The 57,671-nt window shown below is 41.2% G+C and carries 49 protein-coding genes and 2 pseudogenes (2 of these 51 only partly in view); 35 read left to right on the forward strand and 16 right to left on the reverse strand.

Annotation, left to right across the window (positions count from 1 at the left end; all coding sequences use genetic code 11):
- On the reverse strand, positions 1-318 hold the 5' end (the start) of the coding sequence (locus BVU_RS16160; protein ID WP_005843472.1) for an alpha-1,2-fucosyltransferase. It extends 528 nt beyond the left edge of the window; only the first 318 of its 846 coding nucleotides appear in the window; the start codon lies at positions 316-318; the stop codon falls past the left edge of the window.
- A 911-nt stretch (positions 319-1,229) separates the two neighbouring features.
- Here BVU_RS16160 and BVU_RS16165 point away from each other — a divergent pair.
- The 12 genes from BVU_RS16165 to BVU_RS16215 all read left to right on the forward strand — a co-directional run bounded on the left by BVU_RS16165 (position 1,230) and on the right by BVU_RS16215 (position 10,367).
- Positions 1,230-2,075 (forward strand): mechanosensitive ion channel family protein, encoded by an 846-nt coding sequence (locus BVU_RS16165; protein WP_005843474.1) that lies wholly within the window; start codon positions 1,230-1,232, stop codon positions 2,073-2,075.
- A 33-nt stretch (positions 2,076-2,108) separates the two neighbouring features.
- A complete protein-coding gene (locus BVU_RS16170; protein ID WP_012055603.1) occupies positions 2,109-2,786 on the forward strand; it encodes a porin family protein in 678 nt (225 codons plus the stop codon).
- A gap of 166 nt (positions 2,787-2,952) precedes the next feature.
- Positions 2,953-3,711, forward strand: a complete 759-nt coding sequence (locus BVU_RS16175; RefSeq protein WP_012055604.1) for an ion transporter — start codon at positions 2,953-2,955, stop codon at positions 3,709-3,711.
- 228 nt (positions 3,712-3,939) lie between these two features.
- A complete protein-coding gene (locus BVU_RS16180) occupies positions 3,940-4,578 on the forward strand; it encodes a porin family protein (protein ID WP_008669072.1) in 639 nt (212 codons plus the stop codon).
- 365 nt (positions 4,579-4,943) lie between these two features.
- Positions 4,944-5,465: a hypothetical protein gene (locus tag BVU_RS16185; RefSeq protein ID WP_012055605.1), complete on the forward strand. Its 522-nt coding sequence runs from the start codon at positions 4,944-4,946 to the stop codon at positions 5,463-5,465.
- A 21-nt stretch (positions 5,466-5,486) separates the two neighbouring features.
- Positions 5,487-6,008: a porin family protein gene (locus BVU_RS16190; RefSeq protein ID WP_005843483.1), complete on the forward strand. Its 522-nt coding sequence runs from the start codon at positions 5,487-5,489 to the stop codon at positions 6,006-6,008.
- A gap of 271 nt (positions 6,009-6,279) precedes the next feature.
- Positions 6,280-6,783 (forward strand): flavodoxin FldA, encoded by a 504-nt coding sequence (gene fldA, locus BVU_RS16195; RefSeq protein WP_005852395.1) that lies wholly within the window; start codon positions 6,280-6,282, stop codon positions 6,781-6,783.
- Between the two features lie 16 nt (positions 6,784-6,799).
- Entirely contained in the window at positions 6,800-7,144 is a 345-nt protein-coding gene (locus BVU_RS16200; RefSeq protein ID WP_005852397.1) for a DUF2023 family protein, read from the forward strand.
- Positions 7,145-7,286: 142 nt separating this feature from the next.
- Complete coding sequence (locus BVU_RS22570; protein WP_005843488.1) at positions 7,287-7,457, forward strand: hypothetical protein; 171 nt, start codon at positions 7,287-7,289, stop codon at positions 7,455-7,457.
- A 19-nt stretch (positions 7,458-7,476) separates the two neighbouring features.
- Entirely contained in the window at positions 7,477-7,773 is a 297-nt protein-coding gene (locus BVU_RS16205; protein ID WP_005843490.1) for a thioredoxin family protein, read from the forward strand.
- A gap of 128 nt (positions 7,774-7,901) precedes the next feature.
- Positions 7,902-9,665, forward strand: coding sequence for an aspartate--tRNA ligase (gene aspS / locus BVU_RS16210; RefSeq protein WP_012055606.1), 1,764 nt, complete (start codon positions 7,902-7,904; stop codon positions 9,663-9,665).
- A gap of 174 nt (positions 9,666-9,839) precedes the next feature.
- Positions 9,840-10,367, forward strand: a complete 528-nt coding sequence (locus tag BVU_RS16215; RefSeq protein WP_012055607.1) for a methylated-DNA--[protein]-cysteine S-methyltransferase — start codon at positions 9,840-9,842, stop codon at positions 10,365-10,367.
- Positions 10,368-10,460: 93 nt separating this feature from the next.
- On the opposite strand, the gene BVU_RS16220 is transcribed toward BVU_RS16215, so the two are convergent.
- The 5 genes from BVU_RS16220 to BVU_RS16240 all read right to left on the reverse strand — a co-directional run bounded on the left by BVU_RS16220 (position 10,461) and on the right by BVU_RS16240 (position 18,233).
- Positions 10,461-11,051 (reverse strand): DUF4251 domain-containing protein, encoded by a 591-nt coding sequence (locus BVU_RS16220; protein WP_005843495.1) that lies wholly within the window; start codon positions 11,049-11,051, stop codon positions 10,461-10,463.
- Between the two features lie 114 nt (positions 11,052-11,165).
- Entirely contained in the window at positions 11,166-12,053 is an 888-nt protein-coding gene (locus BVU_RS16225) for a carbon-nitrogen hydrolase (protein WP_005843497.1), read from the reverse strand.
- 11 nt (positions 12,054-12,064) lie between these two features.
- On the reverse strand, positions 12,065-13,090 hold the full coding sequence (locus BVU_RS16230; protein WP_080510713.1) for an agmatine deiminase family protein: 1,026 nt from the start codon (positions 13,088-13,090) through the stop codon (positions 12,065-12,067).
- Positions 13,091-13,144: 54 nt separating this feature from the next.
- Positions 13,145-17,605 carry a translocation/assembly module TamB domain-containing protein gene (locus tag BVU_RS16235; RefSeq protein ID WP_012055609.1) on the reverse strand — a complete coding sequence of 1,487 codons (4,461 nt, stop codon included), beginning with the start codon at positions 17,603-17,605 and terminating at the stop codon, positions 13,145-13,147.
- 64 nt (positions 17,606-17,669) lie between these two features.
- Entirely contained in the window at positions 17,670-18,233 is a 564-nt protein-coding gene (locus tag BVU_RS16240) for an HdeD family acid-resistance protein (protein WP_005843503.1), read from the reverse strand.
- Between the two features lie 193 nt (positions 18,234-18,426).
- Between BVU_RS16240 and BVU_RS16245 the strand changes: the two genes are divergently transcribed.
- The 17 genes and pseudogenes from BVU_RS16245 to BVU_RS16325 all read left to right on the forward strand — a co-directional run bounded on the left by BVU_RS16245 (position 18,427) and on the right by BVU_RS16325 (position 40,142).
- Positions 18,427-19,878 carry a Na+/H+ antiporter NhaC family protein gene (locus tag BVU_RS16245; protein ID WP_005843505.1) on the forward strand — a complete coding sequence of 484 codons (1,452 nt, stop codon included), beginning with the start codon at positions 18,427-18,429 and terminating at the stop codon, positions 19,876-19,878.
- Between the two features lie 111 nt (positions 19,879-19,989).
- Positions 19,990-21,366 carry a C1 family peptidase gene (locus BVU_RS16250; protein WP_005843507.1) on the forward strand — a complete coding sequence of 459 codons (1,377 nt, stop codon included), beginning with the start codon at positions 19,990-19,992 and terminating at the stop codon, positions 21,364-21,366.
- 349 nt (positions 21,367-21,715) lie between these two features.
- The gene (locus tag BVU_RS16255) at positions 21,716-22,618 is read left to right on the forward strand and encodes a PD-(D/E)XK nuclease family transposase (RefSeq protein ID WP_005843509.1); all 903 of its coding nucleotides are present in this window, start codon (positions 21,716-21,718) and stop codon (positions 22,616-22,618) included.
- 173 nt (positions 22,619-22,791) lie between these two features.
- Positions 22,792-23,867: pseudogene (locus BVU_RS16260) on the forward strand (AAA family ATPase).
- Positions 23,868-24,668: 801 nt separating this feature from the next.
- Positions 24,669-25,415: pseudogene (locus BVU_RS16265) on the forward strand (hypothetical protein); the annotation flags it as partial.
- A gap of 244 nt (positions 25,416-25,659) precedes the next feature.
- Positions 25,660-27,009 carry a Na(+)-translocating NADH-quinone reductase subunit A gene (locus BVU_RS16270; protein ID WP_005843517.1) on the forward strand — a complete coding sequence of 450 codons (1,350 nt, stop codon included), beginning with the start codon at positions 25,660-25,662 and terminating at the stop codon, positions 27,007-27,009.
- 28 nt (positions 27,010-27,037) lie between these two features.
- Positions 27,038-28,246: an NADH:ubiquinone reductase (Na(+)-transporting) subunit B gene (locus BVU_RS16275; RefSeq protein ID WP_005843519.1), complete on the forward strand. Its 1,209-nt coding sequence runs from the start codon at positions 27,038-27,040 to the stop codon at positions 28,244-28,246.
- A gap of 13 nt (positions 28,247-28,259) precedes the next feature.
- On the forward strand, positions 28,260-28,934 hold the full coding sequence (locus tag BVU_RS16280) for a Na(+)-translocating NADH-quinone reductase subunit C (protein WP_005843521.1): 675 nt from the start codon (positions 28,260-28,262) through the stop codon (positions 28,932-28,934).
- An 18-nt stretch (positions 28,935-28,952) separates the two neighbouring features.
- Entirely contained in the window at positions 28,953-29,591 is a 639-nt protein-coding gene (locus BVU_RS16285) for an NADH:ubiquinone reductase (Na(+)-transporting) subunit D (protein ID WP_005843523.1), read from the forward strand.
- A 24-nt stretch (positions 29,592-29,615) separates the two neighbouring features.
- On the forward strand, positions 29,616-30,212 hold the full coding sequence (nqrE, locus tag BVU_RS16290; RefSeq protein WP_012055612.1) for an NADH:ubiquinone reductase (Na(+)-transporting) subunit E: 597 nt from the start codon (positions 29,616-29,618) through the stop codon (positions 30,210-30,212).
- A gap of 18 nt (positions 30,213-30,230) precedes the next feature.
- Entirely contained in the window at positions 30,231-31,505 is a 1,275-nt protein-coding gene (gene nqrF / locus BVU_RS16295) for an NADH:ubiquinone reductase (Na(+)-transporting) subunit F (RefSeq protein WP_005843526.1), read from the forward strand.
- 96 nt (positions 31,506-31,601) lie between these two features.
- Positions 31,602-32,915, forward strand: coding sequence for a DEAD/DEAH box helicase (locus tag BVU_RS16300; RefSeq protein ID WP_012055613.1), 1,314 nt, complete (start codon positions 31,602-31,604; stop codon positions 32,913-32,915).
- A gap of 254 nt (positions 32,916-33,169) precedes the next feature.
- On the forward strand, positions 33,170-34,240 hold the full coding sequence (serC, locus tag BVU_RS16305; RefSeq protein ID WP_005843530.1) for a 3-phosphoserine/phosphohydroxythreonine transaminase: 1,071 nt from the start codon (positions 33,170-33,172) through the stop codon (positions 34,238-34,240).
- A gap of 107 nt (positions 34,241-34,347) precedes the next feature.
- Entirely contained in the window at positions 34,348-35,268 is a 921-nt protein-coding gene (locus BVU_RS16310) for an NAD(P)-dependent oxidoreductase (RefSeq protein ID WP_005843532.1), read from the forward strand.
- Between the two features lie 108 nt (positions 35,269-35,376).
- Positions 35,377-36,624, forward strand: a complete 1,248-nt coding sequence (locus tag BVU_RS16315; RefSeq protein WP_005843534.1) for a DUF1015 domain-containing protein — start codon at positions 35,377-35,379, stop codon at positions 36,622-36,624.
- Positions 36,625-36,860: 236 nt separating this feature from the next.
- The gene (locus BVU_RS16320; protein ID WP_005843539.1) at positions 36,861-37,775 is read left to right on the forward strand and encodes a DMT family transporter; all 915 of its coding nucleotides are present in this window, start codon (positions 36,861-36,863) and stop codon (positions 37,773-37,775) included.
- A 45-nt stretch (positions 37,776-37,820) separates the two neighbouring features.
- Positions 37,821-40,142, forward strand: coding sequence for a glycoside hydrolase family 20 protein (locus BVU_RS16325; RefSeq protein WP_012055614.1), 2,322 nt, complete (start codon positions 37,821-37,823; stop codon positions 40,140-40,142).
- A 183-nt stretch (positions 40,143-40,325) separates the two neighbouring features.
- Here the strand turns inward: BVU_RS16325 and BVU_RS16330 are convergent, their stop codons facing one another.
- A complete protein-coding gene (locus BVU_RS16330; protein WP_005843543.1) occupies positions 40,326-40,571 on the reverse strand; it encodes an RNA recognition motif domain-containing protein in 246 nt (81 codons plus the stop codon).
- 293 nt (positions 40,572-40,864) lie between these two features.
- Between BVU_RS16330 and BVU_RS16335 the strand changes: the two genes are divergently transcribed.
- Positions 40,865-41,395 carry a ferredoxin domain-containing protein gene (locus tag BVU_RS16335; RefSeq protein WP_005843545.1) on the forward strand — a complete coding sequence of 177 codons (531 nt, stop codon included), beginning with the start codon at positions 40,865-40,867 and terminating at the stop codon, positions 41,393-41,395.
- On the opposite strand, the gene BVU_RS16340 is transcribed toward BVU_RS16335, so the two are convergent.
- Positions 41,385-42,191, reverse strand: a complete 807-nt coding sequence (locus BVU_RS16340; RefSeq protein WP_005852435.1) for a Cof-type HAD-IIB family hydrolase — start codon at positions 42,189-42,191, stop codon at positions 41,385-41,387. The genes BVU_RS16335 and BVU_RS16340 overlap by 11 nt on opposite strands.
- Before the next feature lie 95 nt (positions 42,192-42,286).
- Between BVU_RS16340 and BVU_RS16345 the strand changes: the two genes are divergently transcribed.
- Positions 42,287-43,522 (forward strand): DNA recombination protein RmuC, encoded by a 1,236-nt coding sequence (locus BVU_RS16345; protein WP_005843549.1) that lies wholly within the window; start codon positions 42,287-42,289, stop codon positions 43,520-43,522.
- Between the two features lie 17 nt (positions 43,523-43,539).
- Entirely contained in the window at positions 43,540-44,208 is a 669-nt protein-coding gene (locus BVU_RS16350; RefSeq protein WP_007835476.1) for an MgtC/SapB family protein, read from the forward strand.
- Positions 44,209-44,278: 70 nt separating this feature from the next.
- Here the strand turns inward: BVU_RS16350 and BVU_RS16355 are convergent, their stop codons facing one another.
- The 3 genes from BVU_RS16355 to BVU_RS16365 form a co-directional block, all read right to left on the reverse strand.
- Complete coding sequence (locus BVU_RS16355; protein ID WP_005843553.1) at positions 44,279-45,748, reverse strand: sensor histidine kinase; 1,470 nt, start codon at positions 45,746-45,748, stop codon at positions 44,279-44,281.
- A 12-nt stretch (positions 45,749-45,760) separates the two neighbouring features.
- Positions 45,761-46,888, reverse strand: coding sequence for a histidine kinase (locus BVU_RS16360; protein WP_008669044.1), 1,128 nt, complete (start codon positions 46,886-46,888; stop codon positions 45,761-45,763).
- A gap of 179 nt (positions 46,889-47,067) precedes the next feature.
- On the reverse strand, positions 47,068-47,835 hold the full coding sequence (locus tag BVU_RS16365) for a DUF5131 family protein (RefSeq protein WP_032935062.1): 768 nt from the start codon (positions 47,833-47,835) through the stop codon (positions 47,068-47,070).
- A 205-nt stretch (positions 47,836-48,040) separates the two neighbouring features.
- Between BVU_RS16365 and BVU_RS16370 the strand changes: the two genes are divergently transcribed.
- Positions 48,041-48,595 carry an NUDIX hydrolase gene (locus BVU_RS16370; RefSeq protein ID WP_005845078.1) on the forward strand — a complete coding sequence of 185 codons (555 nt, stop codon included), beginning with the start codon at positions 48,041-48,043 and terminating at the stop codon, positions 48,593-48,595.
- Between the two features lie 106 nt (positions 48,596-48,701).
- Here BVU_RS16370 and BVU_RS16375 read toward each other — a convergent pair whose 3' ends face one another.
- The 5 genes from BVU_RS16375 to BVU_RS16395 all read right to left on the reverse strand — a co-directional run bounded on the left by BVU_RS16375 (position 48,702) and on the right by BVU_RS16395 (position 55,348).
- Positions 48,702-49,490, reverse strand: a complete 789-nt coding sequence (locus BVU_RS16375; RefSeq protein ID WP_005845080.1) for a class I SAM-dependent methyltransferase — start codon at positions 49,488-49,490, stop codon at positions 48,702-48,704.
- Between the two features lie 271 nt (positions 49,491-49,761).
- Positions 49,762-50,217: a GNAT family N-acetyltransferase gene (locus BVU_RS16380; protein ID WP_005845083.1), complete on the reverse strand. Its 456-nt coding sequence runs from the start codon at positions 50,215-50,217 to the stop codon at positions 49,762-49,764.
- A gap of 54 nt (positions 50,218-50,271) precedes the next feature.
- Complete coding sequence (gene bla / locus BVU_RS16385; protein WP_005845086.1) at positions 50,272-51,231, reverse strand: class A beta-lactamase, subclass A2; 960 nt, start codon at positions 51,229-51,231, stop codon at positions 50,272-50,274.
- Between the two features lie 58 nt (positions 51,232-51,289).
- The gene (locus tag BVU_RS16390) at positions 51,290-53,077 is read right to left on the reverse strand and encodes a glycoside hydrolase family 15 protein (RefSeq protein WP_012055615.1); all 1,788 of its coding nucleotides are present in this window, start codon (positions 53,075-53,077) and stop codon (positions 51,290-51,292) included.
- Between the two features lie 18 nt (positions 53,078-53,095).
- Entirely contained in the window at positions 53,096-55,348 is a 2,253-nt protein-coding gene (locus BVU_RS16395; RefSeq protein ID WP_012055616.1) for a bifunctional alpha,alpha-trehalose-phosphate synthase (UDP-forming)/trehalose-phosphatase, read from the reverse strand.
- Positions 55,349-55,708: 360 nt separating this feature from the next.
- Here BVU_RS16395 and BVU_RS16400 point away from each other — a divergent pair, with 360 nt between their 5' ends.
- Together BVU_RS16400 and BVU_RS16405 are read left to right on the forward strand one after the other, a co-directional pair.
- On the forward strand, positions 55,709-57,055 hold the full coding sequence (locus BVU_RS16400) for an ACT domain-containing protein (protein WP_005845093.1): 1,347 nt from the start codon (positions 55,709-55,711) through the stop codon (positions 57,053-57,055).
- Between the two features lie 409 nt (positions 57,056-57,464).
- A protein-coding gene (locus BVU_RS16405) for a chloramphenicol acetyltransferase (protein WP_005841234.1) crosses the window boundary here: on the forward strand, positions 57,465-57,671 show its 5' portion. 429 nt of this gene lie beyond the right edge of the window; the window shows 207 of its 636 coding nt (coding positions 1-207); its start codon is at positions 57,465-57,467; its stop codon lies off the right edge, out of view.

Consider the following 57,671-nt stretch of genomic DNA (forward strand, 5'->3'; position numbering starts at 1 on the left):
CTGATAAAATCCTTTAAAATAAAGTAAAGGCCAAAAGTATTTCTTTTCAAAAGCTCGTAAACTATTGGGAGCTTGTTTCCGTTCATATATTTTTTTGAAGAAAAGGAATTCGATAACTTTTTTCAGAGGTTGGTTTATACAAAATTCTGTATGGGGCAGATTAAACACACGATGCATTTCATATCCGTAGTGCACTTTATAATGCATCATGTCCGAAAGGTCTATACGCACTTTGGGATAGTACTTTTTCATTCGCAAATAAAAAGCGTAAATAAACATTTGATTTCCCAAACCACCTGTTACTTTTATAAGTCTCATATTTCTTTGTCCTTTTTTTGTTATCTGCAATATTCAATTTACATTTCGACATTGTTTATATATAAATTGACTTCGCAAAGGTATTAATTTTATCAGAGTGTACAAACATCTTAAAAAAATATTGTTTTCTCTAATAGCAGCTTATTATCTTGTTATGATATAGTGAACTAACCGTATGAAAGAGTACAGGGTAAAGTTTAGAAGAAAGATCAGAAGATAGTATGATATATTGGTTGCCTTTCTGTGGTACAGCATGTAAGTAATGGTTCTTTTGATGGAAGTGGGTTGCTTTGTCAACGGAATGAATTTCCGAGTTTACTCTCATTAAAACTCTTACGATATTTTTTCTAAATGTCGAATGCTGTAAAGTTTAAGGTAGAGTGAATCTCTGAAATATTTTGTATTTTAGTTATGTTTTGTTAGAATATTTTTCTTGTTTTCATTATTGAGTATTATTTACAGAGAAGTACCTAAAAATACAGAAAATGATTGGTTTGATACTCTTTAAGTATGAATTAACTAGTTGGTTTTATGTTTTTTTACTGGATCTTTTTGATTAGTTATGCAGCATGGAGTGCTAGATTGTTCTTGTGCCGTGCATTTTTCACCTAGTATAATAGTGCTTCACCGATGTTTCGGCAAATATTACCGAAAAAAATTAAATATATTATCTTAGAGTTGTATGCTTGATACAGAATACGGTGCTTAGGTTCTCTCTTTTAAGTGATAAGTTTGGTTTTTATCAATTATATATGATATCTTTGCGGCTTTAAATATCCGACTATTTAGGAATGTAAAAATATATTGGATGATTTATTGGAACATTGCGAAACTATACTGTCAGGATGTGCTGGCATATTTGCAATATGATCGTGACAAGCTGATTAATTTTTATTTGTTAAACGAAAAAAATGAATTTATTATTATTGAATGCAGCCTCAGGCAGTAAACTTGAGCAAGCACTGGAGAAACTGGTAGATTTTGGAATGGACGCTGGTAAGGATATATTTGTCGCCATTCTGATATATTCAGTCGGTCGTTTTATCATTAAGCAGATTAGTGTATTAATAGCCAAAGTTCTTGAAAAACGGAAGATAGAAACCAGTGTACAGACTTTCTTGAAAAGTTTAGTGAAAATTTTATTGAACATGGTACTTGCTTTTGCCATAATCAGCAAGTTGGGAGTGGAAACGACCAGTTTTGCTGCACTTTTGGCGTCAGCCGGTGTGGCTGTAGGTATGGCACTTTCCGGCAATCTTTCCAATTTCGCAGGTGGTTTGATTATACTTGTTTTTAAACCGTTTAAAGTAGGCGATTATATAGATGGACCTGGAGTAAGTGGTACAATAAAAGAGATACAGATTTTCCATACCATACTTTCCACTCTTGATAATCGGATGATATACGTTCCCAACGGGATGCTCAGTGGAAATGCTGTGATTAATTACAGCAAACAGGAAATGCGCCGTGTTGAATGGGTATTCGGAGTAGAATATGGAGAGGATGTACAAAGGGTAAGAACCGTATTGCAACGTATTATTTATGCGGACAAACGTATTTTGGATACTCCTGCCCCTATCATTGTTTTAGGCTCATTAAGTGCGAGTAGCGTTGACATTACTGTCCGTGTTTGGGTAAAAACAGCTGATTACTGGAATGTTTTATATGATATTAATGAGATTGTTTATACGACATTTAATAAAGAAGGAATCGGATTCCCTTTCCCACAACTTACTGTGCATCAATCTTCAAAATAATAGAAACATATTCAACTTCTTAAATAAATGATCATGAAAAAATTAATTTGTTTTTTTACGATTTTCGTATTTTGGGGAATCACTGATAGTATAGCTCAGGGATTACATTTTGGGGTAAAAGCCGGTGTGCTTGGCAACAAAGCAAATATTAGTGGCATGCGTGACCAGTTTAAGGAAGAGAGTTTGACAGGATTTCAAGTAGGGCCTATGTTGCAATATCAAACAGGATTTCATGGTATCGTTTTGGACTTTTCTTTGCTGTATGTAGAGCGTGGAATCAAACTGACAAATACCTCTAACAGACGTAGCGCTGACATTAAAACACAAAGTATTGATATTCCTATAGAACTGAAATGGGAAATGGGAATGTCAAATAATTTTGATTTGTTTTTGGGGGTCGGTCCTTCCTTTTCTTTTTTGGTAGACAAGGACAATTGGGGACGCAAACTTGCTCATATAGCTGTGGATGTTATAGATAAGGATCTTCCATCTATGGGATGGCGTTCGACTGAAGTCGGATTGAACTTGGGAGGTGGAGTGAAAATTGTAAATCATTTAATGGTAAGTTGCTATTATAATATAGGATTAACCCAGTCTGCCAAGCATAATATAGGAGGCAATAAGCATGATGCCATAGATCAAATTTTTGATGGTGATGTATTCGAAAGCAAAAATAGATATTGGCAGTTATCACTTGCTTATGTGTTTTAGTCAGATAATTGCGGATCGTTTTTAGCAATACAAAACTAAAAAGCGGCTTTTATTATTGAGAAGGTTTGTAGTAAAACATCCAATAAAAGAGTCTGAATAACAAAGTGATTGCATCCGTGTGTGGAAAACACACGGATAGCATGAATAAATAATTTTTTTTGCAAAAATGAAATTATATATTTTGATTCAACAGTTATTGAGAAGAAAATTTGTTCAATATTTTGTTCTTTTCTTCATTCTGATTTCAATTATAGCCGTCATTGCAAGTTCATTTGAAGAAATGGCCACATACAAAGTACTGTTATTCGGCATTACTTATGTGTCTTCTTTTATTTTTCTTATTGAATACACAGCCCGTATCGTATCTGCACCGGCACTCTATCCCGGTATGAAAACAGCAAAGGCACGTCTGAAATATACATTCTCTTTTTATGGTTTTGTTGACTTCGTGGCAGTACTGCCTTGTGTTCTTACCTATGCATACTGGGATACGGAAGTCGTTCATGTCATTATTTTACCCTATATCTTCATTATTTTTAAGTTAATACGGCACTCGCGATCTTTCCGAATTATCGGTATGGCTCTTGCTTCTGTCAGAGAAGAACTTGAAACAGCCTACACAGCTAGTTTCATTACAATTTGCTTTTCCGCCATTTTGATGTATTATATTGAAAGGAATGCACAACCTGAAGTCTTTAAAAATATCGGTGACGGAATCTGGTGGGCCATTATTACATTTGCTACAGTCGGATATGGTGACATTTATCCCATTACCTTTTTGGGGAAATTATTGGGTTGTATTATTTGTCTGGTAGGTGTGGCAATGGTAGCCATTCCAACCGGTATCATTAGTTCTTCTTTTATCAATATCGTACAAAAGAAAGAACAAAGAGAGAAATTCAATAAGGAAGAGGAGAATAGATGATAATAAAGTTCCCCAAAAACAACTGTTGGGGAGTATATTCTTTTCTTATAGATAATTTCTATAGTTATATGAAAAACTTTGGATTCTTAAAAATAAACCATATAGTCTTTAGAATGTGCATAACAAAAGTCTGCTTGAGGTGACAACGAACTTATAATTGTTATATCTTTGCATTGTCATTGTTGAAGCAATGATAAAATAAATAATCTTTAATCAAAACTTATGATTATGAAAAAAAGTATTTTAACCGTATTGTTTGCGTTAATCTGTACTATGGGATTTTCGCAGGTGTCTTTTAATGTAAAGGCTGGTCTTAACCTTAGTAGTTATATTGGTGAGAATTCAGATCACTCCGAATTTAAACCCGGAGCACGTATCGGAGTGGGGATGGAGTATCAGTTTAATGATATGATATCTTTACAGCCTTCATTGTTTTTTTCGCAAAAGGGGGCAAAATATTCAAGTGGATTTGACGGAAATATAATAGATGCTGATGCTGATGTGAAAATTAACCAGCTCTATCTTGAACTGCCTGTTAACGTACAGTTTCGTTTTAATATTGCAGATAACACCAACCTTGTCATCGCGACAGGCCCTTATTTGGCTTGCGGAGTAGGTGGTAAGGCTAAATTCGATGGTGACGCATCCGTTGGAGGCATCCATATTAATGGTGATGACAAAATAGACACATTCGGTGATGACGGACTGGATTACAACAGATTTGATGCAGGATGGAACATCGGTCTGGGTGTGGAGTTCGGAAAGATTCTCGTAGGTCTTGATACCCAACTTGGTTTTTGCAAGGTAATGGATGGCGATGCCCCCCATAATGCAAATATAGGCATTACTTTAGGATATAAATTCTAAGCAAACTCTTTCATACCCCCCTCTCTAGTCTGTGCTGGTTTGCACGGTTTTGAGAGGGGTTTTATTATAATTTTCACAACCGATGTCAGTTCTTGGCGAAAGTAAGAAAATAGCAGTAAGGTAGTTGAAAAAGTTAGAGACATTCAGAAAATAGTATAAAGGCCGCTTTACCATCATGTATGCAGGTTATTTTATCATTATTGCCAGCAAGAAACCATTTAAAACAATCATTGGGAAGGAAAAAAGAAGTAGTTTTTTTATCAAAATGTAAAATTAGACAGTATCTAAATTCTCCATAAAAAATTGTGTATTGCTTTTTTATATCTATATTTGCAATTTCAATAGTTTTATTGCCAGATTTTAATATGAAACGAATTCAAGTACTGTTATTATTTATAGTCATTTCTTGTTCCATGTTTGCACAAGACAGGCTTTCTCTGTTCATAGGCAGGGCGAACAAGTATGCAGCTGTGGAGTTATCCGACTATCGGAAACGTTTATGCGTAGAATATAATATATCTAATCAATTATTGGATGATTATTACAGAAGATGTGGTAGTAATTGGGGGAATGTCGGTTTGGCTCTTGAAATAGCAAAGACTTCCGGCAGGCATATGCGGGAGGTGTGTGACTATTACAAGCGTTACCACCGGAATGGCTGGAATCGTATATTGGTAGAGATAGGCATAAAACCAGGGTCGATGTACTATGATCCATTTTATGACAGGATTCGTTATCATAGCGAATGCTGGCGTGAACATTATTGCTCTTATTGTGACCATCATGATAAGCATCATCGCAAGCATTATAAAAAACACAAGCGTCATAAACATCATAAATGGCACGATGATGACGATGATTGGGATGATGACGATGAAGACGATTAACACACTTATATATTTTTAAAAATGAAAAAGATCTTTATTTTTTTAGGACTGATGTTTGTCATGTTGAGCAGTACCTACGCTCAAAAAGGCAGACAGGCAATTGGATTTGGATTAAGTTACGGAACAGAAATTGAAAGTGCTGGATTGGGAATTAAATACCAGTACAATATCACTAATCCTCTCCGTATTGAACCTTCATTCAATTATTTTTTTGAGAATGACAATGTAAGTATGTTGGATTTAAATGTGAACTTCCACTATCTTTGTCCGGTAGCTCAAAGTGTCAAACTTTATCCGCTGTTTGGTCTGACCATGTCCAACTGGATGTTTGACATGCATGATTTGGATGTTGACTGGGATGGAGACCACGTCCATGTTGATGATGGGGGTAACCATAATGAATTCCGTATCGGGGTTAATCTCGGAGCCGGAGCGGAATTCGCTTTGGGACGTAACTGGGCTATGAATGTTGAATTCAGATACCAATTGGTTGATGATTTTGACCAAGGGGTTATTAATTTCGGAGCTGCTTATCGGTTCTAAAAACATATTAATGTGTCAAAACGAAAATGACTGCTCCTAAAAGTTACAGATAGTAATTATAACACTTAAAAGGGTCGTATCAAACTCTGTCTTGAGTAATGATACGACCCTTTCTTTAGTCTTTTAGGATGCTTAAATTTCAGATTATAAGTTTATGTTTTCAAAAACTGAGTTTTGTCTCTTGAACTTTATTAAAATCACTATTTCTAGGTATTTCAGAATCTCTTTCAAACCTTTTACTTTGCAACAAACAAATTAAATGATTTGCTGTATGAAAAAAATGGGTATAATTTATGGTTCCTCTACTGGAACTTGTGAGAGCATCGCACAGACAATAGCTGAAAAATTAGGTGTGGCATCAGTTGATGTAATTGATGCAAGTAAAATTACCACAGAAAAAGTGGAAAGTTATGATATTTTATTGTTAGGGACTTCTACTTGGGGAGACGGTGAATTGCAAGATGATTGGTATGACGCCATTAAAACGATAAAGACTGCAGATTTGAATGGTAAAATAGTTGCTCTCTTTGGCTGTGGAGATTCAGAATCCTATTGTGATACATTTTGTGACGGTATGGGAGTTATATATGACCAGTTAAAGAATTCAGGTTGCACTTTTGTGGGGGCAGTTTCTGCCGATGGGTATTCGTATTCATCTTCTATAGCGATAATCGATGGGAAATTTGTAGGTTTGGCTCTTGATGACGTGAACGAAAGTGGCAAGACTGAAGAACGTATTAACAGTTGGGTTGAAGAAATAAAGAAGAACCTGTAATTTTGACAATTGCCTTATGATAGCTTCAGACATAAACCCGGTAGAATTGAAAGTATTTCTGAATCATATTTATGAATTAAAAAAAGGAGTACGTCAGATGGTACTCTATACTACCAAGAGGAAGTATGAAGATTTTGCTGTAAAACGGCTGATCAATCAAAAGATTAATTACATAATCCAGCCCGTGGGAAATGATAAAATAAACCTGTTTTTCGGTAGAAAAGAATGCATTAATGCCATTCGTTTCCTAGTGAATCAGCCACTGAACAAATTGTCACCCGAGCAGGATTTTATTCTTGGAGCTATGCTGGGGTATGATATTTGTGCACAATGCAAACGTTATTGCGACCGTAAAGTATAATAATCTCAATTTCACGTAGTTTTAAATGTAGTAGTAAAGGGGTGTCTGAATAATTTTCAGGCATCCTTTTTCACTTTTTATGTGAACCATCTTTTTATCTATTTTGTTGCATTATTAGCATAAACCTTAAAAATGAGAAGATATGGGTAAAGAAGAAAAGAAAAAGATGGAACAAAAGGATGAGCTGACGAATAGTGGTCAGCGGTTTCCTGTTGAACAAGTGTCCAATACTGGTAAGCCTACCAAGAAGCAGGTGAAAGCAGCGGTAAAAGAGTTGAATCCTGACGTGAACAGTTTAGGAAGTAGAGGATAATTTAAAATTGAAAACAGTAATGGATATAACTGGAAAAATAGAAGAGGTAAACCAGTCGGACTCATTATTGCTGGTTGTGTTTTATGCGGATTGGTCTCCCCATTGTGAATGGATTGAACCGCTGTTACATGAATTTGAAAAACCGGTCAATATTGTAAGAGTCAATATAGAAAGTAATCGGAAAGTAGCCGATGCCTATGAAATAGAAATAGCTCCCAGCTTTGTCCTCCAACGTAAAGGCAAGATGTTGTGGGAGAAAACTGGTGAAGTATTTCCAGGAGAATTAAGGGATGTCATTGAAATGTTCAAGAATTGAGATCTGTACATCCAGATTAAAAAAGTTCCGTTGGTATACAGCTACGGGACTTTTTTTCTTGTAGGCAGTTTTGTACAATGGAAAACATATCGTACCTTTGCCAAACAATTGATTAAATTTAAGAATATATGTTCAGAAGTCATACTTGCGGAGAGCTCAGACTTTCCGATGCAGGCAAAAGTGTAACGTTGGCAGGTTGGGTACAGCGTGCACGTAAAATGGGAGGGATGACGTTTGTCGATCTTCGTGACCGTTACGGTATTACCCAATTGGTATTCAACGAAGCGGTGAATGCCGAACTTTGTGAACGTGCCAATCACTTGGGGCGTGAATTTGTTATTCAAATAACCGGTGAAGTGAACGAACGTTCAAATAAGAATATGAATATTCCCACCGGTGAAATTGAAATTATCGTATCGGTATTGAATGTACTTAATTCAGCGGTAACTCCTCCTTTTACGATAGAAGATAATAGTGACGGAGGTGATGATATCCGTATGAAATTCCGCTATTTGGATTTACGCCGTAATTGTGTGCGTAAAAATTTGGAACTTCGTCATAAAATGACAATGGAAGTGCGCCGATATTTGGACAGCAAAGGGTTTCTGGAAGTGGAAACTCCTATGTTGGTAGGTTCTACTCCTGAAGGAGCCCGTGATTTTGTTGTTCCTTCACGTATGAACCCGGGACAGTTTTATGCACTGCCACAGTCTCCGCAAACACTGAAGCAATTGCTGATGGTTTCCGGCTTTGATCGTTACTTCCAGATTGTAAAGTGTTTCCGTGATGAAGATCTTCGTGCAGACCGTCAGCCTGAGTTTACTCAGATAGACTGTGAGATGAGTTTTGTTGAACAAGAAGATATCATTTCCACTTTCGAAGGAATGGCAAAACATTTGTTCAAGGAGTTACGTGGAGTCGAGTTGAGCGAACCGTTTCTGCGTATGACATGGGCCGATGCCATAAAATATTACGGTAGTGACAAACCGGATTTGCGTTTCGGCATGAAGTTTGTGGAATTGATGGATATCATGAAAGGTCATGGCTTCTCTGTTTTTGATGATGCGGCATATATTGGTGGTATCTGTGCGGAAGGCGCTGCAAGTTATACCCGTAAACAGTTAGACCAATTAACAGAATTTGTCAAGAAACCTCAGATCGGTGCGAAAGGTATGGTTTACGCCCGTGTGGAAGCTGATGGCAATGTAAAATCCAGTGTAGACAAATTCTATTCACAGGAAGTACTTCAGCAGATGAAGGAAGCTTTCAGTGCCAAGCCGGGTGACTTGATCCTGATTCTGAGTGGTCCTGATGCTATGAAGACCCGCAAGCAGTTATGCGAACTTCGTCTGGAAGTGGGACGTCAGCTGGGACTGCGTGATAAGAATAAATTTGCTTGTCTGTGGGTTGTTGATTTTCCGATGTTTGAGTGGAGTGAAGAAGAAGGCCGTCTGATGGCCATGCACCATCCGTTCACTCATCCGAAAGAAGAAGATATTCCTTTGTTGGATACAGATCCGGCTGCTGTTCGTGCCGATGCTTACGATATGGTAGTAAACGGTGTAGAAGTAGGAGGTGGTTCAATTCGTATTCATGATTCACAATTACAAGCCAAGATGTTTGAAATTTTGGGCTTTACTCCGGAAAGAGCACAAGAACAATTCGGCTTCCTGATGAATGCATTCAAATACGGAGCACCTCCTCATGGTGGTTTGGCATACGGTCTTGATCGCTGGGTTTCTTTGTTTGCAGGACTTGATAGTATCCGTGACTGTATAGCATTCCCTAAAAATAATAGTGGACGTGATGTGATGTTGGATGCTCCCGCTGCTTTGGATCAATCACAATTGGATGAGTTGAATCTGGTTGTTGATATAAAAGAGGATAAGTAAGTTTTTTCCGCTTTTTATATAGGATATTGTATAAAAGGCCGATAACGGGACGATCCGAACAAAGCGTAGTGAATGCTGTTTCAGCTAATTCGCTACGCTTTGTCTTTTTGGTTTAAAGTAGTCCGATAAGCTGAAACAGCTTATAAACATATGAAGGAAGCATATAAAAAGTGTATGAAAGAGAAAAATACGATCAAGATAAAGAGTTATGAATCACCCTGCGGAGTGTTGCTGCTCGGTTCATTTGGCGGAAAACTCTGCCTGTGTGACTGGCAGGTGGAAAAACACTGCGATCGTGTGAATCAACGGTTGAAGCGGGTATTGTGTGCCGAATTTGAAATAAGTACGTCAGAAATAATCGAAGAATCAATAGAGCAACTCAACGAGTATTTTGCAGGACAACGCAAAGAATTTAGTGTGCCGCTTCTTTTTGTGGGCACGGATTTTCAGAAAACAGTATGGAATGAACTGTTAAAGATACCGTTTGGCAGGACAATGTCTTATGGTGAAATGGCCAGGCATATCGGGATGCCCCAAGCAGTTCGTGCGGTAGCCAATGCTAATGGTGCAAATTCCATATCAATCTTTGCACCTTGCCATCGTGTGATCGGTAGTGATCACTCGCTGACAGGATATGGAGGCGGACTGTCCGCTAAAAGGTTTTTATTGGAATTGGAATCACAACCTCGGTTAATGTTATGAGCAGACAAGAAACATTTCCAATGCTATAATAATAAATAAAAAGGAATGGGTAGTGAAAATGCCCATTCCTTTTTCTCATATCTTCTTAATGAATTACCATGTTGTTCCTTGGAATACACTACTTTCGTTATAGGGAACCAGATATCCGTTCATTGTCAGCGTATTGCCTGAGAAATTTGGATTTATAGTAACACTGGCCTGATTGGTTCCGCCAGTCAGTACAATGGAAACGGTGGCCGAAACGGCAATCCCATTAATTCCATAATTATAGTACACATTACCGTCTTTATCCTGGCGCATACTTATTCCGTTCACATTTCCCTGAACCGTGACACCTCCCAAGCCGTTCGGGCTCCAGTTATACACAAAATTAGTAAAGGCGGTCTGAATAATACCTTGCCCATCGTTTACTTCCACATAATTCGTGTTAGAGGAAACAAAACGCATTATTCCATTACGGAATACAACGTTATCAGCTTCTAATACAAAAGAACCGTTTTTTAAAGCATTAATTGCTTGGACGTAGGATACAGAGTCCTGCTGAGCTTCCAAGGCTTTCTTTTCCTGACGTTCTTTCTTCCATGCTTCGCGTTTAGCGTCTTCTCTTTGTTTTCTGGTTTGTGCATTTGTCACTCCGCTGAAGCAAACAAGTAACAATGCGGCTAAAAATAATACTTTTTTCATAATTAAGCTGTTTAGTAAATCAATAATATCTTTTGAATATTCTGATAACTAAAACAGCCTTAACCATGAATTGTTTAACGAATATGTGAATTTATATAACGATAACGTTTGTATTTAATCTATAAAGCGTCGGGTTAGATTTTCAAACTCATCAATACGCCGGTCACGGAGGAAAGGCCACCAGCGACGAACATTCTCACTACGGGTCATATCCAGTTCCACTACCATATTTTCTTCATCCATATTGTTGGCTTGTGCCAGTATTTCTCCTTGAGGACCTGCCACGAAGCTATTACCCCAAAATTGGATACCATTAGTCTGACCGGAAGGATCGGGCTCATGTCCTACACGGTTCACGGCGATAACCGGCAGACCGTTTGCCACGGCATGTCCACGCTGCACGGTTACCCATGCACCTAGTTGACGGATTTTCTCTTCTTGAGTGTCTGTGCTTTCCCAACCTATAGCTGTAGGGTATATAAGAATTTCAGCACCTTTCAGTGCCATCAGCCGTGCACCTTCGGGATACCATTGGTCCCAGCAGACTTGTACACCTAGTTTTCCCAGTGATGTCTGAATAGGTTCAAATCCCAGGTCACCGGGAGTAAAATAGAATTTCTCATAATAGGCGGGATCATCGGGAATATGCATTTTGCGGTATTTCCCTGCTATACTGCCATCTTTGTCAAAAACGACGGCTGTATTGTGATATAGCCCCGGAGCACGCTTCTCGAATAACGAAGTAACCAGTACAATACCGTATCCGGCAGCCAACTCACTGTAGAAGCCGGTAGAAGGACCGGGAACCGGTTCTGCCAAATCAAACATATCCGTATCTTCTGTCTGACAGAAGTAAGGGGTGTTGTGCAACTCCTGCAATACAACCAGCTGTGCACCTGCTGCCGCCACCTGTTCTATATTGTGGTGCAGTTTGCTCAAATTGTGACGGATATCATTAGTGCATGTCTGTTGGATAATTCCTACTTTAATCGTTCTTTTCATACATATATTTATTAATATACACCTTCGGGATATTGCATGGTGACGCAATGCAGCGAGCCATGTTGCTTTATTAAAGCAGTGCAGTCAATACCTACTATCTCTCTTCCGGGAAATGCTTCAGCCAATACTTCTTTGGCGCGCATATCATTCACAGAATCAGCATAAGTAGGATAAAGCACAGCTTCATTCATTATCAGGAAATTGGCATAAGTTGCCGGCAAGCGATGATATTCCTCATCATAAACAGCACTTGCCATAGGTAGCGGAAGCAGACGGTATGGCCTGCCGTCCAAAGTACGGAACGCTTTTAGTTCTTCTTCCATCATTGCCAGTTCCTTATAGTGTTCATCTTTTTCATTGGTGCACTTTACATACACAATGGTATCATCCGGACAGAAACGTGCCAATGTGTCCACATGGCTGTCTGTATCATCACCTGCCAGATAACCGTGTTTCAACCATAGAACCTGTTTTAAGTTAAATGTTTCTTTTAGAAAATCCTCCACTTCCTGTCGGTTCATTTCATTTCTGTTTTTAGCCAGCAAACATTGCTCTGTAGTCAGCAGGCTTCCTTTCCCATCACTTTCTATGGAACCTCCTTCTAAAATAAAATTCCGGCAGAAAACATATTCACCTTTCAGAACAGGATGGTGAAAATACAGTTCGTTATTAATCTGGTTATCATAATTTGCGGCAAACTTCATTCCCCAGCCATTAAAACAGAAATCCAGCAGCAGGGGAGTAGCGTCTTCTTTCAACAGGGTGATAAAAGCATGATCGCGTGCCCAAGTATCATTTGTGTTGATTTTTGATGTGACTAGTTTTTGGATATCAGCTCCATAATTATCTATACTATCTCTTATGGAATCGGGGTCTGGAGCCACAATCAACAAACTCTGACGTTTCAAAACCTCATAAGCTATCTTAAGAAAACAGTCATTCACTTCGTCCAACATGTATGCCCAGTCTGTGTCTTTATGGGGCCACGTTAGTTGAATCAAACTTTGTTTATGCCATTCGGCGGGTAAATAGGACATATTCATATTTTTAAATTTACTTCGCAAAGATATGAAATAAACTTTATAGGTTAATTAGTCATCGCTTCGTTTTTGTAACGAGCTTTTCCGTCTTTTCCATAAGAACCAGCGGAACAGTTCATCCCAAGTATTGAAATCTTTTTTATACATGAGACCTACTCCTTGAGTGGTCAGGGTAGATTTAGTAAAATAGCGGTCATTGGTCTGATTATACCCTCTCAAACGGAAATCTCCGTTTTTTGTCAATAACCATATCGCTTCAAAGTCTCCTACGAAGTTGCTATTTGCCATCACATTCTCCTTATAGCCGAAGTTTCCATTTATCATCAGCCTGTTATTCAATAACCTGCCGGACAACATAGCTTCTGCTTCCACATCTGTCCAACCTTTTTCACCGGTACTCAGGTTGGCGCCTATATTCCAGTTTTTATTGCCCATCCATTGGGACAACATATTGTTCAGCTGACCGGAAAGTGTACTGAAGGCTAAAGAACTGGTCGCATTAGAGGATTGGTCATTATTGGCATAATCATAGGTGTAGAACTTACCAATTCCCAGCAAATAAATAATCTGTGTATTCATTTGTTCTTCCGTACTGGTAGCACTACGTACCAATTCCCGGTCTTCCTCGCTTACAGTGGGCAGTTCCAAATCGAATTTAATATCCGGATTGGATAAATTTCCAGTCAGATTCATCAGACAGTTTACCTTCACCGTACCTTGGTTGCGCGAGGGATCTACTACCAAATCACTTAAAGAAGCAGAATTAACCGTGTATACCGCCTGTAAATCAAGATTCGCCTGATAAGGGTCACCTGAGAAAGTCACCGTGCCACCTGATTTCAAGGTAAAGTCCTTGCGTATTACTTCCTGCATGCTTAGTTTATACATACCTTGATCTATGACATAGCTACCGAACATACGGAAATCACCTTTATTGAAAAAATTCACTTGCAGGTTTCCATTTCCGGTTGCTGTAATATTATCTCCCGCTACAGGATCCATGATAATTTTCATGGTAGCGCTGGGAGTTGCTTCTATCAACATGTTGATGCGGAGATCCATAGGAGGTCCGTCGTCCTCTTTAGTCTTACGCACATTAGAGTGGTGGTAAAGATTGGTTTCCACATTATCGTGAATGCGCTTGGGGGTTTTGTCTACAAAAGTGATAAACTGATTGCTCGCTGCTTCCGTGGTTACTCCGGTTATATAAGTGAAGCTGGTATTGTTGCCTGTGGTCAGTGAAGCGTCCACTGTCATCGCATTATTTCCACCATCCAGTACCACATTTCCTGTACCATATACTTTTCCGTAAAAAGGCATATTCCCGGCTTCGTAGGTATTGTACATCAACAGGTTGTTGCCTCGTATATTGAAATGGTACATCAGATTTTTCAGCTTTGTGTGATGCAGATAACCATTTACCAGTCCGTCATGTCCCTCACGGTCATAGACTTTTACATTCCTGAAATCCAGACTGCCCGAAGATATATGTATGGAGTCATCCCGGATTTGGAAATAGGTGTTCAACACATCAATTTTAGCATCCATTTTGGCCCTCACTTCACCTTCCAGATCCAAATGCTTGAAATCGCCATATAAACGGACATTTCCGTTGACACGGCCATTTATTTCACTGAAAATTCCTTCTATAAAAGGTTGTAAGAATCCCAGATTGGTACTATCTGCCCGAATCGACAGATCAAGACCTTTTAACTTGGGAGAGACATACCCTGTCACATGAGTGGAGGAAATTCCTTTTTCCGCTATTTGGGCATCCAGTCGTACTCCGCCCAATTCCTTATCCCATACACCTGCAATGTCGGCTTCTCCTAATAAAGAACGGTTCAGACAGAATTTGTGCACATTCAGACGGGTCCGCATCACCGGGTTCTTCATGACACTTTTCAGATGAACCTTTCCGGTTACAAGTCCGCCGAACTCTACATCGTCAAACTGCACAATATCCAGTACATAGTCCAGCTTGATATTTCTCAAATCCACCCGGCAGGAATCACTTTCCTTCTTGGTCAGTTTACCATCTATCCTTAAATATTGGTCCTCATGTTCAAACAGGAAATTGTCAATGAATACGCGTCCCGAATCTATGGCGATATGCGAGGGATGAATGTTCCATACCGTATCATTCAGCACTACTTTTGTGGGCTGTATGTTTATATCTGCCTGAAGAATAGGGTGGGGACCTTCCGTTTTGAAGAAACGGGTATCGGCGGCAAATTTACCACCGTAAGTCACATCAGTATTGTTCCCCCAGTTAATTGTTGTTTCCAAATGATCGTTTTTGGCATTGGCTTCCACCGAGAAGTTAAGCATTGCACCACTTTTCATCAGCATACCGCCTCGCAGTGAACATTTGAACCGGTCAGAAGGATTCTCACAAAATAAAACGCCCGAATCATAACGTGTTCCATTGTATCTGAATTCCGGAAAATGTCCTTCTACGTGCAACTTTTCCTCGCCGTCGTTAAAATATCCTTTTAAAGATGCCGGCAGGTATAATTCCAATGGAATCTGAAATAATTTGGATAGCACTTCGGCATTTTCCAGGCAGATATCAAACTGGAAGTTATTGTGAGGCTCAGGCATATTATCCTTTATAGTCAGTAAGGACGGAATATAGCGTTGTACCGTCTTTACCACGCTGGCCGGAATGGTGTGGTAGGAATAGTCACCTCGTATCACCGCTGTCATGAAGGATGAATTTATGCGCAACTCTTTTTCACCGCTTACCTGTCCGGCTGTAATAGTCAGATTGTCAAGGAAACACCCTCCTTCATCGGGAGCGTTTAATTGCAGGCTGTCCAATGAAATGCGCCCGTTCATGTCGTCAATGGATTTGCCGGTGAAATCAGCAGTGAGGCCCAGTGAAATACTGGCATTCTCATATTTGTCCGACAGATGGAGGTCGTGAGGGCGCAGGTTCTTTACGGATGCCTTCAGGTTAAAGTCAGGGATTGTTTTGGCAACATTGAAATTACCGTCTATCTGGACAGAACCGTTTGCGTCGTCCATGGATAAGCGCCCGTTAAAGCCTCCGTCCTTATATACGCCATCCAACATGATATTTTCATATTGATATTGACTATATTCAAAGGAAGATATGATTCCTTTGATGTATGATTCCGGATATCGGTTCTTATAGTTGAAACCTTTCAGTTCCACATTGAAATCCACCTTGCCGAATTTCTTTTCCTGATTAAGTAATTTTCCCAAATCCAGGTCTGCACTCGCCACACTACCCGAATAGGTTCTGCTCATACTTTGTTCATCAATGCTCATCATCACGTCCGTTTTCACCATGCCTGCCCCTGTATGGAACAAGCCTGTCAGTGTGAGATCATGCAGATAGCCCGCCGCTTCCCCGTTAAAACGAATATAGTCCAAACGTTGCAAAATGGGAGGAACCTTTCCCGTCAGGTTCGTCATCAGAACGTTTATGCCCTCTTTTGTCATGGTCAAGTTACCCAGTTTGCCGTAAATGTACATATCCATGCCTGCATCCCAGTTACTTAAGGCAGCTTCCCCTGCAATCATCAATCCGTGGTGGTTAGTCAGCCGCAGGGTGGGGCAGTCCAAATGTTTGCCGTGACCGGAGAAAACTAGATTTAGATCCAACGGTTCTTCAAAGCGTGACAAGGCAGGCACAAAAGGAGCCAAATCTTTCAGTATAACGGAAGCCTTCAAAGAGCCGTCATATCTTATATTTTCTGTCATTTGGGGCAATTCGGGCAGGCTGTCATACTTCAAGGTCAGACTGTCTATCTTTAAAGCAGTATTTGAAAGCTCCACTCCAAAATCCTTAATATCCAAACGTTTATTGTTGGCTGTAACTTTCATGGCGAACTTCTGCAATGAAAAACCACATTGTTCGTCAAAGCTGACCCGCCGGATGGCGGCATTCAACGAGTCGCTGCGCAATGCCTTCAGTGAAAGCGTTGCAGCGAGATTCTTCACCGATAGATGATGGGCATTGAACTTACCGGGAGTTTCCGGTTCCGATAATATATCGTATGTCACTCTGCCACGCCTTATCAGCACGGAATTAATTCGTAAATCCAAATTAGATTTTGTTTTAACCGTATCTTTGGACGCGAAAGCGTCTAACACAAACTGGAAATTAGGGGCAGATTCCGGAGTTTCCCGGTTCAAATTGACCGTAAATCCAAAAAGCTGGACACTGCTGATGGTGACTTTACCGTTCAATAAAGGCAGAAGGTCGAATTTTGCCGATAAGCGGGCTACTTTCAGCATCTCCTGGTTCTTCCGGTCATGCAAAAGGACATCTTCCACAATGATACGGTTCAGCAAACCCATATCAATCCGTCCTACAGAAACCTCCGTATTCAGTATGTTTTTTAATTCCTTAGTTACAAAAACAGATAATTTGCCCTGAACATACGGTATGTTCAGCAGCACAATTATTCCCAGGTAGACACCAATCAGTGTACCTAGCAGAATACGCACAGTGTATTTAAGACTCTTACTAGAAATCATTGTTTATTTTGGGCTAACAAAAATACGAATAACGTATGACGTAGCCCAAAATAAACGATTTTTTTTACTTGTTTTTATGCAATCTTTTCAACTCGAAGGAGAAAATGACACGGAAACATCCGATAATAAGGAAAGTGATGGACAGCATATAGAGCACGGTAACAGCACCAAGTCCAGGTTGCCAGATGATAGCCATAGAGCAAAGAATAGCCAGAATGCCAAACACCAGATACCACCCCCAGTCCTTTGTGCCATAGCGTTTCAAATCTGTGGAATAGCCACACAATGTAAACCCTCTGAACATCAGCCAGAGAGCAACAATAAACGGAATCAGTTCCATGCTGACCAACGGATAGAATACCAGATAAATACCTATCAGCAAATCAATAATACCTCCGGCAAGATACCATCCCCAACTACTGATTGTTTTTTTGTTTCCGGCAGCAAAAAAAACTTCCAGAACGCCACTGACCAGAATCGAGATACTGAAGATGACACTCAGTGCCACATAACTGCTCACAGGAGCGAACAATAAGCATAGTGCTACCGCAATGTAGAGCAAGCCCAGCAACAGGGACATCCACCAATTTTTTACAGCGTAGCCTAAGCCACCAACTAATTCATTCATATTTGTTAAGTTTTAGGTTATAATTTGAACTAATAACGCCCCCCTTGCAAAAAGGTTTACCTGCAAATACAAAAAAAGTCTTTAAATACCGCCGATTGACTTTTAGAACTCAAAAAATATTCCGAACTTTGCACGCTGAAAACCAAATTGATAGTTCTATTTACATTTTGAATAAAAATTGAATAAAAAAAGAATGAAAGATAACAAAATCCCTTCACCGTTAGTATCCCTTTTACCCGTATTCGTACTTATTTTATTATTGTTTGTCACTATCCGTACATTTGGAAGTGATGCCTTGTCCGGTGGCAGCCAAGTCTGTCTGCTAGTGGCTACAGCTGTTTGTGTGCTGATAGGTATGGCGGGATTCCGTCGTCCGTGGAAGGACTTCGAACTGGCTGTCACCAATAATATAGCCGGGGTAAGTACCGCACTTATTATCTTGCTGATCATCGGAGCTTTGTCCGGAGCATGGATGGTCAGCGGTGTAGTCCCTACATTAATATATTATGGCATACAGGTTATTCATCCTCATTTTTTCCTGGTATCCACTTGCATTATTTGTGCGGTAGTATCTGTCATGACAGGCAGCTCATGGACTACCATCGCCACTATCGGCATCGCACTGATGGGAATAGGGAAGGCGCAAGGTTTCAGTGAAGGTTGGATTGCAGGTGCGATTATCTCCGGAGCCTATTTCGGTGATAAAGTTTCTCCGCTTTCGGATACCACCATTCTGGCATCGTCCGTAACGGATACACCGCTGTTCACTCACATCCGTTACTTGATGATTACCACCGTTCCATCACTTGTCATCACTTTGATAATCTTTACCATAGCCGGATTGTCACATGAAGCCACTGATACCGGTCATATCGCCGAATACACCCGTATATTGAGTGATAAGTTCCATATTTCATGGTGGTTGATGATTGTCCCCGTTGTCACAGCGATACTGATTGCACGTAAAGTGCCTTCCATCATCACTCTATTTGTTTCTACGGCTCTGGCTACCGTCTTTGCCTTGATTTTCCAGCCCGGACTATTATGCGAAATCGCCGGACAAGGAGTCGAAGGGATTGCCGCCTTGTTCAAAGGAGGAATGGGAATGCTTTATGGTGGAACCCAATTGGAAACCGGTAATGCGGAAATAAACGAACTGATATCCACTCGCGGAATGGCGGGTATGATGAATACCATCTGGCTGATTATCTGCGCCATGTGTTTCGGAGGGGCGATGACAGCCGGAGGAATGCTCGGCAGTATCACTTCTGTCTTTGTACGTTTTACGAAAAAGCGGGTAGGAATGGTGTCATCCACAGTTGCATCGGGCTTGTTCCTGAATCTTGCTACAGCAGATCAATATATATCCATTATCCTGACGGGTAATATGTTTAAAGACATCTATAGTGCAAACGGTTATGAAAGCAAACTGCTGAGCCGCACGACGGAAGATTCTGTTACAGTCACTTCGCCATTGATACCCTGGAATACATGCGGTATGACACAGGCTACTATCCTTAGTGTTCCCACCATTGTGTATCTGCCTTACGCATTCTTTAACATTATCAGTCCCTTGATGAGTATCACAATTGCTATACTGGGATATAAGATAAAGAAAAAAGCAGAACAGCCGGGCCTGTCATAATAATGATAGGATCTGATGATTATATATCTTTCACGTGAAAGATTAGCAGGGTTCAAAAATAACTTGTACATTTACCCACCCTAATAAATCATTTTATATTTTTACAATAATATGAAGAAACACATCACATTCGCCCTTCTGTTTGCGGCTGCATTGACAGCCCAGGCACAACAGGGAGGCATTTCAGGTGAAATGCTGAATCAAATCAAACAAAGTTATAAGGCAACCCCTGCCGACAAAGCCATCCGTAACGCCTTAGGCGGAACAAGTATCAACACGTTGGCATTGAACCAGGAGAACCGTGCCGATTTTGATACGGAGTTTTCACACAAGGTGCTATCCAAGGGAATAACCGACCAACAATCTTCCGGTCGTTGCTGGCTTTTTACCGGACTGAACGTGCTCCGCAGCCAGATGATTGCCAAATACGGACTGGATGAGATGGAGTTCTCACAGAACTACTGCTTTTTCTACGACCAATTAGAAAAAGCAAACTTATTCTTACAGGGAATCATTGATACCAGTGGAAAGCCCATGGACGATAAAATGGTGGAATGGCTGTTCAAGCATCCCTTAAGCGATGGAGGACAATTCACAGGAGTATCGGATATTATAGAGAAATACGGACTGGTCCCCAAGAGTGCAATGGTGGAAACTTTCAGCAGTGAGAATACCGGAAAGATGAGTAGTCTGATAGGACTGAAACTGAAGGAATTTGGTTTACAACTACGCGAAGCCGCCGCTACCGGAGCGAAGCCGGCCGAACTGGAAAAGAAAAAGACAAAAATGCTGGGAACGGTTTATCGTATGCTGGTGCTGACCCTTGGCGAACCTGTTTCCACCTTTACATGGAGTCTGAAGGGTGGGGAAGCGAAAGAATATACTCCGGTGTCTTTCTATAAAGAGTTTTTGGGAAATGATTTGACCAATAACTATGTAATGCTGATGAATGATCCCAGCCGCGAGTTTTATAAATGTTATGAAATAGATTTTGACCGTCACCGTTATGATGGCAAGAATTGGACTTATGTAAACTTGCCGATAGAGGATATTAAAGAAATAGCCATAGCTTCCATCAAGGACAGTACCATGATGTATTTTTCTTGTGATGTAGGCAAGTTCCTTGATAGTAAACGTGGCTTGCTGGACCCTGATAATTATGATTACGAATCATTGATGGGAACTACTTTCGGTATGGACAAGAAACAACGTATCCAAACTTTCTCCAGTGGCAGCAGTCATGCCATGACCTTGATGGCGGTGGACTTGGATAAAGCGGGAAAGCCGAAAAAATGGATGGTGGAAAACAGTTGGGGCAGTGCCAGTGGATACAGAGGACACCTTATCATGACAGATAAATGGTTTGATGAATATATGTTCCGTGTGGTGGCAGAAAAGAAATATGTTCCTGCCAAGGTGCTGGATATTTTAAAACAGAAACCAATCCGTCTTCCGGCATGGGACCCGATGTTTGCTGACGAAGAATAAGCGTTATCTCTCTACATTGTATATAATTTAAGCGGACTGTACAGAAAAGAAAGACTGTACAGTCCGTTTTTTTATTCTAAGGCATTGTGTATGTCTGTCATTTTTACTTCTCTCTTGCAAAAAGAAACATAATAGGGAAAATAGGTTTGTTGCAGTGATGAGTTATTGTATAATAGGCTTGCAGAAAGGTGTTTCTTGCATATTTAGGTATAATAAAAAATGGGAATCTCTTCGTAAGAGAACCCCAAAGTCAAGTTAGATCTCTGATATAATAAAAAGCGCTCATTCATAGGAATTTCCAGATAGAATTCGTTTCTTTGCGGTCAGAAACCATAAAATCATCTTTATTATGTCATCCCGCTTTGTAAACCCTTTCACGGATCTCGGCTTCAAGATAATCTTCGGCCAGCCCGCCAGCAAGGATCTGCTGATAATCCTGCTTAACGAACTGCTGTCAGGTGAGCATCACATTGAAGACCTGACGTTTCTGGACAAGGAGGACCGTTCGGAGAATATTCACGACAAGGGCATCATCTATGACCTTTACTGCCGTACCTCTACGGGCGAGTACATCATAGTGGAGATGCAGAATCGTTGGCATAGCCATTTCCTGGACCGTACGCTTTATTATGTGTGCCGTGCGGTGAGCCGCCAGATGGAGAATCCGTCCTCTAAAGAGGTATGTGTTCCCGACACTCCGTTGGAGGGGGATTGCGGTCTGCTCAGGGAAGAAGAGGCTTCTTACGGTCTCCGTTACAGGCTTCCTGCCGTGTACGGCATTTTCCTGATGAATTTCAAGGAGGATGGTCTGGAAAGCAAGTTCCGTACCGACACGGTGGTTTCCGACCGGGACAGCGGTCGTGTGGTGAACCGGAATTTCCGTCAGATTTATCTCCAGTTTCCTTATTTTACGAAGGAACTGGACGAATGTTCTACTTTATCCGATAAACTAATGTATGCACTGAAGAATATGAACAACTGGAACAGAATGCCCGATGCGCTGAAAGAACAGGTTTTCAGCCATCTTGACCGCCTTGCCGCCAAGGCTCACCTGTCTGAGGGTGACCGTATCGCTTATGATAAGGCGGTGGACCGTTATAACGTGAGCCGTATTGTGGAAAATGATATCCGTGAACAGGCTGTCGCGGAAGGACGTTTGGAGATCGCCCGTAAACTGAAAGAGAACGGTTTTTCCATTGCGGATATTGTCCGGATTGCCGGACTTTCGCCAGAAGAAATTGATAAGCTGTAACGGCGTGTACGAATTTCTTTATAAAGCAGTGCTCATTCGGGAAAAAGACTTTTTTCAGAATGCTACAGCAAAAAATGATAATGAATGGTGAAGTGATATAAGTATCATGATAAAGCATTGAAAAATGTATGAGCAATAAAATATATCCCATCGGAATCTAGAATTTCGAGAAAATCCGTCAGGACGGTTATTTCTATATTGATAAAACGGCCTGGGTGTACCAGATGGTAAAGACCGGAAGTTACTACTTCCTGAGCCGTCCGCGACGTTTCGGAAAGACCCTACTCATCTCTACCTTGGAAGCTTACTTTCAAGGTAAGAAGGAGTTGTTTGAAGGTCTGGCGATGGAGAAGCTGGAAAAGGACTGGATCAGATATCCTGTTCTGCATCTGGATCTGAACATCGAGAAGTATGATACTCCGGAGAGTCTGGATAAGATTCTGCATGATAATCTGGATGCCGAACTGCATGAGTTTGCTGAAGCGAGAGGAGTGTCATACGACAAGCTTTGTGACTATTTGAAAGCATATTATGACGGCTATCACTTTACACATCATTCTATCGGCATGTACAATCCGTTTAGTTTGCTCAATACGTTCAAATATAAGGAATTCGGCAGTTATTGGTTCGAGACGGGTACTCCTACCTATCTGGTGAAACTGCTGAAGAAGCATCATTACGACTTGGAACGGATGCCCCACGAGGAAACGGACTCCCAGGTGCTGAACAGTATAGATTCGGAATCCACCAATCCCATTCCGGTGCTCTATCAGAGCGGCACCTCACTATAAAGGGATATGATGAAGAATTTGGAATGTACCGTTTAGGTTTTCCGAACCGGGAAGTGGAAGAGGGGTTTGTACGTTTCCTGCTCCCTTTTTACGCGAACGTAAATAAGGTGGAATCTCCCTTTGAGATTCAGAAATTTGTCCGTGAGGTGCGTTTCGGTGATTATGACTCCTTCTTCCGCCGTCTGCAAAGTTTCTTTGCGGATACTACCTACGAAGTGATCCGCGAACAGGAACTGCATTACGAGAATGTGTTTTTCATCGTATTCAAGCTTGTCGGCTTCTATACCCAAGTGGAATATCATACGAGCAAAGGACGCATTGACCTTGTCCTGCAGACTGACAAGCTTATCTATGTGATGGAATTCAAGCTGGACGGCACGGCCGAGGAGGCTTTGCAACAGATTCATGACAAGCATTACGCGCTTCCCTTTGCTTCGGACGGACGGAAGCTCTTTTAAATAGGGGTGAACTTCAGTGCTGAAACCCGCAATATCGAAAAGTGAATAGTAGAAGAATGAAATGTAGAAAGGAAACAGAGTCCGAAGAAAAGAGGTGCACACTGCTGCAATATCCGGTGAAACTTGGTACAAGATCCGCGGAATCTTGTACCAAAGTTTTTGTAATCTTGTGACGGGTGACGGCTAGTTCCTTTGAACATTGCAAAGATAACTTCACGTCCGTGCGGCGTGATCTCTTCTGACCCCTTGGCGGATTGCAGGGAGTTTACGGGGACACGGGGACAGTGGGGACACCCCCTTTTTTCCTCACACACGCATGCGTGTACCTATAAAGGGAGGATAAGTGGGGTGATATATTCCCTTGCCGTCCACACTTACCGATACTTCTTATTTGGTGAAACGTTTGAGTCTGATGAGGACGGTGCTTTCGGTTATTCTCCCTGTCGTGCGTTTTTTTTCAGAAGTTCCGGCCGGATATAATCCTGTGGGAAGGCAGGGGAAAGATGATTTTCCCACCTAGTTATATCGCGCGTGCGTGTGTGAGAAATTGGGGTCTGTCCCTGCTGTCCCCACTGTCCCTGCTTGGGAGAGCCGGTATGAACTGCCATCTTTAAATTCTCAATTTTTAATCTCCCTCCGTATCAACGTTTCCTCGTCCTACGAGAGGAAACAAGCTCGTACCGGCTTCTTGCCGGAACGTTCCACGCCTTTGCCGGGATGATTTTTCTTATTATCCGCACTGTTGCTGTGGAAATCATAGACCGCTTGTACGTAGTTTATCGCCCCATGGGGATTTTATTGCCGGTGGTGTTTTCCTACGGCGGTGTGGAATTGCTGAGGGTAGGGGAGACTTTCCATAGCCGTACAAAAAAAGCATACGCTTCCATGAACGGGCTGCATAAAGACAGCATCTGCTTTTATGAATATTACTTGAAGATACCGGATTATCGCGTACCGAAGTCCTGCAAGCTGGTGGATTCCGTATGGTCCACGGTGTTTGATGTGTTCGCCTGCTTGTTGGCAGGGGATGACGAGGAAGTTTATTGGTGCTGCGGCCGTCTGGCCGACCGGAGCATCGTGGTGATGGACGGGGCAGGAAGGTATTACCATGTGGAAAAAGGAAAGAGGAAGCGGTACATTGCCGCTAACCTTCCCGAACCCGGTGAGCAGGACTTCGACACGGCTGTAAAGAAGCTGAAAGAGGAAGCCGGGCAGCGGGCGGAGGAAACGGATCGGCAGAAGAGAAGGAACGAGGAAGCGAAAAGGCGGAAGAGGCTGGAGGAGATAAGAGATGCCCTTCCGTACCGTATGGGCATGAAATGGGGCTTGAAACTGGGGGAACGTATCATCGTTCCTCCCAAATACAGAAAGATTCTTCCTCCTGTGGGCGTTTATTGTGCTTTTGAAGAGAGCGCCTGCCGGTGGGGGGTGATGGCACTGGACGGGAAAGTGATGGTGGAAGCCCGCTACCAGGAGGTGGATATAGAAAACAACGGCACGGTACACCTGACCGTCATTCCCGGCAAAGTGAAGACCGTCAAACTGTAAGTGTTTCCGGAATGAAACACAAATGACGCGAATGACATAAATTAAAAATCAAGATAAATTTATGCCATTCGCGTCATTTGTGTTCTAAAAAAAAAGTGAGCATCTGCCTGAGTTTGCACATACATTCAGAAAGGTTTCTATTATTACAGAATTTTTTCCATAATAAGCACCATTTCTTTCTTTTTTCACATTTTTTTTCTGTACTTTTGCGCTCAAATTTAAAAACCATTTTTTATAACCCAATATGGCAAATGTGATTAAATTACACAAAGGCTTGAACATCAACCTGAAAGGGAAACCTGCTCAGGAGTTCTTTGACGTGAAGCAGCCGGACATCTATGCGATAGTGCCCGATGATTTTCATGGCGTGACTCCTAAAGTCGTGGTCAAAGAACAGGAATATGTGACGGCCGGGGGAACATTGTTTGTTGACAAGAACCACCCCGAAGTGAAGTTCGTATCTCCGGTAAGCGGTGTCGTTACCAGCGTGGAGAGAGGCGAACGTCGTAAAGTCTTAAGCATCTCCATTGCAGCTGCAAAGGAGCAAGACTACGAAGAGTTTGGAAAGAAGGATGTTTCGACTCTGACAGGCGAGCAGGTAAAAGCCGCCCTGCTGGAAGCCGGACTTTTTTCATTCATTATCCAGCGCCCCTACATCGTGGTGGCTGACCCGAATGCCAAGCCGAAAGGCATCTTCGTTTCTGCATTTGACACTAACCCATTGGCTGCTGATTTCGAATTTGTTCTGAAAGGCCAGGAAAAAGATTTCCAGACTGGTCTGGACGCACTGGCAAAGATGGCAAAGACGTATCTGAATATCAGCGTAGAGCAGAAGAGCCCTGCACTGACCAACGCCAAAAATGTAACTGTAACTGCCTTCGACGGTCCTAACCCCGCCGGAAACGTAGGCGTTCAGATTAACCACATCAGTCCTATCAACAAAGGCGAAACTGTTTGGACGCTCCGTGCGGAAGAAGTGATCTTCATCGGACGCCTGTTCAACACAGGTCGCGTAGACCTTACCCGTACTATCGCCCTGACCGGTTCGGAAGTGAAGAAACCGGCTTATTGCAAGCTGAAAGTAGGAGCCTTGCTGACAGATATTTTTGCAGGACGTGTGAACGGAGGTAAAAACTTACGCTACATTAACGGTAACGTGCTGACCGGAACTTTGGTGAAGCCAAACGGATTCCTGGGTGCGCACGCTACAAGTCTTACTGTGATCCCCGAAGGGGATGACCGGCACGAATTCCTGGGCTTTATCATGCCGCGTACCGATCAGTACAGTGCCAACCGCAGTTATTTCAGCTGGTTGTGCGGTAACAAGGAATACACACTGGATGCCCGTATCAAAGGTGGCGAACGCCACATGATCATGTCCGGCGAGTATGACAAAGTATTCCCGATGAGCATTTTCCCCGAATATTTAATTAAAGCTATCATTGCCGGCGATATTGACCGCATGGAAGCACTTGGTATTTACGAAGTGGCTCCCGAAGACTTCGCTGTATGTGAATTCGTTGACTCTTCCAAATTGGAATTGCAACGCATCGTGCGTCAGGGCTTGGACATGCTTCGCAAGGAAATGTGCTAAATAATTAAAAACTAAGAATTAAAAGTTAATGAAAGCGTTAAGAAATTATCTCGACAAGATAAAGCCAAACTTTGAAGAGGGCGGCAAACTCCACGCGTTTCGTTCGGTGTTCGACGGTTTCGAAACATTCTTGTTCGTACCCAACAGCACTTCGAAAACAGGAGTTCACATTCATGATGCGATTGACAGCAAGCGTATCATGTCAATGGTGGTTATTGCGTTGATACCGGCCCTGTTGTTCGGTATGTACAACGTAGGTTACCAGCACTTCTTGGCTGTAGGCCAGGAGGCAGGTTTCTTTGAAAAGTTCATTTATGGTTTCCTGGCTGTTCTGCCTAAGATTATCGTATCATACGTAGTCGGTCTGGGAATCGAATTTGTGGTGGCACAATGGAAGAACGAAGAAATTCAGGAAGGTTTCCTGGTATCCGGTCTGTTGATCCCGATGATCGTTCCTGTGGAATGTCCGTTGTGGATTCTGGCTGTCGCTACAGCATTCTCTGTTATCTTCGCTAAGGAAGTATTCGGCGGTACAGGTATGAATATCTTCAACCCTGCATTGATTACCCGTGCTTTCTTGTTCTTCGCTTATCCTACCAAAATGTCCGGTGATGCCGTTTGGGTAAGCACTGACAGCATTTTCGGTATCGGTGGCGGACAGGTAGTGGACGGTTTTACCGGCGCTACGATGTTGGGACAGGCTGCTACAGCCGCTCCGGGTGCAAGCGAACTGATTAATGTGAACGGTACTCCCGCTACCATGTGGGATATGGTTGTAGGTTTGATTCCGGGTTCTATCGGTGAAACCAGCGTTATCGCTATCGCACTGGGTGCCATCATCCTGTTGTGGACAGGCGTGGCAAGTTGGAAGACCATGTTCTCTGTCTTTGCCGGTGGTATCGTGATGGGATTGATCTTCAATGTATTCGGCTCTACAGATAACATGATGGCTCAGTTGCCTTGGTACGAACACATCGTATTGGGCGGTTTCTGCTTCGGCGCCGTGTTCATGGCTACCGACCCTGTGACTTCCGCACGTACGGAAAAGGGTAAGTTCATCTACGGCTTCCTGATCGGTGTGATGGCTATCGTTATCCGTGTGTTGAATCCGGGTTATCCCGAAGGTATGATGCTTGCCATCCTGCTGATGAACATCTTCGCTCCGCTGATTGACTACTGTATCGTACAGAAGAACATCACAGCCCGCGAAAACAGATTAAAATCAACTAACAACTAAAATATCGGACATTATGAATACTAATAGTAATAGTTATACTATCATCTATGCTTCGATAATGGTTGTTATCGTAGCATTCCTGTTGGCATTCGTGTCTTCTTCTCTGAAAGAAAAACAGTACCAGAATGTAGAACAGGACACAAAGAAACAAATTCTGGCAGCTTTGAACGTTTATGACGTAAAAGATGTGAATGCAGAATATGATAAATATGTGAAAGAAGACGATTTGATGCAGGCAGACGGTTCTTTGGTAAAGAACGATGCTGCTTTCCAGACTTCTTATAAAGGTGAAATCGCTAACGGACGTCTTCATGTATTCGTTTGCGACGTGGATGGTCAGACCAAATATGTGCTGCCTATTTATGGTGCCGGTCTTTGGGGACCTATCTGGGGATACATCGCATTGAATGATGACAAAGACACTGTATATGGCGTTTACTTCTCTCATCAAGGAGAAACTCCGGGTCTGGGTGCAGAAATCACCACTACTAAGTTCCAGGATCAGTTCTTGGGCAAACATGTAATGGAAAACGGTACTGTAGCTTTGGGTGTTGAAAAACACGGCAAGGTGGCAAAACCCGATTATCAGGTAGACGGTATCTCAGGTGGTACTATCACTTCTAAGGGTGTAGATGCGATGATTAAGGATTGCCTGAGCATGTACAATTCATTTTTAACTAATAAATAAGAGGAGGGTAAATAGAATATGAGCGCATTATTTTCTAAAAAGAATAGAGAAGTTCTTTTAACTCCGCTGGGTTTGAATAACCCTGTCACCGTACAGGTGCTCGGTATCTGTTCTGCACTGGCTGTAACGGCTCAGCTGGAACCGGCTATCGTGATGGGTCTTTCCGTAACCATTATTACAGCCTTCTCGAACTTCGTTATCTCCTTGTTGCGTAACACCATTCCCAACCGTATCCGTATCATCGTCCAGTTGGTGGTTGTTGCCGCATTGGTAACTATCGTTAGTGAAATTTTGAAAGCGTTCGCATACGATGTAAGTGTGCAGCTTTCTGTATATGTAGGTTTGATTATTACAAACTGTATCCTGATGGGACGTCTGGAAGCATTTGCTATGATGAACGGTCCTTGGGAATCATTCCTGGATGGTATCGGTAACGGATTGGGTTATGCCAAAATCCTGATTATCGTGGCATTCTTCCGTGAACTGCTGGGTGCCGGTACATTGTTTGGCTTCCAGGTTATCCCGCAGGCTGTTTATGACTTGGGCTACCTGAACAACGGCTTGATGCTGATGCCTCCTATGGCGTTGATTATCTGTGCTTGTATCATTTGGTACCAACGTGCAAAACACAAAGAATTGCAGGAAAGTAATAATTAATCCCCGTTATAAAACGAAAAGAATATGGAATATTTAAGTTTGTTTGTAAAGTCCATCTTTGTGGACAATATGATTTTCGCATACTTCCTGGGGATGTGTTCTTACCTGGCAGTATCGAAGAACGTAAAGACAGCCGTAGGTCTGGGTGCAGCCGTTACTTTCGTGTTGATTGTAACTCTGCCGGTGAACTATTTGCTGGAAAATTACGTACTGGCACCTAATGCGCTGATTGATGGAGTAGACCTCAGCTTCTTGAGCTTTATCCTGTTTATTGCCGTTATTGCCGGTATCGTTCAGTTGGTGGAAATGGCGGTTGAACGTTTCAGCCCGTCGCTCTATGCTTCATTGGGTATCTTCCTTCCGCTGATTGCTGTAAACTGTGCCATCATGGGTGCTTCATTGTTTATGCAGCAACGCCATTTCAACAACATTGGCGAGGCAACCACTTACGCTTTGGGCTCAGGTATCGGTTGGGCACTGGCTATTATCGGTCTGGCTGCCATCCGTGAAAAAATGGCTTACTCTGATGTTCCCGCTCCTTTGAAAGGTCTGGGTATCACTTTCATCACTGTAGGTTTGATGGCAATGGCATTTATGTGTTTCTCTGGTTTGAAAATCTAAAAGGAAAGGAATAAGACAATGGATATGAATTTAATATTAGCTAGTATTGGAGTATTCCTTGGAATTATCCTTCTGCTCGTTGTTATTTTGCTGGTAGCTAAGCAGTATCTTACTCCGAGCGGCAAAGTAAAGATAACTATCAATGGAGAGAAAGAACTGGAAGTAGAACAAGGTTCAACTTTGCTGAACACCCTGTCTGTCAATGGCATCTACCTGTCATCGGCTTGTGGTGGTAAAGGTTCTTGCGGTCAATGTAAATGCCAGGTTGTAGAAGGCGGTGGTGAGATTCTTCCTTCTGAAAAGGGACATTTCAGCCGTAAACAACAACAGGATCATTGGCGTCTGGGTTGCCAGGTGAAAGTAAAAGGTGACCTGGGCATCAAGATTGATGAATCTGTACTGGGTGTTAAGGAATGGGAATGCGAAGTAATCAGCAACAAGAACGTTGCCACTTTCATCAAAGAGTTTATTGTGGCTTTGCCGAAAGGTGAACACATGGACTTCGTTCCGGGTTCATACGCTCAGATTAAGATTCCTAAATTTGAAATGGACTACAACAAGGATATCGATAAAGACCTTATCGGTCCGGAGTATCTGCCCGCATGGGAAAAATTCGGTCTGTTCGGCTTGAAATGTAAGAATACGGAAGAAACCATCCGTGCTTACTCTATGGCCAACTATCCTGCCGAGGGTGACCGTATCATGCTGACAGTGCGTATCGCTACTCCTCCGTTCAAACCGAAAGATCAGGGTCCCGGCTTTATGGATGTGAATCCGGGTATCGCTTCATCTTACATTTTCACGCTGAAACCGGGTGACAAGGTAACGATGAGTGGTCCTTACGGAGACTTCCACCCGATCTTCGATTCTAAGAAGGAAATGATTTGGGTAGGTGGTGGTGCCGGTATGGCTCCGTTGCGTGCGCAAATTATGCACATGACCAAGACACTGCACACTACCGACCGTGAACTTCACTATTTCTATGGTGCGCGTGCATTGAACGAAGTATTCTATCTGCAAGATTTCCAACAATTGGAAAAAGACTTCCCGAACTTCCACTTCCATCTGGCTTTGGACCGTCCGGATCCCGCAGCCGATGCAGCAGGCGTGAAGTATACCGCAGGTTTCGTTCACAATGTGATGTATGAAACTTATCTGAAGGATCATGAAGCTCCCGAAGATATTGAATACTACATGTGTGGCCCCGGCCCGATGTCTAATGCAGTCGTTAAGATGCTGGATAGTCTGGGTGTTGAGCCTTCTTCTATCATGTACGACAACTTCGGAGGATAATATCAGGATCTCCTTTTATTAATAATGAAAATAAGCCCGGTAAAAGTGAACTTTTATCGGGCTTTTTCTTTACTTTTGTATAAAACGAAAATGAATATGATAGAGAACATACTAGCCAATTTGAAAATTGAGCGGCTGAACCCGATGCAAGAGGCGTCCATCAATGCTTGGAAAGAGGGAAAAGACCTAATATTATTGTCTCCTACGGGGTCCGGCAAGACGTTAGCTTATCTGTTGCCTTTGGTGCAGAGTTTGAAGCCTGGTATAACAGGCGTACAGGCTATAGTGCTGGTTCCTTCCCGGGAACTGGCTTTACAAATAGACCAGGTATTTAAATCCATGAACACACCCTTCAAGGCTGTAAGTTGTTATGGAGGACGACCGGCCATGGAAGAGCACCGTACCATCAAAGGGATGCAGCCATCAGTCATCATCGGTACTCCGGGCCGTATGAATGATCATCTTTCCAAACAGAATTTTGATGCAGATACGGTCACAACTCTGGTAATCGATGAATTTGACAAATGCCTGGAGTTTGGCTTCCAGGAAGAGATGGCGACTGTCATAGGACAGTTGCCCAACTTGCAACGCCGTTTTCTGTTGTCGGCTACCGATGCGGAAGAGATTCCGCAGTTTACGGGGCTGGACAAGACCATTAAATTGAATTTTTTAAATCCGGAAGAGCAGCTTACCCACCGTCTGCACTTATATAAGGTACTGTCTCCGGAAAAAGACAAACTTGAAACCTTATATAAATTGCTTTGTACCTTGGGAAGCCAATCGACATTGGTTTTCTGTAATCACCGTGAAAGTGTGGAACGGGTAGGGAAGTATCTTCAATCCCAGAAGTTTCAATGTGGCATTTTTCATGGCGGCATGGAACAGGATGACCGCGAACGCTCCCTATATAAATTCCGCAACGGAAGTTGCCATGTGCTTATTTCTACCGATCTGGCCGCTCGCGGACTGGATATCCCCGAAATAGAGAATGTAGTACATTATCATCTGCCTGCCAATGAAGACGGATACATTCACCGCAACGGACGTACCGCCCGCTGGGAAGCCGAAGGTAATTCTTATGTTATCCTTCATGCCGAAGAAACAGTGCCCGCATATATAACCGATGAGCCGGAGGAGTTCATTTTACCCGAAGTCACCCCCAAACCTTCTTTACCCGAATATGTGACATTATATATAGGAAAAGGCAAGAAAGATAAAATCAATAAGATAGATATTGTGGGATTTCTCTTTAAAAAAGGAAACCTTAATAAAGACGAAATAGGACGGATTGATGTAAAAGACCACTATTCTTTTGCAGCCGTATCTCGCAAAAAGATAAAACAAACTTTGAATTTAATACGAAATGAGAAGATAAAGGGCATAAAAACACTTATTGAAGAAGCTAAATAATGACAATTTGTCAATTCTCGAAATAAAATGATTAAAGAATAATTCAAAAAGATATTTTTTTTATGCTTTAGATCATTGTTTACTAGGGATGTAGTTACAAAATGAAAGCATAAAAAATCAGATTTAACTAATTTGAAAGAAAATTATGCGGAAATTCGTAAATTTATTAGCGATTTTTTTGGAAAACTGAAAATAATGTGTAATTTCGCCCAATGTAAGATATAAACAAATTGTATAACCAAAACAAACGTCAAATGAAAAAGCATAATTTCAATGCGGGACCATCTATCTTGCCTCGCGAGGTAATTGAGAAGACAGCACAAGCCGTTCTTGATTTTAATGGGTCAGGCCTTTCCATCATGGAAATCAGTCACCGTGCTAAAGATTTTCAGCCTGTAGTAGACGAAGCTGTTGCTTTGTTTAAGGAACTGTTGAACATCCCGGAAGGGTACTCGGTACTATTCTTGGGGGGTGGAGCCAGCTTGGAATTCTGTATGATACCTTTCAACTTCCTCGAAAAAAAAGCTGCTTACCTGAACACAGGCGTATGGGCTAAGAAAGCGATGAAAGAAGCCAAGGCTTTCGGCGAGGTAGTAGAAGTGGCATCTTCCGCTGAAGCGACCTATACCTATATTCCCAAAGATTATACGGTTCCCGCCGATGCAGATTATTTCCACGTCACAACGAATAACACAATCTATGGAACAGAACTTCATGAAGATCTGGATTCTCCGGTTCCTATGATTGCTGATATGTCATCTGATATTTTCTCTCGTCCTATCGACGTTTCTAAATATATTTGTATCTATGGCGGTGCGCAGAAGAATTTGGCTCCGGCCGGTGTCACTTTCGTTATTGTAAAGAACGATGCTGTGGGCAAGGTATCACGCTATATTCCTACTATGCTGAATTATCAGACTCACATTGACGGCGGCTCTATGTTCAACACACCTCCTGTACTTCCTATTTATGCCGCTTTGCAGACTTTACGCTGGATAAAAGCCAACGGTGGTGTAGCAGAAATGCAGAAACGTGCTAAAGAGAAGGCAGACATGCTGTATGCTGAAATAGACCGTAACAAAATGTTCCGTGGCACAGTAACGGATAAAGCCGACCGCTCTTATATGAACATTTGCTTTGTAATGAATGACGAATACAAAGACCTGGAAGCCGATTTCTTGAAATTTGCCACAGAAAAAGGTATGGTGGGTATTAAGGGACACCGTTCTGTAGGCGGTTTCCGTGCATCTTGCTACAACGCTATGCCGAAGGAAAGCGTTCAGGCTTTGATTGACTGCATGCAGGAATTTGAGAAACTTCATTAATAATTATGTTCACCACAGATTATACGAATTGCACAGATAGGAACAATAAATGGAATCTGTGATAATCCGTGATAATCTGTGGTGAACCTTTTTAATACAATAAGACCATGAAAGTATTAGTAGCAACAGACAAGCCGTTTGCAAAAGTTGCAGTAGACGGTATCCGTAAAGAAATAGAAGCAGCAGGTTATGAACTGGTATTGCTGGAAAAATATGGTGAAAAAGCTAAACTACTGGAAGCTGTAAAGGACGTTAACGCAATCATTATCCGCAGTGATATTATTGATGCCGAAGTATTGGATGCGGCAAAAGAACTGAAAATCGTAGTACGTGCAGGAGCAGGTTATGATAACGTGGATTTGGCGGCTGCTACGGCACACAATGTGTGTGTTATGAATACTCCGGGACAGAACTCCAATGCAGTAGCCGAACTGGCTTTTGGCATGATGGTGATGGCTGTCCGCAATTTCTATAACGGGACTTCGGGTACTGAACTGATGGGCAAGAAGTTAGGTATCCATGCATACGGCAATGTAGGTCGTAATGTGGCTCGTATCGCTAAAGGTTTTGGCATGGATATTTATGCTTTTGACGCTTTCTGCCCGAAAGAAGTGATCGAAAAAGATGGTGTGAAAGCTGTTTCTTCTGCTGAGGAACTGTATGCTGCTTGTAATATAGTGTCCCTGCATATTCCTGCTACGGCTGAAACTAAAAATTCCATCAACTATGAATTGGTCAACAAGATGCCTAAAGGAGGAGTATTGGTAAATACTGCCCGTAAGGAAGTGATCAATGAAGCGGAATTAATCAAACTGATGGAAGAACGCACCGACTTAAAGTATGTTACTGATATCATGCCGGTTGCCCATGCAGAGTTCTCGGAAAAATTTGCCGGCCGTTATTTCGCTACACCGAAAAAGATGGGGGCCCAGACGGCTGAAGCAAATATCAACGCAGGTATCGCTGCTGCCAGACAAATAGTAGGCTTCCTGAAAGATGGTTGTGAAAAATTCAGAGTAAATAAATAAGTAATCCAATAACCGCAGGGGCGGATTGAATCCGACCGGATGCATATAGCTTATGTTTTCGGGCGAATGCAATTCGCCCCTGCAAGTAAAATCTAATACCTTTATTTTATGGCAATAATAAAACCCTTCAAAGGCATCCGCCCTCCGAAAGAATTGGTAGAACAAGTAGCTTCACGTCCATACGACGTACTGAATTCTGAAGAAGCACGCGAGGAAGCGAAAGGTAATGAAAAGTCACTTTATCATATTATAAAACCGGAAATTGATTTCCCTGCCGGAACAGACGAACATGATCCTAAAGTATATGAGAAGGCTGCCGAAAATTTCCAGATGTTTCAGGACAAGGGCTGGTTGGTGCAAGATGAAAAAGAAAATTATTATGTATATGCACAAACCATGAATGGCAAGACCCAATATGGACTGGTGGTAGGAGCGTATGTTCCCGATTATATGAACGGGGTCATCAAAAAACATGAACTGACCCGTCGTGACAAGGAGGAAGACCGCATGAAACATGTCCGCGTAAATAATGCCAATATAGAACCGGTATTCTTTGCTTACCCGGATAATGCGGAATTGGATGCTATCGTTAAGAAATATACTTCACAACGGCCGGAATATGATTTTATCGCTCCGGGTGACGGCTTCGGACATTCATTCTGGGTGATCGACAAAGAAGAAGATATAAAAGCTATCACAAAAGCTTTCGAAGCCATGCCGGCTCTTTATATTGCCGATGGTCATCATCGCTCGGCTGCCGCAGCCCTGGTAGGCGCCGAAAAAGCGCAGCAAAATGCAAACCATCAGGGAAATGAGGAGTACAATTACTTTATGGCTGTATGTTTCCCGGCCAACCAGCTGACTATTATTGATTACAACCGTGTTGTAAAAGACTTGAACGGGCTGTCTCCGGAACAATTCCTGACCGCTGTCAGCAAGAATTTTGTGGTAGAAGAGAAAGGAACTGAGGTCTATAGACCACAGGCTCTTCACAATTTCTCTCTCTATCTGGACGGTAAATGGTACAGCTTGACAGCAAAACCGGGCACATACGATGACAATGATCCTATCGGAGTATTGGACGTGACTATTTCTTCCAACTTGATATTGGATGAAATATTGGGAATCAAGGATCTTCGTTCCGACAAACGGATTGACTTTGTAGGTGGTATCCGTGGCCTGGAGGAATTAAAGAAGCGTGTGGACAGCGGTGAAATGAAAGTGGCTTTGGCCCTTTACCCTGTTTCTATGAAACAATTAATGGATATTGCCGATACCGGCAATATCATGCCGCCCAAAACAACTTGGTTTGAACCGAAACTTCGTTCGGGATTGGTTATTCATAAACTGAGCTGATCCATAGTGGAACACGGACAGAAAGAACAAACCTGCATTTCCCTTTCTGTCCGTGTCCGTTCAATCATTTCATATAATTTTTCAGCTGCTACAGGTGATATAAATTCTTTTATATTTGTTGATTAGGTATAATTAAAATAAATAGATGTCAGAGTGAAAGAATAAAGCATTTTTCCTTTGTTTATTGCTGACAAATATCTAATTTCGCGCCGATTTTAAAGCGTGTAATAAAAACGATGACTAACAACAAGACTAAAGGATTTCTCCTTGGGGCAATCGCAGCAGCCAGCTACGGCATGAACCCACTGTTCACCCTTCCTCTTTATAGTGCAGGAATGAGCGTAGACTCGGTATTATTTTATCGCTATGCACTGGCTATAGTTGTACTAGGTATCATGATGAAGATGCAAAAGCAATCTTTTGCCATTAAGAAAGCGGATGTGCTGCCACTTTGCATCATGGGACTGCTGTTCTCATTCTCTTCCCTGTTTCTCTTTATGAGTTATAACTACATGGATGCCGGTATCGCATCCACCATACTGTTTGTCTACCCGGTACTGGTAGCTATTATTATGGCTGTAGTATTTAAGGAAAAAGTATCGCCGGTCACTATGTTTTCCATAGCGCTGGCCTTTGTGGGAATTTCCTTGCTCTGTAAAAGTCCGGGAGGACAGACACTCAGCCTGGTCGGGATTACTTTTGTCTTTTTATCATCCTTGTCTTATGCTATCTATATAGTTGGCGTAAACCGTTCTTCCCTGAAGGATATGCCTATAGCCAAGCTTACTTTCTATGTCCTGCTTTTCGGCCTGTCTGTTTATGTGGTGCGATTGAAGTTCTGTACAGGACTGCAGCCTATCCCTACACCCTTGTTATGGGTGAACGCAGTTTCACTGGCTGTTTTTCCTACTGTTATTTCGTTGGTGACCATGACAAAGGCCATACACTACATTGGTTCCACCCCCACTGCTATTCTGGGTGCTTTGGAGCCTGTTACAGCTTTATTCTTCGGAGTACTGATTTTTGGAGAGCAGCTGACACCGCGCATTATTCTGGGCATTTTGATGGTGATTACTGCCGTAACTCTGATTATAGGAGGAAAAACATTGCTGAAAAAAAGCAAGATTCGGTTAAGGCATACTGGCAGATAAAGTCGGATTTTGTATCTTTGCCCTTGCAATTATAAATTTTCCACTATGAAAAAACAACTGATGCAATGGGCAGGAGTGGGAATGTGGATGGTATTGGGGCTGTCCGCATGTTCCCCTACAAAAACAGAAATCGGAAATCTGAATGTCATTCCGCAGCCCCAAGAAGTAAGTCAAGACATTCAAGCCCACCCTTTTGTTATTAATCCGCAAACCGGTATTGTTTATCCGGAAGGCAATGAAAAGTTGCAACGGACGGCAGAATTTTTAGCTTCCTATATTAAAGAGGCAACGGGAATTACTGTCCGGACAACAACTGAAGCCGCAAGGAAGAACTCCATCATTTTGGCGGTTGACGGTTCCATTACCAACAAAGAGGGGTATCAACTGGAGGTAACTTCTGAAAACATCCATTTGAATGGAGGAAGTGAGTCGGGAGTATTTTATGGAATACAAACGCTCTACAAGGCTTTGCCGTTGACCAAAAACAAACAGGTATCCGCTGCCATCCCGGTGGGAACTGTTAATGACTATCCTCGTTTCGGTTATCGTGGTTTCATGGTAGACGTGGGCCGCCATTATTTTCCGGTTTCTTATCTGAAACAAATCATTGATATGCTGGCACTGCACAATATCAATTATTTTCATTGGCATCTGACCGAAGACCAAGGCTGGAGAATTGAAATCAAGAAATATCCCAAACTTACGGAAATAGGTTCGATGCGTCCGCGTACATTGATTGACCGTGAAACCCAGACCTACGATGAAACTCCTCATAGCGGTTTTTATACACAGGAAGAAGCAAAAGAAATTGTCAAGTATGCCGCTGACCGTTTTATTACTGTAATCCCCGAAGTTGACCTTCCGGGACATATGATGGGAGCTTTGGTTTCCTATCCGGAATTAGGTTGTACGGGAGGTCCATACGAGATTCCTTGTAAATGGGGGGTATTCCCTGATGTGCTGTGTGGAGGAAACGACCGGACTTTACAGTTCGCCAAAGATGTATTGAATGAAATAATGGATATCTTTCCATCTCCTTATATCCATATTGGTGGGGATGAATGTCCGAAAGTACGTTGGGAAAAATGCCCTACATGTCAAGCTAAAATTCGGGAACTGGGTTTGAAAGATACACCAAAACATAGCAAGGAGAACCAATTACAGACCTATTTCATGTCCGAGGTAGGCAAAGTTATCAATGACAGAGGGCGTAAAATGCTGGGCTGGGATGAGATGTTGGAGGGAGGATTGGCTCCAGGTGCCACAGTGATGTCATGGACCGGTGTCAAAGGTGGTATCGAAGCCGCCCGTCTGCACCATGATGCGATTATGACTCCTATTCAGTATCTTTATTTCAGCAATCCTACTTACAACCGGATAAAAGGGACTAAAAGCCTTGGACGTGTCTATACATTTGAACCTGTTTCTAATGAATTGGCAGAGGATGAACGAAAATATATCATCGGTACCCAAGGATGCATATGGACAGAATGGACGCGTGACAGTTTGAAGATGGAATGGCAAATTCTTCCCCGTATGGCTGCCTTGTCCGAGATTCAATGGACGGAACCGTCACATAAAAATTTCGACAGTTTCTTGAAACGTTTACCGGCTCTGCTGGCTATCTACCGGGATAGAGGTTATGATTTTCGCCAGGACATTTATGATGTGAACATTGATATTGTTCCGGCTCCCGATGAAGGAAAAGCCCGGATTGCTTTTCAGACGTTTGATGACGCGGAAATACATTATACATTGGACGGCAGCGTTCCCGATGTGCAATCCCCATTGTATACCGACACTATACAAGTGGATAAAGATGTTATCATACAAGCCATTGCAGTTCGTCCGCAGGGTGCCAGTCAGATAAGTAAGGAGGAAATACATTTTAATGCAGCCACAATGAAACCGGTTACCTTGAACACCATTCCTCATAAATCATATACTTTTAAAGGAGGAAGTACCTTGATAGACGGATTATATGGGGATATGAATTATCGCTCAGGACGTTGGATTGGTTTCTACGGGACAGATATGAATGTGACCCTTGATCTACTTGAGCCTAAGGAGGTGTCTTCAGTTTTCGTAAACACAATGTTGAACACAGGCGATGCTATCTTTGGTACAACAGGTCTGAAGGTGGAAGTTTCTGAGGACGGGAAAAATTTCCGCAGGGTAGCCTCCGAAGATTTTCCCGTTGTGGAAAAAGGAACTAAAATGCAGAGCCGCAAAGACTCTGTCTCTTTTGACAAAGTAAAAGCCCGCTATATTAAAATCATAGCAGAAGTTACTCCGAAACTTCCCGCATGGCATTCCATGCCTGGCGAAAAAGCGTTTTTGTTTGTTGACGAAATAGGAGTGGAGTAAATCCGCCTTCGGAGCAATGGCTTTCTAAAGAACAAATACCAAACAAGAAACGGACATTCTGACAAAAACAGATGTCCGTTTCCTTATTCATAAGCCTTTCATGTATTTTCAAAAGCTGTTCAAGAAAAAATGGCGATAGAGATTCACTCTGTCGCCATTATGTGATGTGGAATGTCTAATTCCTTATGCTTTAGGAAGTGCTTCTTTTACAACCATAGTACGGTTTACATATTCTGCACCGTTCAATTGCTTGATAGCTTCTTTGGCTTCGTCATCATTAGGCATTTCTACAAAAGCAAAGCCTTTAGAACGACGTGTTTCACGGTCAGTAATAAGTTTTACTGAAGCTACTGTTCCATACTCTTCCATTACACCTCTCAAATCACCTTCCCTAACATTATAGTTAAGGTTTCCAATATACAAATTCATAAAATAAAAATTGATAAATAAATAATTAAGTAAACTTTGAATTTAAAAATTTAGTTAGAAGAATAGAAACGGTTCAAGTGTGAGATGAATTGAGTCAATCGAAAAAACTATCTTTTTATATTCCGTTGTCAAAGGAACGATAAATAATTGGATTATCCACTATATTTCTCTTTTTATTTTGATATTTTTTTAGCCGGTGACTCTTTTTATACTTTTTAGGCTTAAAGCAGGAGCCTTATATCATTCATATTCACTAATTTTGTATCAACAGCTAACTTATAACTAAGATTTATATGATATTGAATGAAAGAGAAAGCCGCCATGAGCATGTGTTGCATGTGGCCCGACAAATGATGACGGCAGCGCGCACTGCTCCCAAAGGAAAAGGTGTTGACATTATTGAAATAGCCATGGTGACGGATGGTGATATCAATATTTTATCGGAAATGATGGTGAAAATGGTTGCGGAGCATGGAATGAAATTCTTTCTGCGCGATGCGGAAAATATTCTGAATGCGGAATGTGTCCTGTTAATAGGTACCCACGAACAGGCGCAAGGATTGAATTGTGGTCATTGTGGATATGCCACCTGCGTGTCTCGCAAAGAAGGAGTGCCGTGTGCTCTCAATAGTGTCGATGTGGGCATTGCCATCGGATCAGCTTGTGCCACGGCAGCAGACAACAGGGTGGACACACGGGTCATGTTCTCGGCCGGACTAGCAGCGCAGCGTCTGAACTGGCTGGAAGGATGCACCCAGGTTTATGCCATCCCTGTCAGTGCATCCTCTAAAAATCCTTTCTTTGACCGGAAACCTAAAGAATAAATTTCTCTACTACCGCGGCTACACCATCTTCTTCGTTAGAAAGGGTGATGTAGTCGGCGTTTTGACGGACTATTTCTTGAGCATTGGCCATTGCTACCCCCAATCCGGCATATTGTATCATAGAAAGATCGTTAAAACCATCACCAACGGCAATCATTTCTTCTTTTGTCATACCGATTTCTTTTAGCAATACGGCCAGTGATTGTGCTTTATCAATACCTTTAGGAACCAATTCCAAAAAATAAGGTTCGGAACGGAATACGCCCATACGGTCTTTCAAGTGTTCGTACATTTCTTTTTCAAGCACTGCAAGCCGCGTAGGTTCACCTACAATCAGACATTTGGCAATAGGAAATTTTATTGCCTCCAGAAAATGATCCACTTTCTTGGGAGTCATCACATTCAGAATAGCTTCTTTCAATACATATTCATCTTCCGGATATTCAGTCAATACATATTTTCCATCGTAAGTGACGATAGCAAAATGATTGTCGGTGGCACATTTATACAGGTAAGGCAATATATCCGGATCGAGCACATTCTCGTACATCATCTCACCGGTTTTCCAGTCTATGATCTCACCTCCGTTATACGAAAGTATATAACCTTCGTATTTCTGCAACTCTAAGATCTCGGCCAGTGGAGCCACACCGTATGTGGGACGCCCCGATGCCAAAACAATTTTTACTCCGCGCTCTTGCGCTTCGATAAGTGTACGACGTGTGTGTTCCGTTACCTCTTTCTTTTGATTGGTCAACGTTCCGTCTAGGTCTAAAACTAATAATTTATACTTCATATACTATTTAATGGAGTGCTTTTGCCAAATTCGCTGCAAATATAACGATTAAATTCATGGCTTTTTGCTACATTTGCTCAAAATAAACAAGAATCATGACAGAAATTTTATTAACCGTAATTATTATCCTGCTGATAATTAATATTGTAATCGCACTTACTAAAAACAATCGTCTGCAAACCGAACGTCTGGAAGGATTGCTACGCGAAGAAATGAAAGAAAACCGGGACGAGCTGGGAAGAAATATCCGCGAACTGCGTAATGAACTGAATCAAACCTTGAACTATTCTATCCGCAATATGCAGGATACTTTGCATAAAAACCTGCTGACCGGTAATGAAATGCAACGGGAAAAATTTGAAGCAATGGGCAAGCAACAGGAAGCCTTGGTGAAAAGTACGGAAAAACGATTGGATGACATGCGGCAAATGGTAGAAGAAAAATTACAGAAAACATTGAATGAACGTATAGGACAATCCTTTGAAATAGTACGTTCGCAGCTGGAGAATGTACAGAAAGGATTGGGAGAGATGAAGAGTCTGGCACAGGATGTAGGAGGATTGAAAAAAGTTTTAAGCAATGTGAAGACACGGGGTACATTCGGAGAAGTACAATTAGGGGCTTTATTGGACCAGATGCTGAGTCCGGAACAATATGCGGCGAATGTCAAAACCAAGAAGAATGCAACGGAATTTGTGGAATTCGCCATTAAACTTCCGGGAAAGGAAAATAGTAATGATACTGTATATTTACCTGTGGATGCCAAATTTCCCAAAGATGTATATGAGCAATATCAGGATGCATACGAAGCCGGAGATGCCGCATTGATTGAAACTTCATCCCGCCAACTGGAAATCACAATCAAAAAAATGGCAAAGGACATTCACGATAAATATGTAGACCCACCTTTTACAACAGATTTTGCCATTATGTTTCTGCCATTCGAAAATATCTATGCAGAAGTGATCCGCCGGACCGCATTGGTGGAAATGTTGCAAAAAGACTGGAAGATAGTGGTTACAGGTCCTACCACCCTGGGAGCTATCCTGAATAGTTTGCAAATGGGATTCCGTACACTGGCCATTCAAAAACGAACAAGCGAAGTATGGAATGTGTTAGGGGCAGTAAAGACCGAATTCGGAAAGTTTGGAGGATTGCTGGAAAAGGTACAGAAAAATCTACAGAATGCAGGAGACCAGTTAGAGGAAGTTATGGGAAAACGTACTCGTGCCATAGAGCGTAAACTACGCCAGGTAGAAGCCCTTCCGGCAGAAGACAGCCAACGAATGTTGAGTTTGCCCGAACTGACAGATGATGAGGACGATGAATAAACAAGGAGGACTTAAAGATGAGCATGACGTGGGATTTTATTTTAAGATTGTTTGTGGCAGGCGCTTTGGGTACTGTTATTGGTCTGGATAGGGAATATCGTGCCAAAGAAGCCGGTTACCGTACCCATTTTCTAGTATCACTGGGAAGTGCTCTCATTATGATTGTGTCACAATATGGTTTTATGGAAGTAGTGAAGATGGAGGGAATAGACCTGGACCCGAGTCGTGTGGCCGCACAGGTTGTCAGCGGTATCGGTTTTATTGGAGCGGGTACTATTATTTTTCAGAAACAAATCGTGCGCGGGCTTACTACCGCTGCCGGAATTTGGGCTACTTCGGGCATCGGTCTGGCTATTGGAGCCGGTATGTACTGGCTGGGAATCTCAGCAACAATCCTTACGCTGATTGGTCTTGAGGCACTTAGCTATCTTTTTAAAAGTATAGGTATGAAAAGTTCCATGGTGGAGTTCTCTACAGACAATAAAGAAACACTGAACCGTATGGCCAAGAAATTCAATTCCAAGGAGTACAATATTGTTTCCTATCAATTGGACGAAAAGAGGTTGGGAGAAGTAACGACCTATTATGTTACAATGGTTATAAAATCCAAGAAATACAATGATGAAGGTATGTTACTGACATTATTACAGGATTTTAGCGATATTACCGTTCATAGGCTGGAGTAAGCTTTTCCGGCTTGGTTCAAAAGCAGCAGGGGAGAGCGCTTATTGAAAGATTCTCTCCCCTGTGCTGTGATCATGCTTTTAACCGCATAACAAACGTACTTCCTTCTCCCAACTTACTGTCTACTGTAAGCGTACCATTATGGGCCTCGACAAAATCCCGGGAAATAGACAGACCTAAGCCGCTTCCTTGTACTTTAGTTCCGGGAACCCGGAAATAATGGTCAAAGATGCTTTTATGATAACGTGGATCAATCCCTTTCCCGAAATCCCGTACAAACATCTCAATGAATCCATCATCTGTCTGACGTGCCCCTATTACTACACGACCGTTTTCCGGTGAATACCGGATGGCATTGGAAAGAAGGTTGGTCAGCACCCAAGCTATCTTCTCACTGTCGACAAACAGTTTACCTATTTTGTCTTCAGGGTACTCCACTTCTATTTGAATGTTGAACTTCTCGGCTTGCACACGGTTTGCCTTTATTGCATATTCTATCAACTCTATAGGTTTGGTTATCTTAGGCTTCAACTGTAGTTTTCCTGATTCTACCTGCGTCATATTCAGCAATTCGCCGGTGATATTAAGCAGCCGTTCGCTATTTTCCTTGATACTGTTTGCCAAATCTTCCTGTTCTTCATTTAAAGCTCCGATACGCTGGTCTTCTAATAATTGCAGACTCATCATAATAGCCGAGATAGGAGTCTTCAATTCATGTGAGATTGTAGAGATAAATGTGGTCTTGGCCGAATCCAGTTCCTTAAATTCGGTTATATTCTTCAACATAATGACATATCCTTTTTTTTCCATAGTAACCCCATCTTTCCCCGGTTGGGAAATACTCATGTATTTTACTTGGAAAAAACTCTCTTTATTGTCCGCATAAATCTTCAGAGGTTCTTTCTTTTCTTTTTCCTTGTCTTTGACTGGTTCCCCAGGAATTTCCACCAATTCACGAATCAGGCGGCGCAACAAATCATTGCGCAGGGAAATATCCTGTGCAGAATGTTTAATAACTTCTTCACGCTTCAGGTTGATCACATTCAATGCTTCGTCATTGATGAACAGGATTTCCATATCATTATTTAAACCGATAATAGGCTCGTTGATACTGTTGATGATAGTCTCCATATATTTTTTAGATGCCATCATATCGGATAAAGTACTTGCATGATAATCTTCCAGACGTTTGGCCATGCGGTTGAAATTTTTAGATACTTCTGAAAATTCTTCACTGCTGTTCAATTCCAAACGTTTCTCATAATTATGGTTTGCAATTTCCTGTATAGCGTTGGTCAGCTCTTTAATAGGATTATCAATTGATGCGGGAAGACGCAACCACATACCAATACCAATACATATACATGCGGCACCAACAACATATATCCACAATAAAGCCCGCTGTAATCCGGGACCTGCTGCCGGACTGTCAGGTTCCGTGGCAGTCAGTATTTGCAAATTCACAACAGAAAGTACAACCAACAGTACAATCATTGCCACCAATATCCCTATGGCGAGGGTTAGTTTCGACTTTATATTCATAACTTTTATTTTTTATGCAAGTATAATCAAATCTATGTCCATTTCTGCTAAAGAGTGTAGAAATTTTCGATATTTGGAAAGACTGAATAATGCACCGGGCATTTTGAAAGCAGGATGCCCCATACAGACAGTTGTAATTCCACGTTGACGACAAGTCTTAATTATTTCTCCCATAATATCGGAAGATGAAACTTGGATAACTTCACCGCCCAACTCGGTAACCAGTTTAAAATGATTAAGTAAATGCCGCTGTGTTGCCAATGGAATACGTTCCGTACTTTCGGCAGGCGTTTGTACATAAAGGGCAAAAAAGACCGTATTGTACCGGGAAGCAAGCCGTGCCGCTTTACGGATGATATGTCGGGGAGTCCGTTCATTACTGCTGATACATGCCAAAAACTTCTCGTGCCGGATACCCTTTTCGCCTGTAACAATTTCATTTTCAACTTTTTTCTCGACTCGAAAGGCCACTTCTTTTAGTGCCAGTTCACGTAACTGAAGAATATTCTCTGTCTTAAAAAAGTTATTCAGTGCCAATTGAATCTTTTCAGGGCGATAGATTTTCCCGGCTTTCAACCGGTTTATCAGTTCTTCGGCAGTAAGGTCTATATTTACCACTTCATCCGCATCCTGCAACACCTTGTCCGGAATCCGTTCCTTAACCTCTATACCTGCTATGCCTTTTACGTCTTCATTCAAACTTTCTATATGCTGGATATTAACTGCAGAAATTACGTTTATACCGGCATCCAACAATTCCATTACATCTTGCCAACGTTTCTCATTCCGGCTGCCCTCGATGTTGGTATGTGCCAATTCATCTACTATAACCAGTTCGGGATGTAACTGAAGAATGGCATCAAGATCCATTTCTTCCACTTCCTTACCTTTGTAAAATATCTTTTTCCGAGAGATAACAGGCAATCCTTCCAACATAGCAACGGTTCCTGCACGTCCGTGCGTTTCAATATAACCTATCTGTACATCTACACCGTTCTCCAACATTTCGTGAGCTTCTTGCAGCATACGATAACTTTTCCCTACACCGGCTATCATTCCGATATAGATTTTAAACTTTCCACGCCGTGAACGTTTAATCAAATCTAAAAAATGCTGTACACTTTCTTCTCTGTCTTCCATTTGTTACTTTATCATATTGGCAATATAACAATTTTCCGCATATTTAATATCAGTCCTTTTATAACAGGCAAAGAATATACCAATAAAACAAACGGCTTAGCTACAATGCCATAAGCGTGTCATCAAAGACTAAAGCTTACCAAAATGAAAAGGGGGCTCTTTCAAAATGAAACACTTTCTTAATCACTATAATTATTGCCGTTAGATTTCCCAGAATAGTTTATTCCTGCTTTTCTAGCTTGTGTATGTTGAAATTGACGGGCTATTTTATATTCACGTTCTCCTTTTAGTAATCTGTATCCGGTTTGTTTAAACCAAAAGCTTATATTATTTTCTATACATTGCCGACGAATGTCCAATACCCAGTCATAATTACATATACGCGCTTCTTTGCCCGATTCTCCACCTACCACAATCTGTTCTACCCATGTACCGAGTTCTCCCTTGAAGTTTATAGCGGACAACAACGGTTCACAGATAATGATTTTATGCTTTACAGGAGCTGCTTTATAAAGAGGAAGACGGTAATCCACTCTGTCTTGATTTTCCATGGTGCAACAAATGGTAACATTATCATACCCGTCCCCCCAATCCGGAGGCAGACATTGGCCGAGCCGGTCTATGCGTTTAGTTATAAACAAGAAATGAAGATCGTATCGTTCCCGCATCATTTTCCATGCTTCTATACGCCATTCATCGGCTTCTTCTATCAGAAAATCGGAGGTAAAACAAGTATAGACAAGATTGCCGGAAGGGATCTTGTAAGTCTTATCCTTTTTCCGTCGCACGGGCAGATTGAATTGTCCGGTTTTGGTTATTATGGAACTGTCTTTCCCATGTTTACTATCTCCGCGATATACATAACAATGCCGGCAACCTGTACTTAGCTTATGGCAGCCATGCCAAGGATTCCATAGAGAAGACTCCGGACTTATTCTATTTTCCATTCTGTCTGAATAAAATTTATCATTGTCTGCAAAGTTAGCTAAAGTCTTTTCATCATTTACATAATTCATTCCTGAATTTCTTCAAAAAGAATGGGAGTGTTATAGTTAATGCAAATGGATTAATGTACCTTTGCCGGTATAATCAATTAAGCCACTGGCAAGAATAAATTTTATAATGTAGAATATAAAACAAAAAACTTATTATATGAGCACAGACGATAGAAAATGGGAGATTATTGAAAGTGAATATCTTATCCGCCGCCCTTGGCTGACCGCACGCCGTGACCGGGTTAAACTACCTACAGGAGTTGAAATTCCTGAATATTATATTTTGGAATATCCTGATTGGGTAAATGTAATTGCTATCACCAAAGAGGGTAAATTCGTATTAGTACGCCAATACCGTCACGGAATAAAAGAAACACGTTATGAAATTTGCGCCGGAGTTTGTGAAACCGGAGAAGAACCTTTGCTTTCTGCCCAACGCGAATTGTACGAAGAAACAGGGTATGGCAATGGAAATTGGACAAAACTTATGACTATTTCAGCAAATGCCAGCACCATGACAAATATCACTCATTGTTATCTGGCTACGGAGGTAGAACGAATCTCTACCCAGCATTTGGAAGAAACTGAAGATCTGACAGTGCATTTGCTGGATGAAGAAGAAGTAAAAGCGTTGTTATTGAATGATGAGGTGAAACAATCATTGATGGCTGCACCGTTTTGGAAGTATTTTGCTTTATATTCTCGTTTATAATAAAGACTTTTAGGGAGACTGAAAAAGCTCCCTAAAAGTAAGTTGAATCATTTATTCTATTAAACCGAGTTAATCACTTTTTATACTTCTTTGTATCGTCATTCGCTCACCTTCTCAGTGAGAATCCTTTTTTGCAGATAAAGAATGCATAGCCATAATATGCTTTATACTTACTATATAGCTCAGCCTCATGATGATTGGATGTTATCAATTCTTCTACGATTCTGCTTCCTGCATGTTTTCTTCTGAATATTTCCTCGGCTTTAGCTTGAGGAGCAAAATAATGTTCTATCCAGCAATTCTCCGGAAGAATGAATGTCGCAACCGGAATATATCCTGCTTTTTGTATCTGGGCTACTTTGTTGGGAACCGTATCTATTTCCGTATAAGCACTCATCCAGAAATCATGAATTTCTGCCGGGCGTTGATCGGTAAACCAGACACTTTCAGAAACGGCAAGGTATCCTCCCGGTTTCAAATAGTTGCGCCACTCTTTCAAGCCTCGTTCAAAGCCGATATTATAAATGGCTCCTTCCGACCAGATCAAGTCCAAAGAGTCCTTTTCAAAAGAAAGGTCATCCATCGAACCGACTATGCCTTTCACCCTATTCTGGAGATTCAGTTTCTCGGCATTCTTGTTGAAACGTTCAATGAATCCCGGGAAAAAGTCGATGCCTGTAATCTTCCCCGGTACATGTTGTGCCAAGATCATTGTCTGGCCCCCTGTTCCACAACCGAGATCGGCAATAAGGGATTTGTTGGTAAGATTATCTATAAAGCTTAATGCTTTAAGAGTTACTTCGGGACTTCCGGGTCCTTGTCGCTCCGTATTTAAGAAAAAATCACAAATCAAATTTACATCGAATCCTAGAATTGTATTGTTGTCATTATTCATTATCGTAATATATTAAACATACACTGAAAGCATAGCCATACTCCCTGTGTAATTAAAAAATAAAATTATAGTAATATGAAATTGCTCTCGAAAAAATATCCCGAGAATACACGAATAAACAATCTATTTATGAGAACAGATTGTTTACGACACCAAATCCGATATACGAGTTTTTAACATAGTGCAAAGATACACCTATTTCATTGAAAAACGATAGAAAACAATGTTTAAATTTAGGAGATATTTCAGTATTTGATCTTTTTCCACTCTTTTAAAAACCTATTTTACGTTTCAAATAAATCATATCTTTTAGTAAAACCCCATTGTCAATAATGGGATGATCGTAGTTCTCCGTGAAAAAACCTTTTATACAATGAGAATATTCAAAGCCGCAACTTTTATAAAATGCAAGAACACCGGGAACGTCTCCTGTTCCCACTATCATCTGAGTATATTCTTTTGAATAATGGTTTATCAGGTGGTTTATTAGTTTTCTACCATATCCTTGTCGCTGGGCAATAGGGGTAACCGCTATATTCTTCAATTCACAAATTTCCGGACCTTCTTTTGTTACAACGCCCACGGCTTTTATCCCATTATCTTCCAATACAAACAAGTCACCACGCTCCAGATACCGGTCTATCATTGTTTCCTGTTCATCCCCAAGCAATAATAAGTCCAGATATTGCTTTTTATTTCTAGATATTTTAATGATGTGATAATCCATAATATTATATTTATAACATTCTTGTCTTTATAGATAGTGCAAAACAGCACTATTTTAACGATTCCCGGCATATCGGTAAACAGCAGCCGAAATATCAGAGATTATTTTAGCATTCGTTTCCATATTTTCTTTTGAGTCTTTAACAAATACAGCTACTACGTATCGGCTTCCATCAGGTAGAATTACAAAGCCAATGTCATTGATGCCAATGTATTCTCCCCGGTCATTCTTATCGGAAGTTCCTGTCTTATGTCCTATCTTGACTTCACTTTCGGGAAGGGAAGCAGGCAGTCTGTCTTTGCCTGTCCCACACTCTATCATAATATGCTTTAGAAAATCTGTATATTCATTTCTCATGAAATCTTGAGTCATAAAAAGTTCCAATAGATTGGCTGCTTCCATTGGTGTTGTCCAGTTTTTGTAACAATCATCCATGCCTTGATGCATCTCATCTTCGGTAGCAGTTATGGAAACATCGTTTATTCCCAATGAATGAATGTATTCATCCACCACGTTTACACCACCTATATAATCGAATAAGATATCACAGGCTACATTGTCACTTGACTGCATTGTATAAACTAAAAGTTCACTAATCGGAAGTTCTAAATTGCCTTGGGGATATTTATCACGCAAAGGGCTGTATGTATCCGGTTTGAAATATTTTTTATCAAGATATAGGGAAGTGGAAAGTGGAATATGCCGTTTTTGCAGGTAATCACATACAGCCAATGCCTGATGAAACTTATAAACGCTCATCATGGGATATTTTTCGGCATTATTTATGGCCAGCGTATCTTCTCCATCCAGTATCAAAGCCACTCCTATAGTTGCTTTCTTATCTTTAATAATATGTCGAATTTCTGTTTTTAATGTTTTCAATGAATCTTGGGATTTATTCTGAACACATCCGCCAGACAACACACACCATATACATATAATAATATATGGATATCCGTTTTTTACTAAAGACTGCAAGATTAACCTTGGACTCCGTTTTTTTGTTATACGCATTTTCCTGATTTTAATTGTACGAAGATACCGGATTATCAGTCCTTCTCCAAATTTTTCCTTATTTAAAGATTAGCCTTTTATCTTCTTCCGCAAATAACACAGCAGTATTTACCAGTGCCAGATGAGAATAAGCTTGTGGGAAATTACCCAATTGTTCTTTTGTTTCGAAATCAATATCTTCACTGAACAGACCCAAATGGTTTGAATATTGCAAAATTTCATCGAACAGACAGCGTGCTTCGTCTTTTTCCCCGATGACATAAAGTGCACGAATCAGCCAAAATGTACAGATGGTAAAGGCCGAAGAAGGACAGCCAAAATCATCATGAGTATTATAGCGGTACATCAATCCTTTGTGTAATAAGGATTGCTTGACGGCTTTCACTGTTTTATGATAACGAATATCATCAGCATCTATAAATCCATAAGGTTCCATTAACAGTAAAGAAGAGTCCAAATCCAGATTGCCGTATGCTTGTGAAAAACTTTGTATTTCTTCCTTCCATCCGTTTCTCATAACATCCGCTTTAATTGCATCAGCTTCTTCTTCCCAACGTCGGCTATTCTCATATTTATTCAGAATACGGGCTATGCGGGCTCCTCTGTCCAAAGCAACCCAACACATCACTTTGGACGAAACGAAATGCTGTCCTTCGCCCCGTATCTCCCAAATTCCTTTATCAGGCTTTCTCCAATCTTCCATCACAGTCGTCATAATACTTTTCACCATTTCCCACATATCTTCTATTTCATCCAATGTACCTGGCATCAACCGGTAATATTGGTAAATCAAGTCCATCAGATAGCCGAATGAATCATTCTGCCTTTGATGATAAGCATCATTGCCGATACGCACCGGTTGGGAGTTTTTATATCCTGAAAGATGGTCGAGTATAACTTCAGTCAATTTCCTTTCCCCACGAATGCCATACATTATTTGATAAGTGTCATGCTCGGCAACAAAAGTAGATTGTATGAATTTCATGAATTTGCGGGTTGCATCGGCATGACCTATCTTGAAAAGAGTCTCTATGGACATGGAGGCATCCCGCAACCAACAAAAACGGTAATCCCAATTACGTACTTCTCCCACAGCTTCGGGCAGGCTGGTAGTAAGAGAGGCTAATACTGCGCCATTATAAAAAGACATCATCTTCAGGGTGAGTAAGCTACGCTCTATTATATCGTTGTAAATAGTGAACTTTCTTGTACGATCCGTCCAGTTCAACCAATAAACCAACGTGCGGCAATACTCCAGTTTCTCACGCTCTATATCAACAGGAATCACCTTTTCATTGTATGACAGAAGAAAAAATTCATCTTTCTCTAATATAAATTCCTGATGGTTTACAATACCTTGCAACGGCAAAGAGGAATACAGATATTGTCTGTCCTTGTTGTTAGAAGAAGAATAGGTTTCAATATACCGGGAAGTTACATTAAAAAACGCTTTTCCACGAGCATAGTCGGAAGCCGGATGGTAATTGACTTTAATGCGGGGACGACCTTTAATCCAGTGAATATAACGATAGACCTCAGCCGGACGATAATATTCCTTATTATCATATAACTCATAACAAGGCATAAAGTCGACTACCGCAAATTCGTCTTGCTCTGACACAAAAGTAGTGGAAAGAATATTGGTATGGGGAACATACGATTGGATGGTGTGATAGTCTTCTGAAACTTCAAAAACAAAAGTCCCGCCTTTTTCACGATCCAGAAGAGCTGCAAAAATAGAAGGTGAATCAAAATTTGGAAAACATAGCCATTCAATATTTCCTTTTTCGGAAATCAGTGCGGCTGTGCAGCAATTACCGATTACACCGTAATTCAAATTGTCCATGGTTATTTTTTTGTAATGTTAGTGGTTTATTATCCGTTTTAAAAAATCTATAGCCGATGATAGCTGCCCTTTCAAACCACTTTTCAAGGCTGCTTTCACCACGCTTTTATCTGTCAGCCGTTGTAAAAACGGCAAGGTGTCTGTCTGTACGGGCAGATTGTAACGTGCACTCTCGGATGCTGTACCAATCTTTACAGTCACAGCAGTAACAGGCAGGGCTTTAAACATATCATCATCCGTGGTATCATCTCCCATTGCCAGGATAAAATCATATCGGGTGGCAAGCAAAAGCCTGTTTACTTCTGAACCTTTGGTAAATTCGGGAGATTTTATTTCTATCACCTTATTACCTTGCATGATTTGCAAATTCTGTTTCAAGCAAATAGATATCAAGGAATTGACCAACTGTTGCGCACGTAATCTGCCCAACCATGCATCGGTCTCACGATAATGCCAGGCAAGTGCCGTTTCTTTGACTTCAAGATGGGAGCGAGGAGTCTTGCTGACAAATAATTTTAATATAGAAAGTAATCCGGGGCTCCATTCCTGCGCGTGTACATTCTTGTGCCATACACCATTCTCTTTATAAAAGGCCCCATGTTCGGCTGCAAAGGAAATAGGTAGTGCACCCAACCATTTCTCTAAAGTAAAATGGTCACGTCCGCTGTTTATTACCACATGATTCAAGGGGTCGGCAGTCAGTTTCTGCAATGTATCCAGCAATTGCGGAGTAGGAGAGGCATCTTCCGGCCTTTTCTGAAAAGGAACCAGCGTCCCGTCATAATCCAATAAAATCAAACGCTTTTTAGCATGTAAGTATTGATGCTGAATTTCCTGCATATTCTGTGATCCTATCTTCTTAAGAAGCATGGTTTTGTTTTTGTGTGCCACTTCCTGCCATTCATTTACAAAATCGGCAGCCCATTTATTGACAGTCTGTACGGATACAATAGACTGCATACGGTGCATCCGTTCTTTCTGTTCTTCAAACGGCATTTCCAATGCCCGGCAAATGGCATTTTCTATCTGCTCCGTATCATTGGGATTAACCAGCAAGGCGTCGGTCAGTTCCACAGCGGCACCGGCCATTTCACTTAAGACCAATACACCGGGATTGTCTTGCTTGACAGCAATATACTCTTTGGCAACCAAGTTCATTCCGTCACGCAAAGGAGTGACTAATGCAATATCAGCTATAAAATACATGGCAGCCAATTCTTCGAATGAGAAACCATGATAAAAATAGCAGACCGGAGTCCAGTTCATTGTAGAATATCGTCCGTTGATAGAACCTATTTCCTCGTCAATCCGGGTTTTCAATTCGGCATAACTGCCTACATGATCACGTGAAGGAACTATGACCATAGCCAGTGTTACCTTGCCATGATATTCGGGATGGTGTTCCAAAAAAGAGGCAAATCCATAAAGACGGTGCAAAATGCCTTTACTATAATCCAAACGGTCTACCGATAGGATAAGTTTATGTTTGCCAAACAAGAGACGGGTTCGTTCTATAGCTTTCCAAACATTTTTTTGTTGTGACACATTGTGGTAAAGGTCATAATTTATCCCCATCGGAAGTGCATCAACGCGCACAATGCGACTGCCTATCCGGGTTTCATCCAAACTGAAATCCATATGGAGTACCCGTTCGGCCGCGCTGATGAAATGACGCATATAGTCATGTGTATGAAATGCGATAAAATCGGCTCCTAACAATCCTTTCAGTATTTCGGCACGTTCAGGCAGAATTCGGAATAACTCATAAGATGGAAACGGAATGTGATGGAAATAGCCGATATGCAACCGGGGAAGCTCTTGGCGGAGCATTTCCGGAAGTAACATCAACTGATAATCTTGTACCCAGACCCAATCATCCGGTTCCACAAGGCGGATGATTTCCCGACAAAACAAAGCGTTAACCTCTTGGTAAGATTGCCAGAAACTCTTTCTATATAATGTATAGGCAAAGAAATAGTGACATAAAGGCCACAGGGTACTGTTACTGTATCCCTCATAATAGTTCTTATATTGCTCATCGGATAAAAATATGGGATGGAGATTCATTTCCTCCAACCGGTGACAGATATCCTGTTTTTCTTCCTCTTTGTCTGTACAGATTCCGGGCCACCCCACCCAATGTTTCTCGTAATTGCCTTGTAGGGAATTTAGGCCCGTTGTCAGACCTCCTTCACTACGTGAGAAAACAAAGGTATCTTGTTCTGCGACAGCCTTCACGGGCAGTCTGTTTGATATGATATACAATTTCATTTTTATATAATTCTTTTTTTCAGTTAGATGACAAAAGTCATACCACCAACTTAAATATCTTATTATCAATATGATATATACTTGTCAATTAGTTTATACATTTTCAATATGAAAGCCTTTTTTCTAAAATGGGAAATGAAATAGCCGAAAGATAAAAGTGCAATTTTTGTAATGGCATCGATTTTGATTTATACAGAGTATAACGCTATCAACTTATAGAAAAGGTAGCGAGCAAACAATAATAAACAACTGATTAACAAACTAATAAAGATGAAACTAGTAAGAATATAGCTTTCCAATATGGAAATTTGCCTGTTAAAATGAAAAAGAAACTCGAAAAGAATAAAATGCAATACAAAAATGAAAGTATATAATTTAGAAAATATTAAATCTGCTGCCGAACTGAAACATCGGACTGAAGTAATTAGCATGAACGAACGTTCTATTATAGTGCTCGACACTTTTACCGGCATTGCCCAAAAGCTGCAAGCTGTTTCTATTTCTTTATTCCATCTCGATATCGAAAAGGTTATGAATCAATTGCAGGATTTCGAGAATGATTGTGGAAATTGGCTGGACAATCTTCTTTCCTCCGAAATGCAGAAAGCAGAAGCTGCCAAAGAAATAAAAGTACACATCGATCAAATTTCCCGTTTATGTAATGAAAATCCGAACATCATTGACGATCATGAGATTATGGCTCACGGAGCAATGATATCCTCTCTTATTCTGTCACATTATTTAGAAGAATGTACGAAAAAGAACTTCATCTTGAACTCATGTCATTTCATGCGGCTAGGGCTTGATCGGAAACCGGATATAAAGTATGTGAAAAAAAATGTAGAAGAACTGATGAAAGCCTGTCCCGATGTCCCCATTCTTATTACCCAAAGCCGTTTGTGTAAAAATGCATATGATGAAGTGGATTTATTCCCACAAATAGGAAATGAGTATTATGCCACTGTTATCGGGGCTGTATTCCATGCGGATGAAATTATAACATCCTTACGTTCTGATGAAATTTGTTTCCAAGGTATGGAACATACTCGGACTCTTACATACGGTGAAGCCGAGAATTTTATTGATAGCGGCATTGCATTGCTTCATCCGGAATGTATTCTGCTGGCGCGCACCGTCGGTATGGCCATTGTATTGATAAAAACACCGGAAGATACATTACGGATATCATCAGAAAAAACAGGAACAAAAGTAAAAGCTGCTGTTTCACGCAGAGGTGTGGTCTTTGTCAAACTTCGTTCGTTAGGGGTTCTTACTTCTTATCTATTTATTGGAAAAGTATTTGATGTGTTCGAGAAATATAAGGTTCCTGTCTATTTAGCGACTTCCTCTAATGTGAGTGTTTCATTGGCTGTGAAATGTAGCAACGACACATTACGCCTGATATATCGTGAATTACATAAGTATGCGGAAATAGGAATGGAAACAGAAATGTCTGTGGTCAGCGTTATTGGCGATCTAAATTGGGAAAAGCATACAGGGTTGGAAGCCAGAATTATAGAAACGCTGAAAGAGATGCCGGTATGCATGATTTCATATGGCAGCAGCACTCACAATCTTTCAGTGCTGGTACGGGAACAAGATAGAGAAAAGGCATTAATGACACTGTGCAAAGCCTTTCTAGATATTCCATCAGAAAAATTTGATGTAATAAAACAAACTCAATTACAAGACTCTTTTGTCATGTGACCTTCTTGAATAAACAGAAGCAACAAATTTGCCCGACAGGTATTTGTTGCTTTTGTTTTTGATTAAATAAAATATTATTTTATCCTTATAGCGATTTATACTTTATTGCCAATTCCATCACCTACATTGTTATCCACACAAAAAACTGACTTATGAATTTAATAGAATTCTTTCCCTTATAAACAAAAATAGACATATAGTTGATTACCAGTCCTGAATAACCTTTTAAAATAGTTGCTGTTATCCATTCTTAACTTTAACACAGAACAGGAGATAATAAAATGGATTTAAAGCAAACAAAGAACATCTCTGTTAAAATACTTTTTGTATATTTGCAACAATACGTTTTATCGTTAAAATAGTTGTAACAGAAATAATACACATAAAAGAAAAACAGAGTAAATAGAAAATGAAGCGAGTTATTAACCTGGACAATTGGAATAGAAAAGAGCATTTTAAATTCTTCTCGGCTCTCGATGACCCTTTTTGGGGAATTACCATGACTGTTGATTTCACAAGCATATATCAACAAAGTAAAAATATGGAAGTTTCTTTTTTTCTTTATTCTGTGCACTTCCTATTGAAATGTATCAATGCGACTACTGCATTCAAATTA

The organism is Phocaeicola vulgatus ATCC 8482 (assembly GCF_000012825.1).
GTDB lineage: Bacteria > Bacteroidota > Bacteroidia > Bacteroidales > Bacteroidaceae > Phocaeicola > Phocaeicola vulgatus.

What these genes read in the sequence shown, in the direction of transcription:
- BVU_RS16230 (WP_080510713.1), bottom strand. Translation starts at nt 13,090, where the DNA reads ATGTCCTATTTACCCGCCGAATGGCATAAACAAAGTTTGATTCAACTA.
- nqrE (WP_012055612.1), top strand. Translation starts at nt 29,616, where the DNA reads ATGGAATATTTAAGTTTGTTTGTAAAGTCCATCTTTGTGGACAATATG.
- BVU_RS16340 (WP_005852435.1), bottom strand. Translation starts at nt 42,191, where the DNA reads ATGAAGTATAAATTATTAGTTTTAGACCTAGACGGAACGTTGACCAAT.
- BVU_RS16215 (WP_012055607.1), top strand. Translation starts at nt 9,840, where the DNA reads ATGAAAGAGAAAAATACGATCAAGATAAAGAGTTATGAATCACCCTGC.
- BVU_RS16180 (WP_008669072.1), top strand. Translation starts at nt 3,940, where the DNA reads ATGAAAAAAAGTATTTTAACCGTATTGTTTGCGTTAATCTGTACTATG.
- BVU_RS16330 (WP_005843543.1), bottom strand. Translation starts at nt 40,571, where the DNA reads ATGAATTTGTATATTGGAAACCTTAACTATAATGTTAGGGAAGGTGAT.
- BVU_RS16370 (WP_005845078.1), top strand. Translation starts at nt 48,041, where the DNA reads ATGAGCACAGACGATAGAAAATGGGAGATTATTGAAAGTGAATATCTT.
- BVU_RS16165 (WP_005843474.1), top strand. Translation starts at nt 1,230, where the DNA reads ATGAATTTATTATTATTGAATGCAGCCTCAGGCAGTAAACTTGAGCAA.
- BVU_RS16280 (WP_005843521.1), top strand. Translation starts at nt 28,260, where the DNA reads ATGAATACTAATAGTAATAGTTATACTATCATCTATGCTTCGATAATG.
- BVU_RS16205 (WP_005843490.1), top strand. Translation starts at nt 7,477, where the DNA reads ATGGATATAACTGGAAAAATAGAAGAGGTAAACCAGTCGGACTCATTA.
- bla (WP_005845086.1), bottom strand. Translation starts at nt 51,231, where the DNA reads ATGCGTATAACAAAAAAACGGAGTCCAAGGTTAATCTTGCAGTCTTTA.
- BVU_RS16390 (WP_012055615.1), bottom strand. Translation starts at nt 53,077, where the DNA reads ATGGACAATTTGAATTACGGTGTAATCGGTAATTGCTGCACAGCCGCA.
- BVU_RS16235 (WP_012055609.1), bottom strand. Translation starts at nt 17,605, where the DNA reads ATGATTTCTAGTAAGAGTCTTAAATACACTGTGCGTATTCTGCTAGGT.
- BVU_RS16255 (WP_005843509.1), top strand. Translation starts at nt 21,716, where the DNA reads ATGTCATCCCGCTTTGTAAACCCTTTCACGGATCTCGGCTTCAAGATA.
- BVU_RS16365 (WP_032935062.1), bottom strand. Translation starts at nt 47,835, where the DNA reads ATGGAAAATAGAATAAGTCCGGAGTCTTCTCTATGGAATCCTTGGCAT.
- BVU_RS16310 (WP_005843532.1), top strand. Translation starts at nt 34,348, where the DNA reads ATGAAAGTATTAGTAGCAACAGACAAGCCGTTTGCAAAAGTTGCAGTA.
- BVU_RS16375 (WP_005845080.1), bottom strand. Translation starts at nt 49,490, where the DNA reads ATGAATAATGACAACAATACAATTCTAGGATTCGATGTAAATTTGATT.
- BVU_RS16325 (WP_012055614.1), top strand. Translation starts at nt 37,821, where the DNA reads ATGAAAAAACAACTGATGCAATGGGCAGGAGTGGGAATGTGGATGGTA.
- BVU_RS16300 (WP_012055613.1), top strand. Translation starts at nt 31,602, where the DNA reads ATGATAGAGAACATACTAGCCAATTTGAAAATTGAGCGGCTGAACCCG.
- BVU_RS16350 (WP_007835476.1), top strand. Translation starts at nt 43,540, where the DNA reads ATGAGCATGACGTGGGATTTTATTTTAAGATTGTTTGTGGCAGGCGCT.
- BVU_RS16335 (WP_005843545.1), top strand. Translation starts at nt 40,865, where the DNA reads ATGATATTGAATGAAAGAGAAAGCCGCCATGAGCATGTGTTGCATGTG.
- BVU_RS16395 (WP_012055616.1), bottom strand. Translation starts at nt 55,348, where the DNA reads ATGAAATTGTATATCATATCAAACAGACTGCCCGTGAAGGCTGTCGCA.
- BVU_RS16185 (WP_012055605.1), top strand. Translation starts at nt 4,944, where the DNA reads ATGAAACGAATTCAAGTACTGTTATTATTTATAGTCATTTCTTGTTCC.
- BVU_RS16170 (WP_012055603.1), top strand. Translation starts at nt 2,109, where the DNA reads ATGAAAAAATTAATTTGTTTTTTTACGATTTTCGTATTTTGGGGAATC.
- BVU_RS16285 (WP_005843523.1), top strand. Translation starts at nt 28,953, where the DNA reads ATGAGCGCATTATTTTCTAAAAAGAATAGAGAAGTTCTTTTAACTCCG.
- nqrF (WP_005843526.1), top strand. Translation starts at nt 30,231, where the DNA reads ATGGATATGAATTTAATATTAGCTAGTATTGGAGTATTCCTTGGAATT.
- BVU_RS16240 (WP_005843503.1), bottom strand. Translation starts at nt 18,233, where the DNA reads ATGAATGAATTAGTTGGTGGCTTAGGCTACGCTGTAAAAAATTGGTGG.
- BVU_RS16225 (WP_005843497.1), bottom strand. Translation starts at nt 12,053, where the DNA reads ATGAAAAGAACGATTAAAGTAGGAATTATCCAACAGACATGCACTAAT.
- BVU_RS16400 (WP_005845093.1), top strand. Translation starts at nt 55,709, where the DNA reads ATGAAAGTATATAATTTAGAAAATATTAAATCTGCTGCCGAACTGAAA.
- BVU_RS16360 (WP_008669044.1), bottom strand. Translation starts at nt 46,888, where the DNA reads ATGGAAGACAGAGAAGAAAGTGTACAGCATTTTTTAGATTTGATTAAA.
- BVU_RS16315 (WP_005843534.1), top strand. Translation starts at nt 35,377, where the DNA reads ATGGCAATAATAAAACCCTTCAAAGGCATCCGCCCTCCGAAAGAATTG.
- BVU_RS16380 (WP_005845083.1), bottom strand. Translation starts at nt 50,217, where the DNA reads ATGGATTATCACATCATTAAAATATCTAGAAATAAAAAGCAATATCTG.
- BVU_RS16345 (WP_005843549.1), top strand. Translation starts at nt 42,287, where the DNA reads ATGACAGAAATTTTATTAACCGTAATTATTATCCTGCTGATAATTAAT.
- BVU_RS16270 (WP_005843517.1), top strand. Translation starts at nt 25,660, where the DNA reads ATGGCAAATGTGATTAAATTACACAAAGGCTTGAACATCAACCTGAAA.
- aspS (WP_012055606.1), top strand. Translation starts at nt 7,902, where the DNA reads ATGTTCAGAAGTCATACTTGCGGAGAGCTCAGACTTTCCGATGCAGGC.
- BVU_RS22570 (WP_005843488.1), top strand. Translation starts at nt 7,287, where the DNA reads ATGGGTAAAGAAGAAAAGAAAAAGATGGAACAAAAGGATGAGCTGACG.
- fldA (WP_005852395.1), top strand. Translation starts at nt 6,280, where the DNA reads ATGAAAAAAATGGGTATAATTTATGGTTCCTCTACTGGAACTTGTGAG.
- BVU_RS16200 (WP_005852397.1), top strand. Translation starts at nt 6,800, where the DNA reads ATGATAGCTTCAGACATAAACCCGGTAGAATTGAAAGTATTTCTGAAT.
- BVU_RS16245 (WP_005843505.1), top strand. Translation starts at nt 18,427, where the DNA reads ATGAAAGATAACAAAATCCCTTCACCGTTAGTATCCCTTTTACCCGTA.
- BVU_RS16175 (WP_012055604.1), top strand. Translation starts at nt 2,953, where the DNA reads ATGAAATTATATATTTTGATTCAACAGTTATTGAGAAGAAAATTTGTT.
- BVU_RS16275 (WP_005843519.1), top strand. Translation starts at nt 27,038, where the DNA reads ATGAAAGCGTTAAGAAATTATCTCGACAAGATAAAGCCAAACTTTGAA.
- BVU_RS16355 (WP_005843553.1), bottom strand. Translation starts at nt 45,748, where the DNA reads ATGAATATAAAGTCGAAACTAACCCTCGCCATAGGGATATTGGTGGCA.
- BVU_RS16250 (WP_005843507.1), top strand. Translation starts at nt 19,990, where the DNA reads ATGAAGAAACACATCACATTCGCCCTTCTGTTTGCGGCTGCATTGACA.
- BVU_RS16190 (WP_005843483.1), top strand. Translation starts at nt 5,487, where the DNA reads ATGAAAAAGATCTTTATTTTTTTAGGACTGATGTTTGTCATGTTGAGC.
- BVU_RS16320 (WP_005843539.1), top strand. Translation starts at nt 36,861, where the DNA reads ATGACTAACAACAAGACTAAAGGATTTCTCCTTGGGGCAATCGCAGCA.
- serC (WP_005843530.1), top strand. Translation starts at nt 33,170, where the DNA reads ATGAAAAAGCATAATTTCAATGCGGGACCATCTATCTTGCCTCGCGAG.
- BVU_RS16220 (WP_005843495.1), bottom strand. Translation starts at nt 11,051, where the DNA reads ATGAAAAAAGTATTATTTTTAGCCGCATTGTTACTTGTTTGCTTCAGC.